41 protein-coding genes and 6 pseudogenes (1 of these 47 running past the window's edge) are annotated in these 56,186 nt (G+C 59.5%); 29 read left to right on the forward strand and 18 right to left on the reverse strand.

All coding sequences use genetic code 11. The features are described from left to right. The 3 genes from CES87_RS24515 to CES87_RS24525 all read left to right on the forward strand — a co-directional run. Positions 1–318, forward strand: partial view of an NAD(P)/FAD-dependent oxidoreductase gene (locus CES87_RS24515; protein ID WP_128608132.1) — the 3' portion only. Its footprint begins 1,134 nt before the window's first position; 318 of the gene's 1,452 nt are visible here — the last part of the coding sequence; its start codon lies off the left edge, out of view; it ends in the stop codon at positions 316–318. Positions 319–340: 22 nt separating this feature from the next. Further along, positions 341–1,297: an alpha/beta fold hydrolase gene (locus CES87_RS24520; RefSeq protein ID WP_128608133.1), complete on the forward strand. Its 957-nt coding sequence runs from the start codon at positions 341–343 to the stop codon at positions 1,295–1,297. Between the two features lie 376 nt (positions 1,298–1,673). Continuing rightward, the gene (locus CES87_RS24525) at positions 1,674–3,053 is read left to right on the forward strand and encodes a VOC family protein (RefSeq protein ID WP_128608134.1); all 1,380 of its coding nucleotides are present in this window, start codon (positions 1,674–1,676) and stop codon (positions 3,051–3,053) included. A gap of 102 nt (positions 3,054–3,155) precedes the next feature. Here CES87_RS24525 and CES87_RS24530 read toward each other — a convergent pair whose 3' ends face one another. After that, the gene (locus CES87_RS24530; RefSeq protein WP_128608135.1) at positions 3,156–3,839 is read right to left on the reverse strand and encodes a type 1 glutamine amidotransferase domain-containing protein; all 684 of its coding nucleotides are present in this window, start codon (positions 3,837–3,839) and stop codon (positions 3,156–3,158) included. Positions 3,840–4,165: 326 nt separating this feature from the next. Between CES87_RS24530 and CES87_RS24535 the strand changes: the two genes are divergently transcribed. Then, positions 4,166–4,717 (forward strand): Hcp family type VI secretion system effector, encoded by a 552-nt coding sequence (locus CES87_RS24535; protein WP_128608136.1) that lies wholly within the window; start codon positions 4,166–4,168, stop codon positions 4,715–4,717. Positions 4,718–5,046: 329 nt separating this feature from the next. Here the strand turns inward: CES87_RS24535 and CES87_RS24540 are convergent, their stop codons facing one another. The 5 genes from CES87_RS24540 to CES87_RS24560 all read right to left on the reverse strand — a co-directional run bounded on the left by CES87_RS24540 (position 5,047) and on the right by CES87_RS24560 (position 10,262). Continuing rightward, positions 5,047–5,625, reverse strand: a complete 579-nt coding sequence (locus tag CES87_RS24540; protein ID WP_128608137.1) for a hypothetical protein — start codon at positions 5,623–5,625, stop codon at positions 5,047–5,049. 133 nt (positions 5,626–5,758) lie between these two features. After that, positions 5,759–6,001, reverse strand: coding sequence for a hypothetical protein (locus CES87_RS24545; protein ID WP_128608138.1), 243 nt, complete (start codon positions 5,999–6,001; stop codon positions 5,759–5,761). Between the two features lie 62 nt (positions 6,002–6,063). Continuing rightward, a complete protein-coding gene (locus tag CES87_RS24550) occupies positions 6,064–7,131 on the reverse strand; it encodes a lipocalin-like domain-containing protein (RefSeq protein ID WP_128608139.1) in 1,068 nt (355 codons plus the stop codon). Continuing rightward, on the reverse strand, positions 7,121–9,592 hold the full coding sequence (locus CES87_RS24555; protein ID WP_128608140.1) for an FtsX-like permease family protein: 2,472 nt from the start codon (positions 9,590–9,592) through the stop codon (positions 7,121–7,123). The genes CES87_RS24550 and CES87_RS24555 overlap by 11 nt, the downstream gene beginning before the upstream one ends. Before the next feature lies 1 nt (position 9,593). Then, complete coding sequence (locus CES87_RS24560) at positions 9,594–10,262, reverse strand: ABC transporter ATP-binding protein (protein ID WP_128608141.1); 669 nt, start codon at positions 10,260–10,262, stop codon at positions 9,594–9,596. Between the two features lie 358 nt (positions 10,263–10,620). Here CES87_RS24560 and CES87_RS24565 point away from each other — a divergent pair, with 358 nt between their 5' ends. Then, positions 10,621–11,346, forward strand: a complete 726-nt coding sequence (locus CES87_RS24565; protein ID WP_128608142.1) for a PIG-L family deacetylase — start codon at positions 10,621–10,623, stop codon at positions 11,344–11,346. Between the two features lie 215 nt (positions 11,347–11,561). Here CES87_RS24565 and CES87_RS24570 read toward each other — a convergent pair whose 3' ends face one another. Then, positions 11,562–13,259, reverse strand: a complete 1,698-nt coding sequence (locus CES87_RS24570) for a sulfatase-like hydrolase/transferase (RefSeq protein WP_128608143.1) — start codon at positions 13,257–13,259, stop codon at positions 11,562–11,564. A gap of 390 nt (positions 13,260–13,649) precedes the next feature. Between CES87_RS24570 and CES87_RS24575 the strand changes: the two genes are divergently transcribed. The 18 genes and pseudogenes from CES87_RS24575 to CES87_RS34535 all read left to right on the forward strand — a co-directional run. Then, positions 13,650–14,018 (forward strand): hypothetical protein, encoded by a 369-nt coding sequence (locus CES87_RS24575; RefSeq protein WP_256591069.1) that lies wholly within the window; start codon positions 13,650–13,652, stop codon positions 14,016–14,018. Then, the gene (locus CES87_RS24580) at positions 14,015–15,049 is read left to right on the forward strand and encodes an NAD-dependent epimerase (RefSeq protein ID WP_128608144.1); all 1,035 of its coding nucleotides are present in this window, start codon (positions 14,015–14,017) and stop codon (positions 15,047–15,049) included. The genes CES87_RS24575 and CES87_RS24580 overlap by 4 nt, the downstream gene beginning before the upstream one ends. Positions 15,050–15,066: 17 nt before the next feature. Then, on the forward strand, positions 15,067–15,813 hold the full coding sequence (locus tag CES87_RS24585) for a sugar transferase (protein ID WP_128608145.1): 747 nt from the start codon (positions 15,067–15,069) through the stop codon (positions 15,811–15,813). Next, positions 15,813–16,460 carry a CpsD/CapB family tyrosine-protein kinase gene (locus tag CES87_RS24590; RefSeq protein WP_128608146.1) on the forward strand — a complete coding sequence of 216 codons (648 nt, stop codon included), beginning with the start codon at positions 15,813–15,815 and terminating at the stop codon, positions 16,458–16,460. Before CES87_RS24585 ends, CES87_RS24590 begins: the two co-directional genes overlap by 1 nt. 22 nt (positions 16,461–16,482) lie before the next feature. Continuing rightward, the gene (locus CES87_RS24595) at positions 16,483–17,505 is read left to right on the forward strand and encodes a polysaccharide biosynthesis/export family protein (RefSeq protein WP_128608147.1); all 1,023 of its coding nucleotides are present in this window, start codon (positions 16,483–16,485) and stop codon (positions 17,503–17,505) included. A gap of 17 nt (positions 17,506–17,522) precedes the next feature. Further along, positions 17,523–19,115: a Wzz/FepE/Etk N-terminal domain-containing protein gene (locus tag CES87_RS24600; protein WP_128608148.1), complete on the forward strand. Its 1,593-nt coding sequence runs from the start codon at positions 17,523–17,525 to the stop codon at positions 19,113–19,115. Continuing rightward, positions 19,100–20,212: a glycosyltransferase family 4 protein gene (locus tag CES87_RS24605; RefSeq protein WP_371858261.1), complete on the forward strand. Its 1,113-nt coding sequence runs from the start codon at positions 19,100–19,102 to the stop codon at positions 20,210–20,212. The genes CES87_RS24600 and CES87_RS24605 overlap by 16 nt, the downstream gene beginning before the upstream one ends. Beyond that, positions 20,209–21,576 carry an O-antigen ligase gene (locus tag CES87_RS24610; RefSeq protein ID WP_128608150.1) on the forward strand — a complete coding sequence of 456 codons (1,368 nt, stop codon included), beginning with the start codon at positions 20,209–20,211 and terminating at the stop codon, positions 21,574–21,576. Before CES87_RS24605 ends, CES87_RS24610 begins: the two co-directional genes overlap by 4 nt. Beyond that, positions 21,573–22,540, forward strand: a pseudogene (locus tag CES87_RS24615) (glycosyltransferase family 2 protein). The gene CES87_RS24610 and the pseudogene CES87_RS24615 overlap by 4 nt, the downstream one beginning before the upstream one ends. After that, positions 22,533–23,690, forward strand: a complete 1,158-nt coding sequence (locus CES87_RS24620) for a glycosyltransferase (RefSeq protein ID WP_128608151.1) — start codon at positions 22,533–22,535, stop codon at positions 23,688–23,690. Before CES87_RS24615 ends, CES87_RS24620 begins: the two are co-directional and overlap by 8 nt. Further along, a pseudogene (locus CES87_RS24625) lies at positions 23,665–24,680 on the forward strand (polysaccharide deacetylase family protein). Before CES87_RS24620 ends, CES87_RS24625 begins: the two are co-directional and overlap by 26 nt. Further along, positions 24,677–25,981 (forward strand): lipopolysaccharide biosynthesis protein, encoded by a 1,305-nt coding sequence (locus CES87_RS24630; RefSeq protein ID WP_128608152.1) that lies wholly within the window; start codon positions 24,677–24,679, stop codon positions 25,979–25,981. The pseudogene CES87_RS24625 and the gene CES87_RS24630 overlap by 4 nt, the downstream one beginning before the upstream one ends. Continuing rightward, positions 25,978–27,896, forward strand: a pseudogene (locus tag CES87_RS24635) (hypothetical protein). Before CES87_RS24630 ends, CES87_RS24635 begins: the two are co-directional and overlap by 4 nt. A gap of 86 nt (positions 27,897–27,982) precedes the next feature. Continuing rightward, positions 27,983–28,672: an N-acetyltransferase gene (locus CES87_RS24640; RefSeq protein WP_128608153.1), complete on the forward strand. Its 690-nt coding sequence runs from the start codon at positions 27,983–27,985 to the stop codon at positions 28,670–28,672. A gap of 4 nt (positions 28,673–28,676) precedes the next feature. Further along, complete coding sequence (locus CES87_RS24645; RefSeq protein WP_128608154.1) at positions 28,677–29,900, forward strand: GNAT family N-acetyltransferase; 1,224 nt, start codon at positions 28,677–28,679, stop codon at positions 29,898–29,900. Continuing rightward, positions 29,872–30,666: a carbohydrate deacetylase gene (locus CES87_RS24650; RefSeq protein WP_128608155.1), complete on the forward strand. Its 795-nt coding sequence runs from the start codon at positions 29,872–29,874 to the stop codon at positions 30,664–30,666. Before CES87_RS24645 ends, CES87_RS24650 begins: the two co-directional genes overlap by 29 nt. 343 nt (positions 30,667–31,009) lie before the next feature. Continuing rightward, positions 31,010–32,197: a GNAT family N-acetyltransferase gene (locus CES87_RS24655; protein WP_128608156.1), complete on the forward strand. Its 1,188-nt coding sequence runs from the start codon at positions 31,010–31,012 to the stop codon at positions 32,195–32,197. Positions 32,198–32,251: 54 nt separating this feature from the next. After that, positions 32,252–32,320, forward strand: a pseudogene (locus CES87_RS34535) (N-acetyltransferase); the annotation flags it as partial. A gap of 180 nt (positions 32,321–32,500) precedes the next feature. On the opposite strand, the gene CES87_RS24665 reads toward CES87_RS34535, so the two are convergent. After that, positions 32,501–33,307, reverse strand: coding sequence for a bifunctional 2-polyprenyl-6-hydroxyphenol methylase/3-demethylubiquinol 3-O-methyltransferase UbiG (locus CES87_RS24665; protein ID WP_128608157.1), 807 nt, complete (start codon positions 33,305–33,307; stop codon positions 32,501–32,503). Between the two features lie 218 nt (positions 33,308–33,525). Between CES87_RS24665 and CES87_RS24670 the strand changes: the two genes are divergently transcribed. Next, complete coding sequence (locus tag CES87_RS24670) at positions 33,526–33,906, forward strand: hypothetical protein (protein WP_128608158.1); 381 nt, start codon at positions 33,526–33,528, stop codon at positions 33,904–33,906. 112 nt (positions 33,907–34,018) lie between these two features. Here CES87_RS24670 and CES87_RS24675 read toward each other — a convergent pair whose 3' ends face one another. From CES87_RS24675 to CES87_RS24695, 5 genes and pseudogenes are all read right to left on the reverse strand, one after another. Beyond that, complete coding sequence (locus CES87_RS24675) at positions 34,019–35,449, reverse strand: sigma-54 dependent transcriptional regulator (RefSeq protein WP_128608159.1); 1,431 nt, start codon at positions 35,447–35,449, stop codon at positions 34,019–34,021. After that, complete coding sequence (locus tag CES87_RS24680) at positions 35,418–36,911, reverse strand: ATP-binding protein (RefSeq protein ID WP_128608160.1); 1,494 nt, start codon at positions 36,909–36,911, stop codon at positions 35,418–35,420. Before CES87_RS24680 ends, CES87_RS24675 begins: the two co-directional genes overlap by 32 nt. A 101-nt stretch (positions 36,912–37,012) precedes the next feature. Then, positions 37,013–38,140, reverse strand: a complete 1,128-nt coding sequence (locus CES87_RS24685; protein ID WP_256591070.1) for an SCO family protein — start codon at positions 38,138–38,140, stop codon at positions 37,013–37,015. A 17-nt stretch (positions 38,141–38,157) separates the two neighbouring features. Next, a pseudogene (locus tag CES87_RS24690) lies at positions 38,158–40,956 on the reverse strand (multicopper oxidase domain-containing protein). Between the two features lie 185 nt (positions 40,957–41,141). Then, entirely contained in the window at positions 41,142–42,590 is a 1,449-nt protein-coding gene (locus tag CES87_RS24695; RefSeq protein ID WP_128608162.1) for an ATP-binding protein, read from the reverse strand. A gap of 290 nt (positions 42,591–42,880) precedes the next feature. Between CES87_RS24695 and CES87_RS24700 the strand changes: the two genes are divergently transcribed. The 4 genes from CES87_RS24700 (at position 42,881) to CES87_RS24715 (ending at position 48,508) form a co-directional block, all read left to right on the forward strand. Beyond that, positions 42,881–44,227, forward strand: coding sequence for a hypothetical protein (locus CES87_RS24700; RefSeq protein ID WP_128608163.1), 1,347 nt, complete (start codon positions 42,881–42,883; stop codon positions 44,225–44,227). Positions 44,228–44,262: 35 nt separating this feature from the next. Next, entirely contained in the window at positions 44,263–46,509 is a 2,247-nt protein-coding gene (locus tag CES87_RS24705; protein ID WP_128608164.1) for an Ig-like domain-containing protein, read from the forward strand. A 61-nt stretch (positions 46,510–46,570) separates the two neighbouring features. Beyond that, positions 46,571–47,032: a curlin gene (locus tag CES87_RS24710; protein ID WP_128608165.1), complete on the forward strand. Its 462-nt coding sequence runs from the start codon at positions 46,571–46,573 to the stop codon at positions 47,030–47,032. A 27-nt stretch (positions 47,033–47,059) separates the two neighbouring features. Beyond that, positions 47,060–48,508 carry a curlin gene (locus CES87_RS24715; protein ID WP_128608166.1) on the forward strand — a complete coding sequence of 483 codons (1,449 nt, stop codon included), beginning with the start codon at positions 47,060–47,062 and terminating at the stop codon, positions 48,506–48,508. 587 nt (positions 48,509–49,095) lie between these two features. Here the strand turns inward: CES87_RS24715 and CES87_RS24720 are convergent. Beyond that, the gene (locus CES87_RS24720; RefSeq protein ID WP_128608167.1) at positions 49,096–49,425 is read right to left on the reverse strand and encodes a DUF6124 family protein; all 330 of its coding nucleotides are present in this window, start codon (positions 49,423–49,425) and stop codon (positions 49,096–49,098) included. Positions 49,426–50,961: 1,536 nt separating this feature from the next. On the opposite strand from CES87_RS24720, the gene CES87_RS24725 reads away from it, so the two are divergent. Continuing rightward, the gene (locus CES87_RS24725; protein ID WP_128608168.1) at positions 50,962–51,732 is read left to right on the forward strand and encodes a hypothetical protein; all 771 of its coding nucleotides are present in this window, start codon (positions 50,962–50,964) and stop codon (positions 51,730–51,732) included. Positions 51,733–53,051: 1,319 nt separating this feature from the next. On the opposite strand, the pseudogene CES87_RS34540 reads toward CES87_RS24725, so the two are convergent. From CES87_RS34540 to CES87_RS24750, 4 genes and pseudogenes are all read right to left on the reverse strand, one after another. Continuing rightward, positions 53,052–54,493 (reverse strand): annotated as a pseudogene (locus CES87_RS34540) (amidase). A gap of 4 nt (positions 54,494–54,497) precedes the next feature. After that, a complete protein-coding gene (locus CES87_RS24740; protein ID WP_030130764.1) occupies positions 54,498–55,181 on the reverse strand; it encodes an amino acid ABC transporter permease in 684 nt (227 codons plus the stop codon). Then, positions 55,178–55,759 carry an amino acid ABC transporter permease gene (locus CES87_RS24745; RefSeq protein WP_256591073.1) on the reverse strand — a complete coding sequence of 194 codons (582 nt, stop codon included), beginning with the start codon at positions 55,757–55,759 and terminating at the stop codon, positions 55,178–55,180. Before CES87_RS24745 ends, CES87_RS24740 begins: the two co-directional genes overlap by 4 nt. Before the next feature lie 73 nt (positions 55,760–55,832). After that, the coding region (locus CES87_RS24750; protein ID WP_141239473.1) for an amino acid ABC transporter ATP-binding protein at positions 55,833–56,186 on the reverse strand (354 nt) is incomplete at its 5' end.

The raw sequence follows: 56,186 nt of genomic DNA on the forward strand, positions 1-56,186 counted from the left end.
ATCGTCACCGGCCCGAACACCGGCATTGGCCACACGTCGGCGCTGTTCATCATCGAATCGCAGATGAACTACATCCTCGACTGCATTCGCACGCTAAAAGCACAAGGTTTACGCAGTATCGAAGTACGCCCCGAGGCAGAACGTACCTACACTGAAATGATCCATAGAGAAATGGAACGCACAGTGTGGAAGTCCGGAGGCTGCCACAGTTGGTATCAAAGCAAGAGCGGTCATGTGATTGCCATGTTTCCGGGATTCAGTTTCAGCTTTCACCGCTTGACCCGAGCCCTGAAACCCGCCGATCACATTTTGTCCTGATCCGTCAGAAGGAAGACGCCTGATGCTTTTACTGGTTGTCGCTATCGCGGTTTTCGCGGCCTGGAGCTGGTTGAGCTACCCGGCCATCGGGTACTGGCTGTATGACTTGAGCGTCGCCGCCGAGGCCAGGTTGTACAAGCTGCACAAGATCGTGGTGCCCATCAGCGAAATGACCGTCTCGACCTGGCAAGGCGGGCCGTATGAGGCATCGAGCAATGTGCTGATGCTTCACGGCTACAGCGCGGATAAAAATATCTGGCTGCGCTTTGCCCGGCATTTTGTCGGAAATTACCGGGTGATCATCCCCGACATCGCCGGCCATGGCGAAACCGGCTTCAAGGCCGGTGGCGGCTACGACATCCCGCTGCAGGCCAAGCGCATGATTCAGTTGCTGGATGTTTGCGGGGTCGAGAAGGTCCATGTGATCGGCAACTCGATGGGGGGGTGGATCGCGGCCTGGCTGGCGGCCAATTACCCGGACCGCATTGTCTCGGTCGCCCTGTTTGACCCGGCGGGCGTCGCGTCGCCCGAGCCCAGCGACCTGGAGCGCCATTTGGCCAAGGGCCACAACCCGTTCCTGATCAACTCGCGGGAAGAATTCAAATATTTTTATGCCATGACCATGGCCGAACCACCGTGGCTGCCGCGAGTGGTGCTGGACGCCATCGCCCATCGCTATGAACAGGCACGCGACGAACTGGAAGAAATCTTCCGCGATTTTCGCGCCAGCCCGCCGATGGAGCCGAAACTGCCGGCAATCAAGGCTCCCGCGCTGTTGTTGTGGGGGCGCAAGGATCGTTTGATCGATGTCAGCAGCGTTGCCATCTGGAGCAAAGGCATTGCCGACCTGCGGGTGGAAGTATGGGAAGGTATCGGCCACATGCCGATGATCGAAGCGCCAGCCGGTTCGGCACGCCTGTATCGGGAGTTTTTGGCATCGCTGCGCTCGGAAAGCCCTCAGGATCAACGACTGCACTAAAAAACCGTAGGCCTGTAGGAGCTTGTAGGAGCTTGTAGGAGCTTGTAGGAGCTGTCGAGTGCAACGAGGCTGCGATCGGCTGCAAAGCAGTCGCAAAATCAGGCAGCGCAGTGTGTCAGGAAAAATAGGCATGCAGGGTTTACGACTGCTTCGCAGCCGATCGCAGCCTCGTTGCACTCGACAGCTCCTACCAGCGATCGCAGCCTCGTTGCACTCGACAGCTCCTACCAGCGATCGCAGCCTCGCAGGCTCGACAGCTCCTACAAGATGCAGTCCTTTGCAGAATGAAGTTCGTCAGAAACTTCGTTTGTCGACGCCACTGAAGGCTGCGATCTTTTCTCCCATCCTTCACGTCATCGCGCCAGGAATCCTGTCCATGAATCACCCGAGCTTCGTCAGCCCCGACCTGATCCGCCAACGCTTCTCCAAAGCGATGTCCGACATGTACCGCGAAGAAGTGCCGCTGTACGGCGCGTTGATGGAGCTGGTGGAACAGACCAACCGCCAGGTGCTCGACAGCGATCCGCAAGTGGCCCGACAGTTGACCAGCACCGGTGAAATCGGGCGCCTGGACCTGGAGCGCCATGGCGCGATCCGCGTCGGCACGGCCGCTGAACTGGCGACCCTCGCCCGCCTGTTCGCGGTGATGGGCATGCAACCCGTGGGTTATTACGACCTGACCCCGGCCGGAGTGCCGGTGCATTCCACGGCGTTTCGCGCGGTGCATGAAGCCTCATTGCAGATCAGTCCGTTCCGCGTGTTCACCTCGCTGTTGCGTCTGGAATTGATCGAAGATCTGGAACTGCGCGCGTTTGCCCAGTCGGTGCTGGACAAACGATCGATCTTTACCCCTGCCGCGCTGACCCTCATCGATCGCGCCGAAACCCAGGGCGGCCTCACCGAACAAGCGGCTGAAGAATTCGTTGAACAAGCGCTGGAAACCTTCCGCTGGCACCACAGCGCCACCGTCACAGCCGAGCAATACCAGAAACTCAGCGCTCAGCACCGCCTGATTGCCGATGTGGTGGCGTTCAAAGGCCCGCACATCAATCACCTGACGCCGCGCACCCTGGACATCGACATCGTCCAGACGCAAATGCCGGTTCATGGCATCACCCCCAAAGCGGTGATCGAAGGCCCGCCCCGCCGTCAGTGCCCGATTCTGCTGCGCCAGACCAGTTTCAAGGCGCTTGACGAACCGGTCGCGTTTACCGATCAGAGTGAAAGCCATGGCAGCCACAGCGCCCGCTTCGGCGAGATCGAACAACGCGGCGCCGCCCTCACACCCAAAGGCCGGGCGTTGTACGATCGCTTGCTAAATGCCGCCCGGGACGAACTCAAGGACTTCCCCAACGAAGCCAACGCCGCCCGCTACAACGCATTGATGACGCAACATTTCAGCGAATTCCCGGACACGTACGAAGGCATGCGCCAACAGGAACTGGCGTACTTTCGCTATTTTGTGACGGAAAAGGGCCTGGCGGCAGCCGAGCTGAAAACCTCGCCCCTGGAAGACCTGGTCAGCGGCGGCTATCTGCGGTTTGAACCATTGGTGTACGAAGATTTCCTGCCAGTCAGCGCGGCGGGGATTTTTCAGTCAAACCTGGGGGACGCTGCGCAAACTCACTATGGTGTGCATTCCAACCAGCAAGCGTTTGAAAAGGCGCTGGGGCGTTCGACGATTGATGAGTTGGGACTGTATGCAGAGACGCAGCGGCGTTCGATCGAGCAGTGTTTTGCCTCGTTCGCTAGCTAGCACTGAACTGTAGGAGCCGGCTTGCTGGCGAAGGCGATGCATCAATCTACATTGATGGCGTCTGGTGCACCGCTATCGCCAGCAAGCCGGCTCCTACAGGAGTTATGTTTTCTTCAGTTTTGCCAACAGCGCTTCGGCCGTCGCCTGCGACGACGCCGGATTCTGCCCGGTCAGCAACAGACCATCGGTGAGCACATAACTCGCCCAATCAGGCCCCTTGGAAAAAATCCCGCCCTTGGCCTTGAGTTCGTCCTCTACCAGAAATGGCACGACATTGGTCAGTTGCACCGCCTCTTCTTCGGTATTGGTGAACCCCGTCACCTTCTTGCCCTTGACCAATGGCTGACCGTCCGCGTCTTTGGCATGGCGCAATACCCCCGGTGCATGGCAAACGGTCGCGACCGGTTTGTCGGCGTTGTAGAACGCTTCGATCAGGCCAATCGACTGCTTGTCTTCAGCCAGGTCCCAGAGCGGGCCATGTCCGCCGGGATAGAAGATCGCATCGTAATCATCGGCCTTCATCGAGCCTAGCAGGACGGTCGACGCCAATGCGGACTGGGCGGCAGGGTCCTTGCGAAAACGCTCGGTGGCCTCGGTTTGCGCGCCGGGCTCGTCGCTTTTCGGGTCCAGCGGTGGCTGGCCACCCTTGGGCGAGGCCAGGGTCAACTGCGCGCCTGCATCCTTGAAGGCGTAATACGGTGCCGCGAATTCTTCCAGCCAGAAGCCGGTTTTCTTGCCAGTGTCACCCAATTGATCGTGGGACGTTAAAACCATCAGGATTTTCATGTCTTCACTCCATCTCGGGACTGTGGGGGTGGCTTATAGCCGTGATGCGCTAGTAGCTGCGCGATGATTCTGGTGTAAGACCTTGGTGCGGGGCTGATCGTTCGGCCTGAAAGGCGTTTCGACACGGTGCGCCAAAAGCTGCCGTGTGTCGTGCAGCTTTCCACGCTGGCAATGAGGATTTTTGGGGGAACCCTTCTCGAAATTTATTCAACTAACTGATTTATATGGCTTTATTGTTTATGGCACAGACCTTGTTAGCCGTCAGGCCCCCATCAGGCGATAGCGCCTTTCGGGTGCCTTCATTTATTTTAACAAGGACCGCATTCATGGCCATGCAAGCGTACTTAACCATCGTTGGACAGGACGGCAAGAAGCTCACGATGGGTGCATCCAGCCCCGAATCCATTGGCAGCACTTACAAAGAAAGTTACAAAGAAAGTTACAAAGACGAAGCCAGCACCGACGAAGAAAACCCCGAAGACAGGATCATGATTCAAGCATTCAGCCATCAGGTGATGAGTGCCCGTAATACCCAGACTGGTCAGCCGACAGGTGGGCGCATTCACAAACCTTTGGTAATCACCAAGATTTTCGACAAGACCTCTCCCCTGCTGCTAGAAGCGCTGCATGAGGGCGACCGCTTGCAAAGTGTGAAAATCGATTGGTACCGCAACTCTGCCGGGGGAAAACGCGAGCACTATTACACTACCGAACTTGAAGAGGCGGTTATCGTTGAAATCAAGGACTATATGGACATCTGCCAAAATCCGGAGAAGATGGACCCTCTGCACTTGGAGGAAGTGCACTTCAGTTACCGCAAAATCACCGTAACCCACGTGGCAGCGAGTACCTCGGGTGTCTCTGACTGGAACGACTAACCCCGCTCTTTCAGAACTAATGATTAGTTTATTTACATAATGCGATAGGAGCTACCAAGCGGAAGGTGTTCGCCCAGTGCAATGGCCTCGGCATTCCATGCACTGGTAAAGAGCCGTAACACTGGGCGAACGGGGCGTATTTTAATTGAAGTCGTTGAAGATGTCCGCGCCTGAAACGTGAAATTTGCCGATACATGTTTTAACAGATGTCGGCCAAAAATATTATTAAGCCCCCCCCGCTGTTCAAACTCACCAATTCGTCCATAAAAGATTATTCCTATACAAAAAATTGTACAGGAACAATCACACATTAGAGCTGACGCTCAACTTTAGTGTTTGCTGGTCACTGTCAGTATGTCGGTATACGTCACGTAGACGCTTTGCCCGACTTTCAGATCCTTCAATTTTGCTTGAACTTCCGGGCGCTCGACATCGACAGTTTTGGACTGGCCTTTGGGGTTAATAAAGGTCACCTGGTTTTTCTTCACGTCGATATGGGTGATTTTCAGCTGCACCTGCACCTGACGATAGGCCTCGCCACCGGGTTTAGAACTGCCCGGCGCCGCGCGGACCTCGCCGGTGCGCTCGGTGCTGCCTGGCAGGCCTTTGTCGATGTCGGTATCGAGATAGGCCGCAACGGCGCGGGTGACTTTGATATGGACCTGATCACCGGGCTTCAGGTTACCGAGGTTCTTGGCTTTGTCGGTCAGTTGCACAGTGGCCTGACGACCTTCCGGCCCCTCAAGGACGACCTGATGGTTGGCCGCATCGACCGAAACGACTTTAGTAGTGATCTGATCAGCTTCCACGACCGCAGACAGCGGAATATCGGCTGCAACGGCACTCAGGCTGGCGGCGGACAGTAATGTGGCGAGGGTGATGGCTTTGGTCAGTGCGTGAAGTTTCATAGGCAGACATTCCCTGTGATCAATGACGACAAACGGCACCGAAGCAGGCTTCAATGCCGAGCGTGTCGATGAGCATAGACGCTGTTCACAGAGTCTTCGCCGCTGATCAACAAATCGTCGCAGGGCGTTCTTCTCAGGCATCGGGATCGTCGACTTCCCGAGCCACATTGATGGCCGGAGAGTCCTTGTGGGATTGTTCCGCCCTGGCCCTCAGGTTCTGCCATTGTTCGAGGTCAATCGCGCCCTGCCCCAACAGGTCATCGGCCAGAGCCAAAAGTTGCTGGTAATGGGCGTCGGGGGACTGTTGCCAGTAGGCCTCGTCTTCGAACAGACGCTCCCATGCGTCGAGGTCGGGCGGTGTGAGGTCTTCGCGCATCGCAGGCTCCGGTCAAAGGGCTTCTAAATTTAGGAGGCCAGCGCAACGCAGAGAGTTCCGACTCAATATCCAGTCATCTCCAGATACCCCTGCCCGCCATGGCTGCCGCTCAACTGCACCGGGCCTTCCCAGTAGGGAATGCGCAGATCCATCCAGGCATTGGGGTTAAGCGCGCTGATGACGATGTCGAGGTGTTTGCCGGGAATCTGGATCGACCAGCGAACCGGCATCGAACGCCCGGCGACGCTGGCGGTGTTCTGCGGGGTGAGGCGAATGTCGGTGCCGTGCAGCAACTGCGTCTGGCCGTGGGCGTCGATCCACGTGCCGGTCAGATAAGGTGCGCCGTCCTTTTGCCGCATGCGATAGAGCATCACCTGTTCACCACTGTCCAGGTGCAGGGAAAACCAGTCCCAACCGGTCTGGTTGGCGGTCAGCGGCTGGCTGCTCCATTCGCGATCGAGCCACGCGGGACCACTGACCTGATAGCGCTTGCCCTCGATCTGCAGGGTGCCGCTGGCCTGGAAAAACGGCTGACTGTAGTAATACGACGCTTGGCCCTGTTCGGATTTTTGACTGAAGCCCTTGTCCCCTTGCAGCACAAGCGGCCGATTCGACGTCAGCCGCAGTTGATAACTGAAAGCTTTGTCGCGGGCACTCAATTGCAGATCAGCCAGAGCGTCAGTCGACTGGCTGCTGAAACGCCAATCGTCGATCCATGCATTGAACGGCGCCAAACTCACCCCCGCCTGGCCGACGCCACCACGGGCATAGCGTTCGGCAGCGTGATGAATCGACGCAGAGGTTACGGCCGCGTGCCCCAGCCAGATCGTCTGGTTTTCCCAGCCAGCCACCTCGGGCGTGGCTTTCAAGGCACTGCGAAACAGCGTCCACTGCACACCGAATTCGTCGCCCTGCTCGTCCTTAAGGTTGGCGGTGACGTACCACCATTCAATGCGAAAACCATCGTGGGGGCCGTGATCCGCCGGAAATTTGAACGCCCGACCCGGCACTACCGGCGTAAACGCAGCCGCTTGATTGCCCATCCCCGCAAAGCCTTTTTCCACGGGCACCGGTTGATCGCAGCCGCTCAACAGCACCGCCAACAGCAATACTGCGCGTCTAATCCTCATGGGCAAACGTCCTCAGCAAGTCCGCCGGCTGCGTGCGATACAACGAGTACAGCGGCCACGCCGAGGCCAGCAACGTCGCCACCAGCGCCAGCCCCATCAACTGCAGCAATTGCACTGGAAACACCCGCAATGGCAGGCGCCAACCGAAAGCCTGAACGTTGATTACCGTGTCCAGGCACCACGCCAGCGCAATCCCCAACGGCAACGCCAATACCAGCGTCAACAGCGCCAGCAACCAGGTTTGCCCAAGATTGAGCAGCATCAGCTGCCGGCGGGTCACGCCCAACGCCCAAAGCGGCGCCAATTGCCCGAGACGGCTCTGGCTTTGGGTCAGCAAACTGATAAACAGCGCCACGCCGGCCACACAGAGGGTCAGGCTGTTAAGTGCGGCGGTGGCGGCAAAGGTGCGTTCGAACACCTGCGTCGACCAGCCCTTGAGCCGGGCCTGATCGACGATGCGACTGTCCTCCAGCGCGAAGCGTGCCTGCAGCGCGGTCACGAACGGCGCAATCAACGCCGGTTCGATGCGCAGGTTGAAGCGACTTGGCGTCAGTTGCGGCCAGCCGCGCAGCAAGTGATGGACATTGACCAGTACGTGGCCCCTCGGATTGCCGTAGTCGGCGTAGATGCCGATGATGCGCGGTGACCACGGGCCATTGGGCGTGGCAATCGTCAGGCGATCGCCCAACTGCACTTTCAGACGTCGGGCCAGTTGTTCGCTGAGCATCAATGCATCGTCCGTGGCCAGGTGCTCCCAGGGTGTGTCGCCCAGGGCCTCGAGCAGCGGCCAGTGCTGGCGATAGGTCGGGTGATCGATCACGCCGAAGATCTCCGTGGGCCAACCTTGCAACTGAATGGAAACTTGCCAGTTGGGCAACACCGCCGTGAGCTGCGGTTGCTGCTTGAGCCAGGTGAGCAGCTCCCGGGCCTGCGCCGGGTTTTGGGGGTTGAGGTAAAGCTCGGCGGTCAGCCGTTGTTCGAGCCAATTGCTGAAAGTCTGGCGGAAGCCGGCGGTCATGCTGCCGGCGCCGATGTTGGCCGCCAGTGCCAACAGCAGCGCCATCAACGCCAGGCTCAGGGCGGGTAGTTGCTGGCGGCAATCGGCGACAAACCATTGGCCGAGCACGGAACGACTGCGACTCAAAAGACCGTTGAGCACGGTATCGAGCACCACCGGCAACGCCAGTGCGGCGCCCAGCAACAGTGCGGCCATCAGCACGAAACCGCTGGCCAGGCTGTCACCGCGCAGCAACGCCAGCAGCGCGATCGCCAAGGCCAGCGCCGCCACCCAACCCTGACGCCGCAACCAGCGCGCGTGCGCCTGATGCCAGGCCTGCGGATCGGCCAGCGCCAGTAGCGGCAGACACGCCGCCCGCCACAAACTGTTGGCGCCGGCGAGCAAGGCACCGAGCAGGCTCAGGCCGATGCCGCTTAACCACCACAGCGGGCTCAGGCTCAACTGCCCCGCCACTTCGGCGCCGTACAGGCCGCGCAGGCTGGCGGCGACATCCGGCAGCAGCATACTGGCCAGCAGGTAGCCGCTCACCACACCGGCCACGCCACCGATCAAGGCCAGCCCACCCAGTTCGACAGCCAGACAGGCGATCAGCATCCGAGCGCTGACGCCGCAGGCACGCAGGGTTCTGAGCAAGCCTCGACGCTGTTCCAGCGCCAGTCCTATGGCGGCATGCACAATGAACAGGCCGACCACGAACGACAGAAACCCCAACGCATCAAGGTTCAAGTGGAAGCTCTCGGTCAGGCGCGCCAGATTGTTTTCTTCACCGCTGCTCTTGAACTGCAGTTGGTCCTTGAGCGAATCGGGCAGTGTCGCGGTGAAATCCTTGGGTAGCAGCAGTCGCGATACCTGATCCGGCAAACCGAGTATCTGCTGGGCAAAGCCGATGTCCATCAGCAACAGACCTGGCGCCATGTCGGCTTGAGCGTGCAACGGCGGCAGTGCCTGGCCGTTCACCGCCAACGGACGCTCTCCCTCCGTCAGCCCCAAAGTCTGCAAGGTCTGCGGCGAAATCCAGGTGCTGCCCGGCGGGGTGAAAAACGCGACGACCTGCTCGATGGCCAGCGCCTGCCCGGCCACTACGCCACCCGCCGGCAGCGACACCGGTTCGATGCCCATCAATTGCAGACGCTGATCCTCATGGCCCTTGAGCGTCAGCCGTCCCTGCAACACCGGCGAGACCGGCCAGCCGGCACGACGCAGGTCGACAAACCATTGCTGAGGGAACGTCCCACCAGCGGACGCACTGAGGCTGGCCTGAGGTTCGCCACCAATCAGTTGACTGGCTCGTGCATAACTTTCCCGCGCCTGGCTGTTGAGCGCCTGCACGCCGGTCAGCAGACTGGTGGCCAACCACAGCCCGGTCAGCACACTGAAAAACTGCACCGGGTGCTGCCGCCAGTGACTGAGCAGCGCCCGCAGGGTTTCGCGAAAAATGCGCATCTCAGCGTCCGTCCACACCGGCCAGACGACCACAATGCAGCACCACTTTGTCCGCCAGTCGCGCCGCGACGCTCGGGCTGTGGGTGACCATCAACAGGGTCGTGGGGCTGTCATCGAGCAATTCCAGCAGCAGTTTCAATACCTCGTCACTGGTGGCTTCATCGAGGCTGCCGGTGGGTTCGTCGGCCAGCAGCAGTTTCGGTTGCGATGCCAGGGCACGCCCCAGCGCCACCCGTTGCTGCTGACCACCAGAGAGTTGTTCCGGATAACGGCGCAGCAAATCAGCCAAGCCCAATCGCTGCACCAGATGCGCCTGCCAGCGCGGATCATGACGCCCGGCCAGCCTTGCCTGAAACGCCAGGTTGTCCTCCACCCGCAAGCTGCCGATCAGATTGAACTGCTGGAACACCAGGCCGATTTCCGTGCGTCGCCAGTTCGCCAGTTGTCCTTCGTTCATCTGCTCCAGCCGATGTTCGCCGCTGCGGATACTGCCGCGATCGACCTTGTCCAGCCCGGCAATCAAGTGCAGCAAGGTGCTCTTGCCACTGCCTGACTCGCCCATCAGCGCCAGGCTACTGCCGGGTTTGAGGGTCAGGTCGACGCCTTGCAGCACCGGCAACGGGCCTTGTGGAGTGGCGTAGCTTTTGAAGACGCCCTGGACTTCAAGCATGGCAGAACCCGTTCGATAAGCGTGGGCCAAGGATAGCGGCCCTCGAAATCAAATGTGGGAGATTCTATGTTGCAGGACACCCCGGCAGCCTCAAATTGGCTGCTGAACTCTCGATGACACAAGGGTGATTCTTATTGGAGAGTTGTTGGTGTTACTACGCTTATCGTCAGAGCAAATCCGAACGTTGGACCGCTAATAATACACACTCTTAAAAACGTTTTTTTTTGCCGAAAGTCGAAGCACTTTCGCCCCGTCCTTGCGCGCCTTACATTTAATTTTGGCTATAACTGAGGAGAGACACGGTTTCCCTGATGAAGTGACAAGCGTTTAAACATCTACTATCAGGAAGTGGAATCAAATGCTTCTGCCAATCCCCAAACAGATCACCGTAATTTCCCCACATTTGGATGATGCTGTCTTCAGTTGCGGCTGCCTTTTGGCTGAGAGTCGAGACGCTCTTGTCATTACAGTATTCGCTGGCGTGCCTGATCCTGATATAGCGGCTCCGGCTTGGGATGTAGCAACAGGTTTTAGTAGTGGTTATCAGGCCGTGCTTGCGCGACGTGAGGAAGATACGGAGTCGATGCGTAGACTTGGTGTGAGAGGCACATGGCTCAGTTTCTGGGATGGCCAGTACGGTCGCAGTTATCAAACGACCGACCTCGTACCGGCGCTAAAAACAATCCTTGAACAAAGGGGTGGGACCGTTCTTATGCCTATGGGACTTCTCCACCCCGATCATCTGCTGACTAGCAACGCTTGTTTGGCGGTGCGCGAAGCGTTTCTTCTTGCGCAACAGTACACAGAGGATGGAGCAACTGACCACCCAATGAAGTGGTTCGTCTATGAGGAGGCCATCTATCGGCAGTTACCGGGCCTGGTCCTTACTCGGCTCGCTGCCTGGAAGCAGGCTGGGCTAGGAACGAGTGCGGTTAGATTTCCCACCTCAAGTGTAAAAAAGAAAGCCTACGCTGTAGGCGCGTATCAGAGTCAACTTCCATTATTCGGAGCCGCCAAACGCGCCGATATGGGCTCGCCTGAACGCTATTGGCAGCTCGATACTGAGCGGCCGTTGCACCGTTGAATTGGCCTGAGTCGGATCGGTTCACGTCTACATAATCACATCGGTACACCGCGACTCACGGTGGAAGCGAGCGTGCTCGCGAAAGGGTCATCACATTCAACATCTTCATTGACTGACATACCGATTTCGCGAGCAAGCCCGCTCCCACAGTTGAAATGCATTCCACTGGGGGAGCGGGCTTGCTCGCGAAGAGGCCGGGTCAGGCAATCAACAAATCACTGCCCCACTGCCATACTCGCCGGCGCCTGCGATGGCGTGACAATGCTGTTCAAATCAATGTGCTTCCATTCGGGCTTGGCCCCAAGCCGTGCATTGAACCGATAGTTGAACGTGAAATCATCCGCCGTCGGCACGCTCAGCGGTTTGCCATACACCGCTTCCACACCTGTCAGGTCGTACCCCATCAACTGCAGCAAGGTCGGGAAGATGTTGTAGTGGCTGGAGCGATCCTTGTTGCCGGCAAGTGCAGCCTGCCAGTCCAGGGTCTGCAATCCGCTACCCTGAATCACCACCAACGGCACCAGGCCTTCCTCCTCCACCGGGTCGCCGCCGCAATGGGTGTTCAAACCGGGGTTGCCCCGCTCATGCAGGTCCTGGCCGTGATCCGAGGTATAGATCAGCAAGGCGTTGTTCAGATTCGCCTGGGCAAATACCCGAGAGAAAAACTCCCCGACGTTCCACAACACTGTGTTCTTGTAGGCATTGCGGTACAGCATCCAATCATCGGGCTGACCATTGAAACCGTTGCGCTCGCCGGTGTCCGTCACTTCGACGAATTGCCCCCGAGGCAGCGTCGGACGATAGGCCATGAACGCATCGGGATATTTGTCGTGTACCGGAAAATGCGCCCCGACCTTGTTGATGATCACCAATTGCGACTTATCGTCATTGAGCAGTTCGATCAGCTTTGCCGCCGCGGCCATGTCGCGGTCGCGCACGCTGGTCTGGTCGAATTGCACGAACTCGTCGATGTCCTTTTTTTCGGCCGCGCTCATCAGGTTCTGCAGGTTGCCGCCGGTGCGCTGCGCATCGATATAGACCGTGTGCATGCCAGCCTTTTTCGCGTACTGCCAGATCGACGGCAGTGTGCTGTTGATTCGCACGTAATCGCCGCGGGTGCCGCCATAACGCAGTGTGACGTTGGTATCGACGCTGCAATTGGCGATCGAGGCGGCGTAGCCATAGTTGAAAATCTCGACGCCGGCATGCGGCTCCTTGAGATTGCTGTGCACGCCGAACGGCGCGTTGATGTCCAGGTAGTTGCCGGAAATGCTCTCGTCGATGACCAGCACGATGTCGTGACCCACCGGTTGCCCGATGCGCGCCAGGTTTACCGGTTCGCGGGGGCCGACGGTGTTGTGCAGCGACTCGTAGGCGAACAGGTTCAAGTAGGCCAGCGGCGTGTACATGACGGGCAACCCCCGCGCGCCCTCCCCCGCGCGCACGAACAACACGGCACTGAGCAACAGCACCCCCAGCACTGGCGCCGCCACCATCAACGCACCTGGAACGGGCATTCGCCGACGCGGTTTCAGCCCGATGCCGATCAACAGCGGCAAACCACCGAGCACGCCGCTGATGATCGCATCGCGGTACTGGTACAGCGCTTCTTCGATGAACCCGCCGGAATACACAAGCGAGACAAAGCTGCTGTAGGTCAGGTAGTCGGCCGTGACCCGCGAATAAACATCGAAGAACACCGCAGAAACAAACATCGCCAAAGCGAATAGATGACGTATCAGAGACTGGCGAATGTATGCCGTCATAAATAGCGCAATCGTTAATACGACAAACATGGCGACAAACAGCACTAATGGGAAACCAATGCCCATCACGCTTATACGCTCAAAGTAGTAGTCGTAATGAGTGAGCAAATAGACAGCTATCAGAAATTCTTTGAGATATCGAATCATTGGCTCTCCAGTACCCATTCGCGGCAACGGCCAAAAGATCGCCGGCTGTTTTTTGACACTAGCACCGGGCCATTAAAGCGCAAGAAATAGCGGCCTACGACGGGAAAGCGTCAAAAAAAAGATGACTCATTTCTGACACACTGAACTTCCTACAGCCCTTGTATTTCAAGCCCTTCGACCGTTTATCGCTTTGTTGAAGATGTCCGCGATGGCTAAATATTGCGGTAGAGCCAGCAGGGCCGAGCCTTTGATGGCAAATGGCCCCCCAATACTGGGGGTGTCTTAACTCGTTTACATGTCAGATTGCTGACACGGTTTCCCAAGGCTGGGCTATACCCCTTTTGACAGTCCCATTTCTGATCTTTCTACCGTCTTACGAGGCACGCCAATATGGACGTGAGCGTATTGGGTACGGGCTATGTTGGCCTGATACAAGCTGCGGCACCGGCCGATGTCGGACATCGCGTCTTATGTGTCGACAGCGATCCGAACAAGATCAGGCAACTGCAACAAGCCGTACCGCCGATCAGCGAACCGGGACTTTGCGGCACATTGGAAGAGAACATCAAGACCGGTCGGCTGCTCTTCTCAACCCAGGCCAGCGATGCAGTCGAGTACGCCGCATACGCAATGCTCACCACGCGCATCAGTTTCAGGAACGAACTGGCCAACCTTAGCGATCTGCTGGGGGCCGACGTCGAAGCGGTGCGCAAAGGCATCGGCTTGCGTCACGTCGTGCCCGAGGCGCTGCGCCCATGAAAACTCTCGTGACCGGAGCCGCCGGATTCATTGGTGCCCATTGTGTGTTGCGGCTGTTGCGCGACGGGCATCAGGTGGTCGGACTGGACAACTTCAACGACTACTACGACCCGCAACTCAAACACGATCGCGTGCGCTGGGTGCAGGAGCAGGTCGGCCATTTCCAGCTCGCAACGATTGATCTGGCTGATGCTTCGGCCGTCGAGAATCTGTTTGCCCGTGAACAACCCGAGGTGGTGATTAACCTCGCGGCCCAGGCCGGAGTGCGTTACTCCCTGGAGAAACCCCGGGCCTACCTCGACAGCAATGTAATCGGATTCCTCAACATCCTCGAAAGCTGCCGCAACCACCCGGTCAAACATTTGATTTACGCCTCGTCCAGCTCGGTGTATGGCGCCAACCAACACACGCCTTACTCGGTACGCGACGGCGTCGATCACCCGCTGTCGCTGTACGCCGCAACCAAGAAAGCCAATGAACTGATGGCCCACAGTTATAGCCACCTGTTTGGCATTCCCTGCACCGGCCTGCGTTTTTTCACGGTGTACGGTCCCTGGGGCCGGCCCGACATGTCACCGATCCTTTTCGCCCGGGCGATCAATGAAGGCAAGCCGCTGAAGTTGTTCAACCATGGCGAACATCAGCGCGACTTTACCTACATCGACGACATCATCGAGAGCATCGCCCGGTTGATCGAGCGGCCACCACAGGCCAATGCCCAATGGGACCGCGAACAACCGGACCCGGCCAGCAGCATGGCGCCATGGCGGATCTACAACATCGGCGGCCAGCACTCGGTGGAACTCAAGGACTACCTGGCGCTGCTGGAAAAACACCTGGGGCAAAAAGCCCTGGTCGAGTTGCTGCCCCTGCAACCCGGCGATGTCCTCAACACTTGCGCCGATGCCAGCGACCTGGCCCGCGCCACCGGTTTCCAGCCATGTATCGAGCTGGATGAGGGACTCGGGCGCTTCATTGCCTGGTTCCGCGATTACTACCCACTGCCTGTCGCTCATGCCGCTCGCGGCTGAAGTCTGCGGAGGACTCCATGACTGGTCATGAAAAAAGTATACCGATCCTACAGTTGCGCCCAGACAAGCGCCTGGACCCCGAACACCGAATGCGCCTCGATGCGGCGATCCACAGGCAGGGTCGCGGCTGGGTGACAGGCCGTGCCGGTGGTCGGCCATGGACGCTGTCGCGAACCAACCGTGTGTTCGCCTGCTTCGGTGCGTTGGTGATTCTGCTGCTGATTTCCCCCATGCTGCTGGCATTGGCACTGGCAATCAAATTCACCAGCACGGGGCCGGTCCTGTTCGTGCAAAAGCGCACCGGCTATCGCGGCCGCAAGTTCGGCATGTACAAGTTCCGCACCATGGTGACCAACGCCGAGGAGCTCAAGGAGTCGCTGCGCCACCTGAACAAACACGGTGCCGACGCCATCGATTTCAAGATCGACCACGACCCGCGCATCTCCGGCATCGGCGGCTTTTTGCGACGCACCAGCCTCGACGAGCTGCCTAACCTGATCAATGTGGTGAGCGGCGACATGCGCCTGGTCGGCCCCCGTCCGACGTCGTTCAACGCCTATCGCTACAAGGACAATCATCTCGCGCGCCTGAGTATCTACCCCGGCATGACCGGTCTGTGGCAGATCTCCGGGCGCAGCAATATCGACTTCGACCAGCGCGTTGAGTTGGACCTCAACTACATCGCCGAGCAGAGCCTGCTGCTTGATCTGAAGATCCTGTTGAAAACCCCCTTCAAAGTATTCAGCGGCCACGGAGCAAGCTAATGGACGGTTCAACTGCAAAAAGTCTCAGCATCGCCAACCCGAGCGAGTCCAACCTGGCCTCGACTGTGCTCGATCAGGATCTGCGCATCCTGTTCCTCACCGCCGCCAACCCCGGCGCGGGCACCACCACCAGCGCCCTGGCGCTCGCCAGTCAACTGGCGCAAATGAGCAGCGGCCAGGTGCTGCTGGTGGACGCCAGCCAGTCGGCGACCAACCTCACGCAACAGATCGGACTGACCAAGGAGCGCGGTTTCCGCGACTTGCTGTTCAACACCCAGAGCCCGCCGCTGTTGCAGGACTGCGTGGTGGACGTGTCGAGCCTGCCTTTTCACGTCCTGCCCAGTGGCCGGTATTCCCGGGGCAACGAGCACCTGACACCGGAACGCCTGAGTTCGCTGCTCGACCAGCTCGGCAGTCGCTATCGCTTCGTGGTGATTGACGGCGACGCGGTGTATTCGGCCGCCGATACGCTGGTCATCAGTACCCAGGCGGACGGCGTGATCATGGTCGTGCGCTCCGAAGACACTCGCTGGGAAGTGGCTCAGGCCGCGGTGCAGCGCCTGACCCAGGCCGGGGCAAAACTGGTCGGCAGTGTGTTGAACCGGCGCAAGTACTACATGCCCAAGTGGCTGTACAAAAACCTGTAAGCAACCGCAAAGGATGATGCCAATGAACGCCAAGATGCTTGTCCTGCTGTTGCTGCCGCTTGCGGGTTGCTCCAGCACTTCCGAAACCCAGAACATGCCGGTGAATATCCTCACGGCCGCTCCGGCAAACGCCCAGGCCACCGACATGCCCAAGGTCGAACAGACCTTGCGCCCGAAGGATGAACTGGACGTGATCTTCCACATCAGCACCAGCGGCTCGGATGCCTACCGCATTCAGTCCGGTGACCAGGTCGGCCTGAACTTCACCGCCGCCAACCAGCTCAATGGCAATCAACTGGTGCTGCCCGATGGCACGATTGAACTGCCGGGTGCCAACACCTCGGTGAAAATCGCCGGGCTGACCTCCGAGCAGGCACGCGAGGAGATTCAACGGGCCTATCAGCGCAAACAGCTGTTCCAGCCCAACCGCAATCAACTGTCCGTGCAGGTCATCAGCCCGCTGAGCAATGAGTCGAACCTCAAAAGCGCGCTGAACCACCCAGCCACCGGCATGAGCCGGCAGATCACCGTGGGCGCCGACGGCTATGCCAGCTTCCCGGAAATCGGTTCGGTGCCGCTGCAAGGCATGACCGTCAATCAACTGCAAGCCTTCCTTAATCAAAAGTACGCGCAACTGCCGGGACGGATGACCGTCGACGTTTTGCTCAAGTCCACCGCGGGCAACGAGATCTACGTGCTGGGTGAAGTCGGCCAACCGGGTGCCTACCCGATCCGCCGGCCAGTCTCGGTGCTCGAAGCCCTGACCCTGGCCCGTGGCTCCAACGTCAAGGCACGCCTGGATTCGGTGGTGATCATGCGCCGCAACGGCAACCAGGTTCAGGCCATGCGTTATGACGTCGAAAAAGCCCTGGCCGGCGATGCCTCGCAGATCGCCTACCTGCAACCGGACGACATGCTCTACGTGCCCAAGACCAAACTGGCCAGCGCCGGTGAACTGGCTCGGCAACTGGCGGACGTAGTGCTGTTCCAGGGTGTGGGCCTCAGCTTCGCCTACCGCCTCGACAACAAAAACAGCAGTAACTAACTCTCAGGTGAACCGACATGAATCCAAAGGAAAACTACCTGCACGAGTTCTTCAGGATATTCTTCGCCAACAAGCAATTGGTGAAGCGCGTATTCCTGATCTTTGCAGTGATCGCCCTGGTCTTGCCGCTGATGCTCAAACAGAGCTTCGATATCACCGCGCAAGTGATCGTGCAGTCGAAAAAACTCTCCCAAGGTGATGCGACCACGTCGCTGAACCAGGAAAACGCGACCTTCATTCCACCGTCACTGGCCGACATGGAAACCGAGAGCAATATCCTGCGCTCACCGGCATTGATTCGCCAGACCATCAGTGAACTGCAGGACAAGGGTGAATACACCCGTGCACCCGGCGTGTTCAACAAACTGCTGACCTTGCCGTTCAGGCACTACATCAGCACGCCGCTGCGCGAAAAAGTAATCAACCCGCTGCGTAACGTACTGGGCCTGGAAACCGATCCGGTACGCGATACCGCGCTCGACAGCTTGACCCAACAGGCCATCACTAGCTTGAAGATTGAAACCCTGCCGGGCTCCAACGTAATCTCGATCATCTACAGCTTCCCCGATCCGGCCCAGGGCACCAAGTTTGTCGCGACGCTGCTGCAAAACTACCTGGTCAGCCGTCAGGCACTGCAATCGATCGACCTGCCGCAGAGCTTCTACGAAACCAAGAAGATGCAATATGAAGTGCGCCTCGATGGACTGGAAGGCAACCGGCAGGCGTTACTCGGAGCGGTCGGTTCATCCGATCCCAAGGAAGAAATCACCTTCCGCCTCAACGCCATCAACACCGAGGAGCAAGCGCTTAACCTGTACCGCGATCGCCTGCTGCAAAGCCAACGCTGGCTCGACTACCTGAAAACCAGCCTGGCTGCCGCCAAAGACTCCAAGCTCAATGACTACACCTTCCCCTACACCTTCACCACTACCGTGGACAACGTCGCCTTCGAAGATCACGAGATCAAACAAATGGGTGAGGCGCTGACCACCCAGGTCAGTCGCTACATGAACGACCTGGCGATCTTCCAGCCAGGCAGTGAGCCGATGCTGTTGACCCGCGAGCAAATCACCCGCTCCCGCCAGCAGTTCCTCAAGGTGGTCAGCAACCGGATTCAGGAACGCACCAACGACCTGGCGATTGTCAGCTCGGTCATCGACCAGAAGAAGGCGCGCATCGCCGAGTTCAAGAACCGCATCCGCCAGTTGCAGGAAACCCAGAGCAAGCTGCGGCAGATGGACACCGAGATCAACGCCTTGCACGCGGCTTTCTCCACCTACGCCCAGCGCTTTGCCGAAAGCAGCACCGCCCGCACGCTGGACAACGACCTGTCCAACGCCCGGGTCCTGAGCCCACCGTTCGAACCGACCGAAGCCGCGTTCCCCAAACCGCTGCTGATCATTCCATTCGGCCTGTTCACTGGTTTGCTGCTGGCGATTGCCCTGGTCTATGTGCGTGAGTTCTTCGACCACCGCTTCAAACACCCGGCGCAAATTACCCACGAACTGGGCCTGCCAGTGCTGTTGGTGATCAACGAACAGAACGTGGAACCGGGCAATCCGCACAAGAATTGGGGCGTACCGAGCCTGGTACATTGGGTGCGCAATTGAACACGCCACTGCCATCGCGACACAGCAGATCGCTGCCGATCATTCACTTGCTCAGCAGCGGTGGGTTCTACGGAGCCGAGCGGATGCTGCTCGACCATTGCCTGGCGACGCCGGGGCAACATCAGGTTCTGTTGCTCGATGCACCGTACGAGTTGCTCGCTCGGTTTCGCGAGGCCGGGGTGGACTGTCGCGGCTGCACTGGGCTGGGGGCGTTGCTGGCGCATTTGCGCCAGCGGCGGGCCGAGCGGCCGCTGATCAACACGCACAACTTCAAGGGCCTGTTGTTCGGTTGGGTCGGCGCAACCCTGTTGCGCCTGCCGCTGGTGATTACCCAGCATGGCTTCACCCCGCGCAGTCGCAAGCAGAAATTCTACACGTGGCTGAGCCTGCAACTGTGCCGTACCGCCTCAGTGACGCGGGTGGTGTGCGTCGCCGAGAGCATTGCCACGCTGTGCCGTCAGGCCAGCGTGCGGGCCGAAAAATTGCAAGTGATCCCCAACGGCCTGCCGGCCACCAACGATCTGCAGCCACAGACCATTGGGCGGCAACGCTGGCTGGCCGGATACGTCGGGCGCCTGAGCAGTGAAAAAGGTCCGGATCTGTTTCTCGATGCACTGATTGCGCTGTGCCAACAGTACCCGCAACTGGACGCCGTGATGCTCGGCGACGGCCCGGAGCGGGACAGCCTGTTGACGCGAATCAACGACGCCGGGTTGCAGCAACGCATCAGCCTGCCGGGCTACCAGACCGACATGCGTCCCTGGTGGCGGCAACTCGACGCGCTGGTGATCAGCTCCCGCACCGAAGGCACGCCAATGATTTTGCTCGAAGCCATGCAGGCCGGGGTGCCGGTGGTGGCGTTTGGCGTCGGCGGTATTCCCGATGTGCTGGAGGACCGGCACAACGGCCTGCTGGCGACACCCGCCGACAGCGCCGCCCTCGCCGGGCAGATCGGCAGCTTGCTGCGTGACCCGACCCTGGGGCGCGAACTAAGCGACAACGCAAGACGTACGCAACTGGATCGCTACGACCTCAAGGCCCTGGCCGAACGCTGGTCGCAGCTTTATATCCGTACTGCACGGGAGGCACGCACATGATTTTCCCGCTCTCGATCGTCAGTCTGCTCGGCCTGGTCTGCCTTGCATTGCTAGCCAGTCCCTATCCATTTCTGGCGCCGGGAGCGGTGGTGGGCCTGGTCGGTATCGCGGTGCTGTACCGCAAACCGGCCTGGGGCCTGCTGGGGATCGCGGCGCTCGTGCCGTTCGAAGGTTTATTCAAGGGCAACGCATTGTCGGGGACCAAGTTCGTCGGTGCTTCACTGGCGCTGATCCTGATGCTGCAACTGGCCATGCACCAGATTCCGTCCGAGCGGTTGCGCAGCAATATCTGGCGCTACCTGATCTGGTTCATGGCACTTTACCTGCTGAGCCTGTTGAACACCGATGACATGGGCAGGTCGCTTGAGCATCTGCGAGAGCTGAGCGTCGGCCTGATTCTGTTTGTGATCACCCTGCTGATCGGTCGCGAGTTGAACCTCGACATGTTCGCCCGGCTGGTGACAGTCAGCGTCAGCATGACCTGCGTACTGGCGATGTTTTCCAGCAAATATCAGGACCAGGGCCGCGCTGCCGGCCTGCTGGAAGACCCGAACGCTTTTGCCATGCTGATCGCCTTCGCCGTACCGATGGCCCTGCTGCTGGTGATCCGCAACCCGAATTGGTTGCAACGCTTGTTCTGGCTGGGTTGCTCCATGTTGTTGCTGGCCGGAATGACCAAGACCGAATCCCGATCGGGGCTGGTGGTGTTGGTCCTGAGCCTGATGATTGGCCTGTGGCACTACCGCGCGCACTTGCCGCGCATCCGTCCGCGTCACCTGGGTTTTGCCATGCTCGGTATGGCGATCGTGATACCGCTGGGCATTTATGCGATGCCGCACGGTTATGTCGAACGTATCCAGTCCTTGAGCATCTTGAAATCGGGGGCAAAGGCCAAGGATGAGTCCCTCGGCCGTCGTGCCTCATACATCGTGGTCGGCAGCCAGATGATCCGCGAGAACCCGTTGCTGGGTACCGGCCCCGGCACGTTCCCGCTGCACTACGCCAGCTCCGGTTATTCCAAGGTGTTTTCCGCCAACCGAAAAATCGGCGACCTGTACCGCGAAGCCCACAACACCTACCTGGAAATTTTCAGTGAACTGGGGATTCCCGCCGGCCTGTTGTTCGTCGGCATGCTGGCGCTGGGCTTGTACAACCTGATGTGTGCCCGGCGAGCCTGGATGCAGCGCCGTAACTGGGAGCAGGCCGACCTGATGACGCACCTGAGCATGAGTATTCTGTCACTGACGCTATTTTTGATGTTCCTCAGCGCGCCGAATCAAAAGTTCGTGTGGATCATGCTCGCCTTGACCAGCGTCCTGCGTTTGAAAGCCGAAGAAAGTCCAATCCTGGAGGCCAAGGCATGAGCCAGATCAGTATCGTTATCCCGATGCTCAACGAAGCCCCGCATATCGCCAGGACCCTGCTGGCCGCGCAACACGCCGCCGATGCCGCCGGGCTCGAATGCGAGCTGATCGTAGTCGACAATGGCTCCGACGATCGCGGCCCCCAGATTGCCGATCAATGCGGGGCGCACGTGTTGCTCGAGCCCGGCCTGCTGATTGGTGCGCTGCGCAATCGCGGGGCGGCCATCGCGACCGGGGAATGGTTGGCCTTTGTCGATGCCGACATTGAAGTGCCCGAAGACTGGCTGACGCTGCTGGTGAAGATCGAGACGGCGGTGCAGGTCGATGTTCTTGGACTGGACCTGCATACACCGGCCCAAGCGCCTTGGTACGCGGCGGCCTGGCAGCGCCGCACCTTGCGCCCGAGTGCGCAGACGGTTCAATCGGTGCAATGGCTGCCCAGTTCCAACCTGCTGATGCGGCGTACCTGGTTCAGCAAGATCGGCGGTTTTGACGAAACCCTGCGCACTGGCGAAGACAAGGACTTCTCCATGCGCCTGGCCGCCGCGGGCGCCCGTCTGCTCTCGGTCAACCAGAGCATCGCCTTGCATTGGGGATATGAAGGCAGCTGGCGCGAATGGATGGGCAAGGAATTCTGGCGTCAGGGCAGTCACCTGCAGCTACTGCACAGCAATGGAATGACCCTGCGTTTGCTGCGCTTTCCGATCTTGTCGGTGGCCGCGTGGGTGCTGGATTTGCAACGATGTTCACCTTGGCCAACGGTCAGTTTCATCTGGCGGCCATGCTATTTCTGCTGACCAGTCTGCCGGCGCTTGTCTTGAGCCTGCGCCAGAGCATCAAGCACCGCGACATCGGTCTGACTCTGCAACTGTGGGGCCTGCATTGGGTGCGTTTGCACCTGACCGGCGCCGCATTCCTTCTCAGTCTGTGGCATTGCAACACCAGGAGGCCCGCCCGTGGCTGAATTCATTTTCTGGTTGTGCCTGTTGTTGCCGGTCTATGCCTACCTCGGCTACCCGCTACTGCTGACCTTGCTGGCGCCGTTTTTTCCGGCGCTGCGTCACGGGCAGGCAGCGCCGCTGGACGTGAGCATCGTCATCGCCGCGCACAACGAAGCGCGGCACATAGAAGAGAAACTGCGCACGGTGCTGGCCCAGGATTATCAGGCGCGCTCGTTGCAAATCATTCTGGCCAGCGACGGCTCGACCGACGACACCGTGACCTGTGCGCGCAAGGTCATTGATCCACGCATCAGCGTGCTTGATTTGCCGCGCCAGGGTAAGGCCGCAACCTTGAACGCCGGTGCCGCACTCAGCACTGGCGAGATTCTGGTGTTCACCGATGCCGACAACCAATGGTCCACCGATACGCTTGGTCACCTGCTGGCACCCTTGGCAGACCCAGCGGTAGGCGCCTGTGCCGGGCACATGCTGATCCCCGTGACCGGCAAAGGCTTGAGCATCGGCGACAGCCTTTATCGGCATTACGAAGGCTGGCTGCGCAAGGTGGAAAATCGCACGGGCTGCATGGTCGCCGCCGATGGCGCCCTGCTCGCCCTGCGCCGCGAGTTGTTCCAGAACGTGCCGGCGCAGGTCAACGATGACTTCTTTATCAGCACCTGCGCGCCGGTAGCGTTCAAACGCATAGTCTTTGTGCCGCAAGCGCAGGTGATCGACCGGGGCGTGGATGAAGCAGACAAGCAATTTCGCCGTCGTCAACGCGTCACTGTCGGCGGACTGCAAAGCCTGGCGCAGCGCCGCGAACTGCTCAATCCGCTGAAACATGGCCTGTATGCGATTGCGCTGATCAGTCATAAGTTGATCCGGCGTCTGGCGCCGATCCTGTTGCTGCCGCTGCTGCTGAGCAGTTTATGGCTGTGGAACGCCCATGGTTTTTATCGCCTGAGCCTGATCGCACAGTTGCTCGGCTACGCGGTGGCCATCACCGGACTGCTGGATTCGCAACACCGTTTGCCCAAACCCTTTCGCCTCGCCGCGTTCCTTCTGGTGACGCTTGCCGGGATGAGCATCGGGCTGTGGCAGTTCCTGCGCGGCCAGCGATACGCCCAATGGAATCCTGAGCAAATCGATGAGAGGAGCGTGCCATGGCGATAAACAATTATTAAAACGCACCAGCGGCTGGCTGTACCTCAATTCACCGGTAGGGCGCCAGCAACTGCATGGCGCCGGAGTGATCCTGATGCTGCACCGGGTGCTGTCCAACGACCGCGCCGCCGACCTGCCCCATCGCAATGAACTGTGCGTGGGACCCAAGGCTTTTGAACACCTGCTGGCCTGGTTGAAAAAACACTTCGACTGCGTGCCGTTGATGGAGATCCTGCAACCGGGAAGCCTCAGGTCGCAGCGGCCGAAAGTGACACTGACCTTTGACGACGGCTGGCGCGACAACGCGTTGAATGCGTTCCCGCTGCTGCAAAATACCAGGTGCCGGCGAGCATTTTTCTGTCCACGGATTTCATTGGCAGCCGTCAGCGCTTCTGGTGGGAAAGCATCGGCGAAACCCTGTGGAACAGCCACGGTGAAAAGGCGCGCATGCATTTGATCGAATGCTTGCATCAGATCGGTCGCCCGTTGCCGGTGCTATGCGATGAACCGGACGTGCAGCGACGCAGCCTGGCGCTGCTGCACTTTCTGCAAAACCTGAAAACCTTGTCCCCTCTGGACCTTAATCGCTTGACCGACGAATGCCCGCAGGATTCCCTGCCACAGGCGTTGGACTGGCAGCAGGTGCGCACGCTGGAATCTTCTGGCATGGTGCGCTTCGGCCCCCACGGGGCCAGCCATTCGATCCTCACCGGACTCGACGATCAACACCTTGATGAAGAACTGAGCCGCAGTCGCCAGGCACTTCTGAACGGCTGCAACCGGCCGCTGCCGGTCTATTGCTACCCCAATGGCGACAGCGATGCACGGGTGCGGCAACACGTGGCCGACCACCATTTTCCGTTTGCCCTGGGCACCGGCACCGGGATTTATCGCAGCACCGACGATCCGCTGGCCTTGCCACGCTTCGGCGTCAGCCAGCGTACCGCGCGCAATCCCGAGTTGCTGTCCTGGCGCATCTACCGCGGGGCACGGCCATGAGTCGCAGCAGTTACCTCAAGCACCTGGCCCTGAGCATGGGCACCAAACTGGCGATGATCGGCCTGCGCCTGATGCGCAACGTATTGCTGGCGCGGATTCTCGGGCCCAGTGAGCGCGGCCTGTTTGCCTTGCTCAGCACCCTGCCGGATCTGATCAGTGCCGCCACCAGCGGCGGATTGAATTCGGCGGTGGGTTACCAGGCGGCCAAGCAACGGCCCATGGGGTTGTTGCTCAGTCAGGTGCTGGTGTTCGGTTGTCTGCTGGCAGGCATTCTGACCTTGCTGGTGGTGGCGCTGACCCGCGAATTCGGCAGTGAACTGGATATCACCATGCAACTGGGCTTGCTCGCCTGGTTGTTGCTGTTAGCGGTGCCATTGACCGTACTCAAGAGCGGGCTGCTGACCTTGCACAACGCCTCGGGCGGTGTGGTGGCATTCAATGCCTTGCGCCTGATCGAGTCGCTGACGCCGTTGCTGCTGTTCCTCGCGTTGTTCTGGATGTGGAAAAGCGCCGCCCTGCAAGCGGCATTGATCAGTTGGCTGGCGGGCATCAGCCTGGTGGTGCTGGTCGGTTGGCTGTGGCTCAAACGCGGTCAACCGCTGACGTTGCAATGGGACCGCGCCAGCCAGAATGAACTGCTGCGCTACAGCGCCCGCAGCCATCCGGACCTGCTGTTCCAGCAAGTGATTCTGCGCTCCGATTATCTGTTCATCGGTGCCCTGCTCGGCAGTACCGCGCTAGGTCTCTACGCCATGGCCAGCGCCGCCGCAGAGTTGCTGCTGATCGTCCCGGAAGCGGTGACCACACCCTTGATGAAGCGCCTGCTGCAACAGGAAGAAGGCATCGAAAAAGTCACGCCGCTGGCCCTGCGCCTCACAGCCACGGTGATGCTCGGCGCGTGCCTGACCTTGGCGGTGATCGGCGAATGGTTGATCGTCACACTGTTCGGGATCGCCTATCAGCCGGCCTACCCAGCTTTGCTGGCGCTGCTGCCGGGCCTGCTCGGGTTGAACTACTCAAGCATCCTGCGCCTGGATCTGCTGGGCAAGAACCGACCTGGCTCGATTTCGCTGCTGATGGGCCTCGGCGCCTTGCTCAATCTGGCGTTGAACCTGTTGCTGATTCCGACCCACGGCATCGTCGGTGCGGCGGCGGCCTCGTCCATCGCCTACCTGGCGGTGACCATCGCGTTGCTGGTGATGTATTGCCGTTTGAGCCGGGTGCCGTTTTGGCAAACCCTTATCATCCTGCCCAGCGACCTGGCACCGATGGTTCAAATGCTGCAACGGAAGTCGGCATGAAGTACTTCGCGCTGGCGGTGAGCCTGAGCCTGTCGCTCGGCGCTTACGCCGGGCAGATGCGCTGGACCGACATCCGCGACGGCAGCCTGTACCTGCAAGCGGATCGCCCTGACACCGTGACCGTGCGCTGGGTGCCGGCCTGGCAGGCGGATGCCAACGAAGAACGCCTGTACCTGCTGGACGGCCAAGGCAAACTCGAGGGCGAACGGGTGATTGCCGCCCAGGAAACCAGCGGCAGCCAAAGCTGGCCGTTGGCGCCGGGCGCCAGCCATTATCGATTGGAGATCCCCGGCTACAGCTTTCGCCGTTACCAGGTCGAGCACGACGAACGCACGGTGGCGCTGTTCGCCCCGGCAAAGGTGCATTTCAGCGCTCAGACCCGCGACGGCGATGAGCTGTATTTCAAAGTCGCGGCGGGCGAACATGCGGTGTTGGCCGGCAAGTTCCACGGCGGAGTCGGCGCTTTGCAGGCCCAACGCGTGGGCGACGGCAAACAGCTGTCGCTGGCCCTCAACCCTATAGCGCCTATTGGCAGTTCGATCAGGTCGCGTTACCCGTCGCCAGTACCGATCAGGTCTGGCGCCTGCATTTGCAGGGCAGCGGCAAAGCGGCGTTCTGGCTCGACGGCACGGCCAACCTGTTTGCGCAGAATCCGCGGCAGCTAAAACCCCTGCGAGAAGATGACGGCCAGACCCAGCTGACCTTGCACAAGCAAATCCTCGGCAACACGCCGAGCCTGGGCATCGCCCTGCCCTACGCGATGCCGCCGCCCTCAAGTTATGCCGTATTTGATGCGCTCAAGCCACAGGCCGGCGGTTACTACAGCTTCGTCGACATCACCGCGAAGCGACCGCACTACGAAGACGCTTTCCGCCAGCTGTACCAGGACCGCTTCGGCATCACCCAGGACATCACGTTGCTGGCCGGCACTCAGCGTCAGGCCGATCTGCGAGCCGATGCCACAGGTAACGCCGGCCTCGACGCCTGGCTCGCCGCGACTCGCGCTCTGGGCGGCAAAGGCACACATTACATCGGGTTTGCCGATGAGCCGAACCTCAACTATCCGGACTACGCCAACTATCAAAGCATTTTTAATAGCATGGTCCGGCAGGTCCGCAGCAACCCCGACAATGCCAAGGCTGGCGTGCGCATCGCCATGCCGGCCAGCTCGCGACTGATCAACGGCCCGTTCACCGACAACGCTGCCGACAAACGCGGCATCGACTGGGCCCGGCGTTTACTGAAGGAATCCGGCGACCAGGTCGATGCGCTGGCCTGGCACGAATGGATGGTCCGCGACCTGCTGGCGACCCGGGTTTATCGCGACAGCGTGCGCCGCGCCGCCGACCTCGTTGGGCTCGACGCCAACGGTCGGCCGCGCAAGGCCTTGCTGCTGGACCAGACCAATATGTCCAGCGGCTCAAGCCTGAGCCCTTACGATCAGGAGACCCACTTCGCCTCGATGTGGTGGGCCTCGGTAGTCATCAACTCGTCCCAGGACGGCTTGCTGGAGATGCTCAACTGGTTCCTGGCCGGCGATGAACCCGGATACCCCAAGGGCATGTTTCGCGTCTATGGTGACGAGCGTTTCGAACTCAAACCGGTCGGCCTGGCCCAGCAGTTTATCCAGCAACACTGGCTGCACAGTGTGATGCAACTGGACAACGATGCGTTCGAGGTTGACGTGCTGGCCATGGCCGAGGACCCCAAGCGCGGCCTGCTGGGGGTCAACAAGGGCTCGCGCCTGCAGCATGTGAACCTAAGCGGCGCCGCGTGCCCGTTGGCCAACGGCTCATTGCGCTACTTTGGTGCCGATAACCGTAGCCGCGACGCACCTTTCAACTGCCACGACGGCCGCGTGACCTTCGAACTGCCCGGACAAACTTTGTTCGCCCTCAGCTGGAGCACCTCGTGACCGCCGCTCGATTGTTTGGCCGCGCTGGCATTTCGCCGCGCGCTGGATCACTCCACTTGCGGGTCTACCCGTCAGGAGCCAACATCATGAGTGTGTTGCAGAAACTCATTACCCACATCAAACAAAAAGGACTGCGCGCCACCGGCAAAAAAGTGTGGAATCACTACGTGTTTTACCATGAGGAACTGTTGTGGATGGAGCGCGACCTGGTCAGCCCGGTGCCGCCGAATAAACTCAGGCCCTACCCGCCGCTGCGCCTGGAAACCATCACCCCGGAGAACACCGTGGCGTTCACTCGTCACTTCGGCGAGCGCGTCGAAACCATGGCCGAGCTGGCTCGCGAGGGCCATACCGGGCATATGTACCTGGATGAAAAAGGCGATGCGGTGGCCTTCATCTGGGGCAGCGCGCGCGACTACCACGACCATCATTACTACGGCTGCTGGTTCCCGGTGAAGGAAGGCGAGTTCTTCGAATTCGCCGGTGAACAAATCCGGGCTTACTGGGGCACCCTGCTGTCCCTGGATTTTCAGCTGAACCTTTGGAAGGCCATGCAGGCTCAAGGCTGCAACAAAGTGGTGGATGTCTGTGAGTCCCACAATATCCCGGCCCTCAAGCTGCACATTCGCATGGGATATAACGAACAGGGACGAATCATGAACGTCTACAAACTGTTTGGCCGCCGGCGCTTCTACCGCGAAACCCGCTACACCGGCTCGCGCCTGGATGCCTTGCGCAAACCGGCACATCCACCCATTACTGCTTCGGTGGCCTGACCCTATGACCGTGCGATTTGAATGGCGTACCTCGCTGTGCGCCGCAGACTTTCCCGCAGCGGCCTATGAAGCGCTGCGGCTGCGAGTGATGGACCACACGCCGTTCAACGCGCTGGCCTGGTTGTCTGCATCCGAACAGGCACTGACCGCCGGCGAGCGTCTACACGTTCTGCTGGGCTGGCAAGGCTATGAACTGGTGCTGTGTCTACCCCTGGTGGCATCCGTCGAGCGTTTCGGCGGACTGCCGTTTCGAGTACTTCATCACTTGGGCTACCCCCTCGCCGACCGCCTCGCGCTCCTGGCTTGCCTGGACGCCGCGAACATGCGCAAGGCGTTGATCGAGATTCGCCGTCGACTGCCCCATGCCCTGCTGCAACTCAATGAATTGTCCGAGCCGGTCGGCGCCGAAAGCGCGCTGACCGAATGGATGACCCATAGCTCCACCGCTGAACGTCGCCTCAGTTGTCGCACGCCCGTGCACCGGATCAGCGACGCCGATCGCCAGGAAGTCAGCGGTGATCCGCGCTACAAACTGCGCCGGGCACGCAAACGCATCGCCGCGTGTGGCGCCGAAGTCCGCCGTATTACCCCCGACGCCTCGACCATGGGGCCGCTGCTCAAGGTCATCAGCGAAGTCGAAGCGGTAAGCTGGAAAGGCGATGAAGGCGTAGGGATTTTTACCGATGAGCATCACCGACAATGGATGGATCGCGCCTTCACCGACCTCGCAGCCCTTGGCCTGGTGCGCGTGGTTGTGCTGGAACTGGACGGGCGCTGCATCAGTTATCGCCTCGGCTTACTGGAACAGGGACGGCTGTACGACTACAACCTGGCGTTCCTGCCGCAATACGCCGACCTGGGCAGCGGCCGGGTGCTGCTTGAAGAATGGATTCGCTGGGGCCTGGACGATAACTGGCGCTGGATCGATGCGTCGCGCGTGAGTCTGGAAAACTCCAGCCATCAACTGCATGAACGCATGACCGGGCAACTGCAACACTGGCGCTGGAGTTTCTATTCCTGGCGCCCCGATGGCCTGGCCTTGGGGCTGGCCTTGCGATTCTGGCAACGGTTCAAACCGTTATTGCAGCAGTGGCGGGCCAAGCGTAAAGCTGCGGCCGTTGCCCCTGCATCCGTCGCGGCGCCCGTAGCGCCCGTACCCAAGCCGCCTGCCCCCAGCGAAAAACTCATGGAGCGCCAACATGCCTCGCCAAGTCATAGTCAGCGCTAACAATTTCGGCCTCAGTGCCTGTGAAAACGCGGTGATTCTGGGGGCGTTCCAGGCCGGAATCATCAGTTCCGCCACCGCCATGGCCAACATGCCGGCCTTCGAAGCGGCCTGCGCCCTGGCCCTCCACCCGTTGCTGGAGGGACGCATCGGGCTGCACTTCAATCTCACCTACGGCCACCCGGTGAGCCGGCGCATTCTCACCCGCCGGACCTTCTGCAACAGTGCCGGCGTATTGGACCTCAACCTGTCCCGCACGCGCCTCTGGCTCGGCCATCAAGATCGCCTCGCGGTAGAGGAAGAACTCGAAGCCCAATGGCAATGCTGCCTCGATAACGGTGTGCGCCCCAGCCATCTGGACTCCCATCAACACGTGCACAACATCTGGCCCATCGGCGAGATCGTCGCGCGCTTCGCCGCCCGCCAGGGTGTTCCCGTGCGGCTGGCGCGCAATCTGGGGCAAAACCTGAGCCTGCCCAAACGCGTGTTCAAAGAGTTGCTCAATCGCCGTTTGAACAGACTGGCCGGGGCCACCGCCGACTACGTGTGCACCCCGGTGGATTTGCGCAACGCCGCGCCACCTACCGACGGTTTGCTGGAAATCGTCGCCCATCCCAACCAGCTCGGCGCCGATTTTGGCGATGCCTATCTGAATCAGGGCGAGTCCTTGAGCGCGCTGCTGGAGCTGCGTTTGCCGGGGATACCGAGGGTTGCCTACAGCGTGGCCGGCAACACTACCGAACGGCGTGCAGAGGCAGTTACGCAATGAATCGTCAGACATTTCGCGGCCAAAGATGTGCAGAGCCGGGGTTATGCCCAGATAACGGAAAATTCGGACATTCACTCTAACCTGTTGTTTTTGCAAGGGCGGCCGGATGACCCATTTTTCTGCATTTCAAAGCGGCCCGCTTGAGCCGTTGCTATAGTCCTGCGAGGCCGACGTGAAGGTTGTCGGGGCAGCATGACCGACTCCGAAGTGAAGAGAGTCGCTGGCAACCCTGAACTGGGTGAGCAGTATTCACGCGACGCAGTATTCCCCTTGTGACTGGATCATTTCACTGCTGGGGTGGAGGGAGCTTTGCCCTTGCAGGGCAGGAGGCAGGAGGCAGGAAATGATTATCGAGAAAACCTACGACGTTAGCTCCGCTGTGCCGCAGTGCGCCGACTACCACATCGAGGTCGTTCGCTCGTTGGCGGATGCCGAGCCCTATATCGAAGCCTGGGAGGCGCTGGCCAAGGCCGCTGTGGAACCCAACGTGTTCTACTCGCCCTGGGCCTTGCTGTCGGCCCTCGAGCACTTGGTAGGCAACAAGCGCTTCGTGCTGTTGTTCATTCTCAGACCGACCGAGCGAACGATGCGGCCCGGGTTTGTGATTGATGGTTTTTTCCCGCTGTTCGAGCCCGGCGCATGTGCCCTTTTGCCCTTGTCGGAGGCCAGAATGGTCCGCCATCGTTATTGCTTTTCAGTGGCGCCCCTGTTGCGCAGCGGTCACGAGAGCGGGGTGATGCGCTCTTTCGTGCGCTGGTTACACAGGCATCGAAAGCGCTACCCGCTTTTGCGGATGCGCGATGCGCCTGCCGATGGCCCACTGGCCGATGCCCTACGCGGGGCGCTGCGCGAGGAAGGGCGGCGCTTCCATGAGGGCGCTCACTGGCAGCGAGCGCTGATGAGGCTGGGCGACGATGCCGAGTGCTATCTGGAGCGGGCGCTGTCGTCCAAGGAACGCAGAGAGTACCGCCGCCGACGTAACCGCCTGGCCGAGTTGGGCGACTTACGTATTCGTGTACTGCAACCCTGCGGCGAGGACTTGGCGGCCTGGCTCGCGGCGTTCGTCAAACTCGAGATGAAGGGCTGGAAAGGTGAGTCGCAATCGGCTTTGGGTAGCCGCCCGGAATCGCGCCGCTATTTCGAGGCAGTCGCCAGCGCCGCGTATGCCCGCGGTCAGCTGATGATGCTCGAAATGTCCCTCGATGGCCGGCCGTTGGCGATGCTCTGCGACTTCCTCGCCCCGCCGGCTGCTTTTGCCTTCAAGATCGCGTTCGATGAGGACTACGCCAAATATTCGCCTGGCGCACTCCTCATCCTCGAGTACATCCACCGGCGTAACGAACTCGAGGAGCGCGGCATCGAGTGGATGGACTCCTGCTCGAACCCAGATAGCGTCTTGATCAATCACCTATGGCTGGAGCGCAAGCCGCTATGCACCTACATGCTCAGCAGCGGTTCGCCGCTGGCCGATCTCTGGGTCAGCCTCTATCCCTATGCGAAACGCCTGAAGGACTGGCTGAAAAGGCGCTAGTCAGGCAGGCCGTCAGCCGATTTGGCGGTGCCGCCCTGGCGCCCGCCCCGCAGCGTCTGCGAAACCCACAACATCCCGGCCCTGAAACTGCACATCCGCGTGGGCTACCACGAACAGGGGCGGCCGGTAGTGACGGCGGCGGCGCAGGCCTGATTCCAGGTTGTACTTGATAGACCGTGTCGTCTCCTTCGCGGGCAAGCCTCGCTCCTACAGGGTTTGTGTCGTTCACATACATGGCGGACGATACAACTCCTGTAGGAGCGAGGCTTGCCCGCGAAGGCGCCAGTTCAGGCAATACCTCACTCACCCCTTCTGCGCCACCAACGTAAAACACATCGGCAACTGCGCCTCTTGCCGTTGGTAACGGTCATAGAGTTCCTCACGGTTGGAATGCGGGTATTCCTTGAAGTGGCGGATGTTCAGCCCCGCCGCCAGGGCGCCGCTGAAGATCGCGCCCAGGGTGTGGACGAACCAGTATGACGGCGCGGCCTGTTGTTCAATTTTACCCTCATAGACGATCGGCTCGGTCTGCACAAAAGGTTCGCTGTGAAAATATGAACTGGCCAGGGCGTAGGGGTCGGCGGTTTCGGGATCGAACATTTCCAGGAACGGATGGGTTTCGTACACCACCAGCGCACCACCCGGCTTCAGTGCTTGCGCCACATGCTGGAAGAACTCACCGATGTCCGGCATCCAGTTCAATACGCCAATAGTAATCAGCGCCACGTCGAAGCGGCCCTGCAACTCAAGTGGCAAGTGGTGAATGTCGGCCTCGATGAATTCGGGCGCATGGGGTGAGCGTGACGCCAGCTCCCGCGCCTGGTCGAGAAATGCCACGGACTGGTCGACGCCGACCACATGCCTGGCACCCAGGGCAAACAGCGAAAGGCTTTCTCGGCCGTTGTTGCAGCCCAGCTGCACAACATCCTTGCCACCGACACCGACCTCGCTCAGTACCCCGGTCAAGGTGTCATCCAGGCAAGAAAAACCCCTGCGAGCCACAGCGTTCAAGAGAACCTGCCATTCAGGGCTGTCTTTGTGGTGGCGGGCGGAGTCATTCCAGGCATCGCGGTTGCTGGCGATGGCTTTTTCTTTTGTCGGCATTTCCATTTGCACGCGTCCATATCGAATGTTTGACGCATGACTGTAGCCTGTAGGAGCGAGCTTGCTCGCGATGTATTAAAGAGCGCCGCGTTTGTCCTGCAACCCCGCGTTATCGTTAACGACTTTCGCGAGCAAGCTCGCTCCTACAAGTCGCGTTTAGTCAGGGAACGCTATAGTTAATGGCCTTGGGGATATACGCGAAAACCGAAGTCGCAGGTGTTGCCATGAACAATATTGAACAGACGCTGTTGCTTGCCATTTTCCTGACCGCCACCTGTGCACAGGCCGATGACAGCCTGATGCAAACCGAGCAGTCGAGCAGTGAATTCAGTTACTACGCAGGTGACCAACCCTTCGCCCACCCTGCCCCTCCCTCTCTGAGCACCGTGCCGCCGGGGTCGTACATTCCAACATCGCCCCACACGTTCACCCCGGTTTCAAGCGAACACGTGTTTTATGACTCCCGCTTGCCAACGGTGGCCGATGCCACCGTTCGCGTTTTCATTCGCACCTACGATGAGGAGCGCGGCGTCTACGTGAACCAGGAAGTCCTCGACCCCACGTGCATGCTGTCCTGCCTGAGAGCTCCAGGCCCAGCGCTGTAAATCTGTAGGAGCAAGCTTGCTCGCGATGGCGGCGTGTCAGGCAAAAAGTTTTTTATTGAAAGATCGCCATCGCGAGCAAGCTTTGCTCCTACAGAAGAGTGCAAGTGCATTCCTACCATTGCCGTTTGTCCGGGCGTGCAAGGCCGAGTTTTTCGATCCGGTAACGCAGCATGTCACGGCTCAAGCCCAGCAGCCGCGCGGACTTGGTGACGTTCCAGTCGGTCTTGTCGAGCATCTTGCGCACCATATCGCGTTCGACTTCCGGCAGGTTCATCGACTCGGTGCCGTTGTAGGCCGCACGCAGCTCGCTGGTTGGTATCTCATGCTGAAACAGCGGCGGCTCATCCACCAGACTCATGCAGACGTTCAGCTGATGGGCGGCGACGATGTCGTTTTGTGCCAGCAACACGGTTTGCTCCAGCATGTTGCGCAGTTCGCGCACGTTGCCCGGCCAACTGTAATTGAGCAGCAATTCTTCGGCCTGATCGCTGAAGCGCAAGTGCGGCTTGCCATAACGTTTGCCGTGGGCCCCCAGAAAGTGCCGGGCCAGCAACAGAATGTCTTCACCGCGGGCATACAGGCGCGGCACTTTGATCGAGATGATGCGCAGGCGGAAAAACAGGTCGCGGCGGAACTTGCCCTGCTGGACCATTTGTTCGAGGTTGCAGTTGGTGGCGCTGATCACCCGCAGATCGACTTTACGCTCCTTGACTGACCCGACCCGGCGAATGGTCCGGTCTTCCAGCAGTTTCAGCAGTTTGGCCTGCAACAGCAGATCCATTTCCCCTACTTCATCGAGAAACAGCGTGCCACCATCGGCGGCTTCCACGAGCCCGACGCGACGATCCTTGGCGTCGGTAAAGGCGCCCTTTTCATGACCGAACAGCTCCGACTCCACCAGGTTGGAAGGAATCGAGGCACAGTTGAATTCTATGAACGGTCCCTTGGCGCGCGGACCATCGAAATGCAGGGCACGGGCCACCAGTTCCTTGCCGGTGCCGGTCTCGCCTTCCACCAATACCGGAGGCAGGTCGGTGTTGGCCATCCGGCGCTCGGCATCGAGTAACTGAGCAATGGTGCCTTTGAGGTAAACCATCGGCCCCGATTCGCCGATCAGTGCCTGCACGCCGGATTTCTGCGCTTCACGGTCCTGATAGAACGACAGCGTGCGCTCCATACGGTCGGTGGCCAGGGCCTTGTCCAGCAGCAATTTCAGCTCCGGCAGCGCCACCGGTTTAGTCACGTAATGGAATGCGCCTTCTTTCATTGCGACCACGGCGTCTTCGACGTTGCCGTAGCCGGTCATCATGATCACCTTCAGATCCGGCGCGCTGATGCGCAGCTTCTGGATCAGGTCATGGCCACTCATGCCGGGCAACGAGTTGTCGGTCAGCACCACATCAGGAACGAAGGCCTTCAATTGCTCCAGTGCGTCTTCAGCCGAATGGCAGACTGTCACCTCGAAGTCCTTGCGCTCAAGGTACGTCTGAATATTCTCGGCAAGAAGCTCATCATCCTCGACCAGCAGTACGCTGTGTTCCATATTCCCCTCCCGTTGCCACTTTAAAATTCAAGCAAACGCGGGTTCCTTCCTGCTCCTGGCTGGTCAGTTCGACCGAGCCTTCGAAACGCTCCATTATTCTTTTGACCAGAGCCAGACCTACGCCCAGCCCTCCTTGCTTGGTGGTGAAGAACGGCTTGAAGACCATTTGTTGTTGCTGCTTGGTCATGCCCTTGCCGGTGTCATTGAGAACCATGCTCACCTGCCCGGATGCCGGTATTTCAATATCGATACTCAACACGCCGCCCGTGGGCATGGCTTCCAGCGCGTTTGAAAACAGGCTATTGAGTATTTGCGTCAGCAGCACCTGTTGGCTGACGACCGGTGGAACGCTTTTGGGTGTGAAGCGCACTTCGACTTTCGAGCGCTTGATCAACGGTTCGAAGGCCCCCAGGGTGTCGTCGATGGCCAGCACCAGATCGACGTTTTCATAATCGTCATTCACCGGCCGCAACGACACCAGCAACTCGCGCACCCAGCGTGACATGCGATCGACCTGACTGATGATGTCACCGATGTTTTTCTGCGCGTTCTGGCTGGCGATTTCCTGGGCCAGTTCGGCGCTTGAGCGGATGTTCGCCAGCGGATTGCGCAGGCTGTGGGCGACCGCCGAGGACATCTCGCCCAAGGCGACGAACGTTTCGTTGGCCACCAGTTGTTTTTGCTGACTCTGCAACAGCATGGCCGCCCGCCGCACGATCCAGAACAGCCCCAGGTAGATCATCGCCCCGCCAAGCAGGGTCGCCAGCCAGATCGCCTTGAACCCGCGCTGGATGCGTTCCACCAGATCTATCGGTTCCTTGTAGATCTCCACCATGGCGATCACTTTGCTTCTGTCGGCGTTGAACATCGGGATGTAGTTCTCGATGAACAGGTATTGGGGTTCTCGCAGCAACCGTTGCTCAGACTTTCCTTCATCGACTTCGTGGTAACTGGTAGACACCGCTTCCTTCATTTCGAAGGACTCATCCAGCTCCTCGTCGCCCTCAATGCGCACGCCGATCAGCTCGGGGTTGGTTGACCAGACCACCGTGCGATCGAGGGCGTATACGGTTGCCAGCAGAATGTCCGGCAGGTGTTCCACATGATCGAGAAACTCGTTACGCGCGTTGGCACGGGACGCTGGATTGACATCGGGGTAGGCGTCGTCCTTACGCGGGTCGAGCATCTCACCCATGGTTCTGTTCGGGTTTATCGAGGCGTGGCGAATTTCGGCATCGCCAATGGCTTGAATGAATTGCGCGGTCAGCATCGAGTCGCGCTCGATGCTCTCTTCAACCACGAAGCGCGTGGAAATGTAGCCCAGTCCCAGCGCCACGGCGGCGATGATGAAGAAGCTCGCCAGGGAGAACCAGCGCACCAGATTGAACGGCGGTCGCCAATCCTTGCCTTCTGCTGCCGGTGTATTCGACGCAGATATTTTTTGTCCTTCCAGTGTCTGCATGGGACTGTCCTGGTCGCTTGTCATCAAGCCTTTTCAGCCGTGTTTCGGATCAGTGTAGGTGGCATTGATCGCAACGTCTGAGCAATGAAAGTATTTCGCCACTATTGCACCTGTGTCTGCCCTTGAGAGCTGCCGGGACCAGCGATTGCGTGATGGTGTTCGGGCTCTTCGTTGCCGGCGGCCAAAGGGCTGACCGGCGGATGTTGGCGATCGGTTTCCTCCTGGAGAAAATCGATGATCGACTGTGCGGACTTCTCATCCATGCGTAGATTGGGCATCGAAATCCTGTCGAAGCGTTCGAACATCTCCACGGCGATCGGGTCTTTTTCCGCAAGCATGCGGTCCGGCTCACGGATCCAGCGGCTAAGCCACGCCGGATCGCGTTGCCGGGTCACGCCGATCAGGTCCGGGCCGATGCTGCGCAGGCCGATGCCCTGCCCGTCCAGTGGACCGAGGCTGTGACACGAAGCGCAACGGGTGCGAAACAGTTCTTCGCCGTTGCTCGGCGGACGAATTTCGGGGGCATTGGCATAGCTTTCGCCAATGCTCGGCTGTTTCCAGTTTTGCAAGGTATTGGCCAGTTGATCGGCCAGAATCCACGGGTTCTCGAAGGGTGAGGCTTTCATCCAGCGACCGGTTTGCTGGTTGCCGACGATCAGGCTCAGGTTGTGGTCTTTGTTGCGGCCGTTGTCGACGCCTTCGATGAACAATCCGAGCTTCTGTCGCAACTCGGTGACATCGGCAAATTCCCCGGTGAGGAATTGCCAACCAGGCCCGACCTGGAACCGTTGCGAATAGGCCTTGAGCACCGCGGGGGTATCGCTCAAGGGATCGATGCTGATCGAGTAGAAAAAGATGTCCTTGCCGACCCGGTCGCCGAGCAATTTCTGCACCTGACGCAGGCGCGCGGTTTCCAGCGGGCAAGAGTCGCTGCAGGAGGTGAAGATGAAGTTGATCACCACCACCTTGCCCTTGATCAGGTCATCGAAAAAATGCACCTGCTTGCCGTCCTGGTCGGTCAGCAGGGTATTGGGGAAATAGTCGCCACCCCACGGGGTGGCGGAGTCGGCTATAGCCGCTTGTGTAGGTGTGAGCGCAGGTTCGGGTGTGGGTACGGGTGCCGACGGTGCCTGATTGGCGACCAGCAGCCGGCTGGCCAGCAGGCAGGTCACCAATACGAGCACCAGATGCATGCCCAAGGCTCTTGATCTCGGAGTATTCAACTTCATGTCGACACCCTCCCGGTTCATTTCTTCACAGTCACTTGTGGGCCCGAACCGTCGCCAGTGCGGAAGGTTGGCAGTGCGGCAGAGTTGACGTAGCGCACACCATCCCAACTCGGCAGCGGTGTCGGCATCAACTGGAATTGCCCGGGCTTCTCAATGTCCCAACGCAGCAGCATGGAGTTGTCCTCGTGCTGGGTGTTGTGACAATGCTCCATGTAGGTCCCGGCGAACTCACGGAAGTTGATCGCCATTTCCACACTGTCCAGGCCATCGTTTTCCGAGCCGATGCGGTACACGTCCTTGCGTGCCCATTTTTCCCATTCCGGTGGTGCCTTGCCGCCGCGACTGAGGATGATCCCCTCCTCGAAGTGCACGTGCACCGGGTGGCTCCAGCCTTTGCCACCGAGCTTGATATTCCACACTTCCAGGGTGCCGAAGCCGTTGGTGCCAGCATCGGTAGGGCCGCTTTTCAACTGGGTCGCCGCGTTCAGACGACGAGGGTCCATGTGGTAGCCGAAGCCGCCGTCGGTCTTGACTGTCCAGGGTGCTTCATCAGTGCCGTCGGAACGACCGAAGATGAAACTGCGGTGACGGGCCTTTGCCAGCAACGCCTGGTCGGCAACGTTGTCGCGATGAATCTTCAGCGGAATCATCACCAGGCCTTCAGCCTTGCCCGGTTTGGCCGGCTCGTACAGCGAAGGGTCCATGGACAAGTCCTGACCGGTGTAGGCCTTGACGTTGAGTTGCAACACCTTGCCTACCGCCGGGTCGCCCTTGTCCCACTGCGGTCCCTTGCTCGATTGCTTGATTACCGCCAGGTATTTCTCGGACAGCACGTCGGCCAGGGGGATAGGTTCTTTCGGACCTTTGCCGTTGTCATGGGCCAGCAGGTTGACGAAGAAGATCTTGTCACCCGGTTTGATGCCGTTTTTGGCGAAGTTGACGATGATGTCGAAGCGCTCGGCAATGCCGTGGGTTGGCAGGATTGCGTTGTGGTTCTGTTTATCGCCATCGGCGTCGAGGTCCATGGTGCCGTCGAATGGCACGCTGTGTTCCATGATGTTGCCGTCGTTGGCAATCATGTGGAACGGCACGCGGGCATAGGACACACCCGACCCTTTTGGTCCCTGGAACTCGCCACTGGTGCCCTTGATTTCACGCACCAGCGCCCATTTGTAGTAACGCGACACCGAGCCGTTGAGCATGCGAAACCGATAGCTGCGGGCCCGCACATCCAGGGTTGGTTTCCACTGCCAGTTGACCATCACCTGGTCACCGATGAAGCCGTCGGTGTTGAACGGGTTGAACCACAGTTGGCCGTTTGCATCCCAGGCCTTGTCAGCGAACAACAGGTTGACGTCGTAGTCGCGGTTACCCCAAGGCAAGGCGCTGCCGCTGGGGAAACGCAGATTGACCCCGTCATTCACCGACTCGTTGCCACGGTCCAGGGCGCTGTAGTAGTTCATCATCGCCGCGTTGCCCTTGTAGACGTTCTGCGCGGTGAAATCGAGCATGTGGTCGTGGAACCAGTGGGTGCTCATGGTTTCGCGCCAGTCACCGCGAATTTGATCGTGCCATGGTCGCAGGTCTTGCGACTCGGGCTCATGTCATTGGTCCACAGGGTTTCGCCCGGCGAGCACGGGAACGCCGCACGCGGATCTTCAGCCTTGGTGTTGATGCTGTCATAACCGGCGAGCTGGATCGGCCAGCGATAGTCGTAATACTGCCCGGGGAAGAAAAACGCGTTGGCATAACCATCGCTTTCCGCCGGTGCGTGACCATTGTGTTCATGGGTGCTGATGGTATGCAGACCGAAACCCATGTTGGCCGACGGGTCGATGGGCAGGCCGTTGTAATGGCGCATGAGCACCGGCTGACCGTAACGCACCATCAACAGTTTGGGCGGCAGCGTGCCGTCGAAGGTCCACACCGAGTTGTGTTTCTGCACCGGCATCAGCGGGTGGAAGCGCGGCTCGACGCCCTTGGCGGTACCATCCGTTGCCGGTACACCGGCGACGTTGTGATAGAGGCCACCGGGGCCGAATTCACCCACGGCGTAGTGGTGCATCTGCCGAGCATCACGCAAGCCACCGTTGGTGCGCGCACCGGTCTGCACGGTCTTGTAGGCGTTCTGCGGGTAGAACTCGTTCCAGCGCTGATGCGACCAACCTTTTCCTGGTGGACGGCCTTCGGCGGACGAGCCGATATGGCGGTTGAGGAAGTATTCGATCTGCGCCTGCCACGGGTTGCGGTCAACCACGTTGGAGTACTGGCTGGGGAAGGGTGTCAGCCCCGGTTGACGCAAGAAAGCATCGAGTGCCGCGCTCGGTGGCGCACTGCGAGCGGCACTGGTGGGTCTTGTTGCGGAAGCGGGCCAATGGCTGCCGGTGGAAACGGCAATGGCGCCGCTGGCGTGGTGGGTCGAGTTTTTCCGGCCCGAATTCCTCAAACAGTAGAAGCTGCTGGGTGAACGGCAGTGCGCCGAACAGCGGGCTGGGCTTGCCATTGGTGGGGTAGTTGAAACTGGTCTGCTGTGCGGCGGGGAGTTGGTTCTCTACCCACGTTTCGTCCCTTTTGCCTTTGACGCCATTAGGTAAATCAAAGGAATCCTGGTTGGCCTCCGGCATGCTCAGGATGGCGTTCAGCGCCGCTGGCTCGTTGGCCGGTTCGTCGTGGTAAGCCGAGGGATCGGACGGCTCTGGCTGTCGCTCGTCGTCAATGGGGCTAGCTCGCAACATCCCAGTGCTTAATGTCATCGATAGAACGACGCTCAACGGCGTTAACAACCACTTGAAGGGATACCGCGCTTGTCTGTCCATCACCTGCCGCCTTGTATGCGTGAAGGGGGTGATGGGGGTTTTGCAAATTCCTCGCCAAATCTGTAACTGATTTGTACAAAAGTACTAATACCCGACAAAACAATGGCTTATCAACATCAATGTGCCATAACCAGGGACAGCGACTGGGAATGACCCCCGCTAGCGGGTAAAGTTCGCACCCAACTTCAGGGAACCAACTTAAACGACAGACGGACAGAAGTGCCCTCGCCTTCGCGGCTGTCGAGGGCCACGGCGCCGCTGAAACGCTCCATGATCCGCTTGACCAGGACCAGCCCGACACCGAGCCCGCCCTGCTTGGTGGTGAAAAACGGCCGGAACGCCATTTTCCGTTGTTCTTCGGTCATGCCTTTGCCGGTATCGCTGACCACCACGCACACGCCACTGGAGTCGGTCGACTCCAGGATGATGGCCAGCGTCCCGCCTTCGTCCATCGCTTCCAGTGCATTGGCCAGCAAACTGTTGAGGATTTGCGTCAGCTGCACCTGCTGGCTCAGCACCAGGGGCGTCTCCTTGGGCTCGAACACCACGTCGACCCGGGCCTTGGCAATCTGTTGTTCGAAGGCCATGAGGCTGTCATAGAGCGACGCCACCAGATTGACCGCCTCGGCATCGTCAGTGAGCGGCCGCAAGGATTGCAGCAACTCGCGTACCCACTTCGACATGCGATCGACCTGGCCGATGATGTCATTGATGTTCTTGTGCGCGGCGCCATTGTCGAACTCCAGCGCCAGTTCGGCGCTGGAGCGAATGGTCGCCAGGGGATTGCGCAGACTGTGGGCCACCGCCGATGACATCTCGCCCAAGGCGACAAAGGTCTCGTTGGTAATCAGCTGCTTTTGCTGCGCCGCCAATAGAATCGCCGCACGGCGCACGATCCAGTACAACCCGAAGTAAATCAAACCGCCGCCCAGGGCCGTGGCCAGCCAGATCATCACCAGCCCGCGCTCCATACGACTGATCAGGTCCTTGGGTTCCTTGTAGATCTCGACCATCGCCGTGACGTTCTTGCCGTCGGCATCGAACAGGGGAATGTAGTTTTCAATGAAAATGTATTCCGGTGGCGTGACGAACTTTTGCTCCATGCGCGTCTTGTCCACATCGTGGTAACTGGCTGACACCGGTGCCTTATTGGCGAAGGCCTGATCGAGGTCCTCGTCGGCATGGATCGTGGTGCCCATCAACGCCGGATTGGTCGACCAGATCACCATGCGGTCGGGTGCATAAATGTTGGCAAGGATCACGTCCGGCAAGTGTTCGATGTGGTCGAGGAATTCGCCTCGGGCGTTGGCGAGGGCCAGCGGGTCGACGTCGGGAAAGTCCCGGTCTTTGCGCGGATCGAGCAATTCGCCCATGGTCAGCACGTTGGGCATCGCCACATGGCGCACCTCGGCGGAGGCGATCGCCTGAATGAACTGCGACGTCAACAACGCATCGCGCTGCACGCTTTCGGTAATCACGAACCTGGTCGACACCGAACCCAACGCCACGGCCACGGTACCGATCACCGCCATGCTGATGAGCGAAAACCAGCGCAGCAGATTGAACGGCTTTTTGCGCGTGCTCAGGCGAATAGCGCCCTTGTCGGACTCGAGTGTTTTTGCCAGCGTGGTCATGAACGTTCTGTCCCGGTTGCCCCTATAGGTTTATAGACCACTGCTGGCAGCTTGCCCGACTTCGGGTGACTTCCCACCCACCTTTCCCCGCCAGCCCCTTTATCCCCATCTACCCCCAATCCTGGGGAAAGAGGCCCGTTCCCATTATTGGGGGACGGTTTCTCATTGTTTGGCGAACGCCTGTGTACCGGGCCTCTCACTGCCATTTCTGGCGGTTGGCATGGGAGTTGCCGAACACCTGCCCACTGACCCATATCCAAGGGAAAGGTACTTTAATAGAGGGAATACTAATGCACCCTTTACTGTCCAAGACCGCGATCGCATTGGCTGTGACCACTCTGGCCCAAGGCGTTGCCCAGGCAGCGCTGTTTGCTGTAGAACCCGGACCCTACTTGCCAGCTACCGGCGGCTTCGCTTCCTGGTATCAGGACACCCATGGCCGGACCCTTGACCTGTGCCTGTCAAAGGCTGTCAGTTCCAGGGTTGCCAGTGCTCCGGGCGCACCCACTTACATGTGCTCGCTGATACCGGCCCCCGGCATTTTCGACGATACAAAAGCACTGGCCTTCCCGAACAACTTTCCCGACGAAGCGTTCTGGTTCACCGCCGATGGCACCATCGTCGACGCCGCCCGGGGCGTCAACTTGTCCTACGGTTCGGCAATTGAGGCGGCCTTCAGTGGCGGTGATCCCGTGGAGGGCGACCAGATCAGCTTTGCCCGCATCCGCATTCGCGTCGACGTGCCCACCGCAGGCACCTACATCATTACCCACCCCTATGGTGTCGAAGCCTTCACCGTCGATACCCCCGGACGACGGGCGATCAACATGACCCGGGACATCGGCATCGGCGCACCGAAAACCTACGATGGCGCGCTCAAAGGTGACGTCGGACCATTCCTGCGCAGCGTTAACGGCCCCTACACAGAAACCAATCCGGACACCCACCTGGCCGAACAATTCATCGGCGACCCGAACATCAACGAAGCCGTCACCGGCAGTCCGTTCAACACCAACTTCATCCGCATCGAAGGGCCGGGCGGCCTGGACTTGCGCACGGCTGTTTTCGCAGTCTCCGGCAAGTTGTCCACCGTTGCCCGGCCGACACCAATGATCGCGCAACGCAGCACCTACTCGCGTAAAACCGGCAGCAGCGCCCCCGTAGCCCAGCAGGACGTGTTCGTCCTGGCCCCGCCACCACCGGCCAAAGTGACCCTGGACAGCAACAATCCGGTGTTGAACCTGACCGAGGCCGACACCACCGGTAGCTGGTACGCCCAGTCCTCAACTAACCCGTCGTTGCCAAACGCTTTACGGGTGACCGCCGACAACCACTTGGCCATTCCCACCAGCACGCCGACCACCTTGTCCATGCCCCTGACTGATCTAGTGGTGATCTCACGCGCGGAATACAACATGACCACCGGGCAAATCACCATCGAGGCCTCCTCCAGTGATGAGACATCGCCACCGGTACTGACTGCCACCTCTGGAACCGGTGTCGCCATCGGCACCCTCGCTGGCAGTGCCTTAGTGAAAACCTTGTCCACCGGAGTCACTCCGATTCCACCGGCCGAGGTTCGGGTGACGTCATCCAATGGCGGCATCGATACCGAAAAAGTGGTCATCGTGCAATGAACGCTCACATGCCCAGATCCTCATCAGGAGGCATCATGAACAATTGTCCACGCCTGGCGCTCAACGCCCTGGGACTGACTCTATCGCTTTGCGGCAGTGCGTTCGCGCAACTGGCTGCCGTCGACACCGGACCCTACACCTTTGCCTCGGGTAAATTTCCGATCTGGTATCAGGACAAGAATCTGCTGTCCATGGAACTCTGCCAGTCCCGAGCCACCAGCTCGCGGGTGGCGGCTGCCACGCCACCCGCCTACATGTGCACCCTGCTGCCGGAACCGGGCATTTTTGACGACACCCTGCCGATGGTGTTCCCGGACAACTGGCCGCCGGAAGCCTTCTGGTTCCTCGCCGAGACCACCATTGCCAACAACGCCGCCGGCTACGGAATGGACGCGTACGTGGCCGGGATAGAAGCGGCATTCGCCGGTGGAAATCCGCTCGATGGCGATCAAATCAGTTTTGCGCGGATTCGTATGCGGATAAACGTGCCCGTCGCCGGGACCTACACCATTACCCACCCTTATGGCGTGGAAACAGTGAACGTCACTACACCCGGTCGTCGTGCAATCAACATCACCAAAGACATCGGCATCGGTGCGTCGGGGAATTTCAGCGGGGCATTGAACGGTGCCATCGGGCCATTCCTGCGCAGCGTCAACGGCCCCTACACCGAAGTGAACCCGGACACCGGCGCTATCGAAACCTTCGTCGGCGACCCGAACCTTACCGAACAAGTCACCGGCAGCCCAAACAACACCAACTTTGTTCGCATCCAGGGTCCGGCCGGGACAATCCAGACCAACCTGTTCACACTGGCAGGCAAGGTCCTCGACAACCGTGCTCAAACACGTGTGGACCTGAGCCGTGCAACCTACCGGCGCACCACCTCGGGCACCGCCACCAACACCCAGGTCGAAGTCTTCGGCAAAGCGGACACCAGCTCGACCCTGTGCTTCCGCGAATCCATCGCCCTCGTGCCAGGCCCACCGCCTACGCCTTGCCTGACCAACATGGTGGGTGACGGCACCGGGTTGTTCTTCGCTCGGCGTCTGTTCAATGGCCCCGTGCCAGCGGTCGTGGTGCTCACCGCCACCAATCCGGCCGGTTCCACCCGCCCAACTTCCACGTCAAGCAAACTCACCGACCTGGTTAGAATCCAGACTGCTCGCTACAACTGGAGCAATCACAGCCTACTGATCGAAGCCACGTCCACGGATGAAGTGGTCGTGCCGGATATGGTCGCCCAGGGCTACGGACGCCTGACCAAATCCGGCACCCTGCAACGCCTGACGGTCGCCGATCTGCCGCAGCCACCGGCCACCGTCACCGTCAAATCCGCCGCCGGCGGTAGCGACGTCGAACCTGTGGTGGTGGTCGGTACCGCACCGAATACCGGTGAGAACCAGGCGCCGATCGCCCGCGCCGACAGCGGCAGCACCAGTTTCGGGGTACCAATCACCCTCAACCTGCTGGCCAACGACAGCGATCCGGACGGCAACACACCACTGACCATCACCGCGCTGACCCAACCGGCCACCGGCCGGGGCACCGTGGCGCTGAACGGTACGACAGCGGTTGTCTACACCCCACCAGCGGTGGTCACCGTTCCGCTGACCACGACTTTCACCTACAAGGCTCAAGACGCCAAAGGGCTGGCCTCGGTTGCTCCGGCGACCGTGACCATCACCGTGGCGCCTAACCGGGCTCCAACGGCCGTCGCTGACAGTGTTACGACCCTGGGTGTGGCTATTCCGATCAGTGTGCTGGCCAACGACACCGATCCGGAAGGCAACCTGCCTCTGGCCGTCAACAGCTTCACTCAACCACCGGCAGGTCGCGGCACCGTCAGCAGTAACGGCACCGTCCTGACCTACACCCCACCGGCCACGGTCACCACGGCCTTCACCACGACCTTCACCTACTTCGCCCGGGACAGCTTCGGTGCGGTGTCGGCGGCGCCGGCCACGGTCACGGTGCAAGTCTCGCCACGGCCTGCTGCGGAAACCTTCACGGTGACCACGGCGACGGTGTCGGCACGCTCCAACAACCGCTTCACCTGGGACTTTGCAGGGACCTCATCGGTGACCACCGGCAACACCATCACCATCCAGGTCACCACCCCTACCGGGCTGCAAACCCTGGGCACTACCACGGTGCCGGTGACCGGTCGCTGGAGGTTCACGGCGAACAACATCACCACGGTGATTCCGTCGGCGAACCCGACAGCCACCATCACCTCGTCCCAAGGCACCGTGCGCACGGTGCAGGTGATCTCGAACTGAGCCCTCGCCCCATTCACTCGGTGAGTGAATGGGGCAAGCCTCTTGCGAAAAGGAAGACGCCATGAAAAAGCCGACCGCCGCCCTGCTCTGCGTGTTCCTGCTTTGCACCAGCGCAGGCGTGCGCGCCGACGATTTGATGGAAAACGATGACCTGGGCCCAGGTGGCGACCTCGGTGAGCTGCCACCCCCGGTGGGCCAGCACGCACTGATCGACCAGAACGGCCAGGCCAACATCGCGCTGGTGCAACAGAACGGCCAATCGCTGCTCGGCCAGATCGTGCAGTCGGGCAGCAATCAGGAAGCGTACATCCTGCAACAGGGCAGCGACCTGATGGCATTGATCAACCAGCAAGGTTCCGGCAACGCCGCGTCGATCACCCAGACCGGCAGCCACAACCGCGCGCAGATATCCCAGAACGGCAACAACAACGACGCCAACATCGTTCAGGCTGGCACGGGACAGCAGAGTGCTGTGACCCAGGCAGGAAATGGAATGAGCGTATCGGTCACTCAATATCGCTAAAGCACTGCACTCCTTGGAGGTTTCATCATGTTCAAACTGACGCCCCTTACCGCCGCCATCCTGGTTGTTGTCAGCATCCAGGCATTGGCCGATGACAGCGTATCCATTCAAAACCAGTCCGGTACCGCCAACATCGCCGATGTGAAGCAGAGCTACGCACCGTACAGCACCGCCACCCAGCAGCAACTGGGCGAGGGCAACGACGCGGCCGCCGTGCAAGACACCGCCACCAGCACCATCACCCAGACCCAGATCGGCAACTACAACGCCGGCTACGCCGAGCAACTGTCCGAAGACAACAGCACCATCACCCAAAACCAGATCGGCAGCTACAACACCAGCCACGCCAGCCAGTCCATTGGTGTCGGCTATGGCGAAGTCCTGCAGCAACAGGAAGGCAGCGGCAACTTCTCGTTCGTCTATCAGGACAGTCAGGACAGCACTTGGGGCAAGACCTACCAGTACGGTAACGACAACAATGCCAACATCGAACAGATCCAGTTAGGTACGACCAACAACGCCGTGATCATCCAGTACGGTGACACCAACTACGCCACCGCCGAACAGATCGGCCAAATGAGCGGCCAGATCGACATCAACCAGTCCGGCACCAACAACTATGCCTACGGCGACCAGCGCTACAGCGAAGGTGGCAACCTGACCATCAACCAGTACGGCGATGGCAACGGCACCGAAGTCTGGCAAGACACCCAAGTCAACGCTCAGGCCACCATCAATCAGTACGGCGGCGCCAACGAAACCATCGTCGATCAAAGCTTTGGCGAAAACAACGTGGCCAATGTGCTGCAAGTAGGCGACCTCAACGCCATCTACGCCGACCAGTTCCAGTCCCTCGCCTCCACCGTCACGCTCTATCAACAGGGCAACGGCAACGTGCACTTCACCTACCAGAGCGGCGACAGCCAGGTCATCAACGCCACCTCGGTGGGTAACGACAACAAGGTCTATGCCAGCAACTGGAAAGGCCCGCAGCTGGGCGGCCAGTTCGGCTACAACCAACTCGCCACCGTCAACCAGAACGGCGACGGCAACGTCGCCAGCTTCAAACAAGATGGCGTCGGCCAAATCATGACCACCAACCAGACTGGCTACGGCAACAAAACCACGGTCAGCCAGGCTGATTCCTACAACGAGCTGTACTTCGACCAGAACGGCACCGACAACATCCTGATCTCCGACCAGCGCGGCACCACCAACCTGGCCCAGGGCACCACCAACGGCTACGGCAACAGCACCGAGTACAACCAGGAAGGCACCGGAAACCAGGCTTACACCACGCAGCTGTATGGCGACGACAACATGATCACCGTCAAACAGGCTGACACCATGAACGTGGCCTACGTGACCCAGGGTGGTACTGGCAACATTGCCAGTGTTGACCAGAGTGGGATGACTCAGACGGCTAACATTCAACAGTTTGGTGACGCCAACCAGGCAACAGTGATGCAGCGATAATCGCGCGGCAGAGAAAAACCGCGGCTCTTGAGGGAGGGTCGCGGTTTTTTTATGGCTGTATACAAAGCTTCTATTGTCTATCAGGTCGTCTTCGCGAGCTGGCTCGCACACATTTGATCTCCATGAGACAAGGATTTCGCCTACGGCGTAGATCCACTGTAGGAGCGAGCCTGCTCGCGAAGGCTGCGTGTCAGGCGACGTGTTTTTTGAGGGTGTACATATCCATTCCTGCGGTAACGGCCTCTATTGGTTTCGCTCTTACAGCGAGTCACTTGGAAGAGCCCCAAGTAACCAAGGGCTCTTGCCCCTGTCGTTCGGTGCCTCGCTGTGGCTCGGCATGCCCTCGCTCCGGTCCTGCTCCGTGGGCCCGCCGCGATCGGCCATCCCTGGCCGTGCGCGGCTAACCCGGCATCCATGCCGGGTTAGCCACTGCGCAGAACCTCCACTCGGCCTCTCGAGGGGGCAAGAAGATCAAGATCAAAAACCAGATCCAAAGCACTCGAGGCGGCCTGACAGCCGACCTGATTGCGGTGGATGCGCGTTGTCCCCTGTAGGAGCGAGCCTGTTCGCGAAGAACGATTACGCTGTCAACCCTGCGGATCGAGGTTATCCAGCGCCCGATTCACCGCCAGATCCGCCAGCATGATCACCTGCTGGATACCCAACATAGTGCTGCGCTGTGGCCCGTCCAGAAACGTCGCGAAATCGCTGGCCATGACACTGGCGGATGCCAGGGATTCGCAGGCGTGGGCTAGCAGGTCTTCGGTCCTGATGTCCGGGGCGACGAGGAACATGGTGCTGGGGTTGTGGGGGGCGGTGGATTTGAGGATGGCGGGTTTTAGGTGGAGTTCGTGACCGGGATTTGGTGTGGTGTTTTTGCTTGGTGATTCGGGGGGATTGGGGGTGGGTTTTGGCATGGTTAAAGCTCCTTGATCAATGGAGCCGCCACACATCGCTGCTAAACGGAAAGGGTGGCGACTGTACGCGGGTTAGCAGACCAGGGATCAAGGAACCCGGCGCACCGAAGTGCCCCACGCACAGTCACCATAACGAAGGCTTCGACGCAAAAATTGCGTGGGCCGATCAACAGGCGACATTGGCGTGCCTTGAAATTTACTGAGCTGCTAAACCCGTTCGCTGAATTTGCAGCGACACGAAAACGATAGAGACCAGGGCCAAGGCGCACAAGCCGGCGGATTCTGGCGTAGTTGTAGGCAGTGACGCAAGGTGATGTAGCCTTGCTCCTGGTCCTACATCCGACTCCTACAACCAAGAGAGATTGGTCGGCTGTCAGGCCGCCATCGCCGGCAAGCCCTGATGCCAGTCCGTTAAGGATCAGCAACCTCTGACCTGTAGGAGCCGGCTTGCTGGCGAAAGCGGTGTGTCAGGCGCCATCCATGTTGATTGATGCTCCGCTGTGGCCAGCAAGTCAGCTCCTACAGGGACGGGATACATCCTTCAAATTCAGGCTGGCTGTCAGGCCGCCTTCGCTGCGATGCGGCGACCCGACAAGCCAGCTCCACAGGGGATCGGGAGTAGCTACAAAATCAGGTCGGCTGTCAGGCCGCCTCGCTTTGGCTTTTGATCTGGCTTTTGATTTTCTTGCCCCACCACGCCCTGAGCCTGTCCGTCAACCTGTGACGACCTCCATCGGCGTCTCTACCAACGTTGATCCGCGCTGCGTTAAGGCCTGCAAGTAAGCCTTTTCGTCATAGACAGTGCTGGTTTTCCAGCTCCTACATTTGAATTGGGTACATCCCCGAGAGTCAGGTCGGCTTGTAGGCCGCCTTCGCTGGCAAGCCAGCTCCTACATTTGAATTGGGTACATCCGTGAAGTCAGGTCGGCTTTTAGGCCGTCTTCGCTGGCAAGCCAGCTCCCATCGGAGAACGGTATATCTGCAAATGTCAGATCGGCTGTCGGGCAGAGGAGCTTTCGCAGCGCATAGCTCACCCATCATGAATTACACAGTAAAGCGACCCGTAGAGTTAACCCCGTCACAGGACATGAGCGTTTTATAACAACCCAGGAAACCATTTCGAGCAAAAATGCCAACTATCAAGTCTCGGATTATTAAAATGAAAGTAGCAAACCACCTGACTCCGACCAACCACTCAATTCAAGCTGAACAAAACTCAAACCTTTTACGAGCACACAGCATAATAACTAATACATCCAACACCCCGCACACTCTAAGCGTAATTAAAACCCCGAAAAAAATCCACACAGCCACGGATTTAAATGCTGCATTCACTACCAAGGTACAAGAAAACTACTCGCTGCTTTTCAAGGATTTCAAACCCGCCGCCAGGTATCTGTCGACTCTGTCGCACCCGGCATAATAAAAACCACTATTCGCCGGCCGCCAGATAACACCTCTCAAAAAAAATCGCACCCACTAGGGCAGATACAGTCTCTATTGAAACCCGGCGCAACTTACGTTCGTATGCATATCATGGGCGGCGGCCAATCCACTTGTGTAATTGGCACAAAAAACAGTGCTACGCCTGAATCCCCTATACATCTGGCAAAGCAAGCCTCACAGGGCGCAGCTATTATCAATGGTGGATATTTTGTTCATAAAGAAGGATTAGTTTCCGATAACGAAAGCATATTGAGCATCGGCTCTCCTATTGGCAAAACATTGAGCCGCAGTGACAGCGCTCCAGTCCCAGATCTTTGGAAAGATGAATACGGACAGATAGTAATTGATGACCAAACAGTTCTGACAAGCGGCCCTGTACTGGCTCTAAACGGCGAACAAATTGCACTCCCCGACGACGACCGGATGAAATACTATCTGGACGGAAAGGAAAATCCGCTAAACAAGTATGCAGGCGCATTAACGCATTCTAGTGGTTTCAACGAACGAGCAGCTATCAGTACCGTATATTCATCTGACACTGGCGCAGACGATACCGTTATGCATGCATTAGTTTCCAATGGCGACAGAAGTGCAGGCGCTAGCATGAGCGAATGGCAAATGTTGACAAGTGCAGGTATGGAGTCATTGCCTGGGGGGCGTTTAACCGGACGACATAATGATAGTTCAACTATTAATCTGGATGGCGGAGGATCCGTATTTTTGGGTACTACCGGAGAGAGTGGCATCTCTGTTCATGCCCTTGGAGGTGCATCCTCTGAAAGCACTATCAGACCGGTTGCCAATGTGATTGTCTCAATGCCAGAGAACGTTCAGAAAAAGGAATACAGCCACCGAGAATAGGGCTGATCTCCTGAGATTCAACCGCTACCCCTGAGGACGGGTCGCGGTTTTTCTTATGGTTTGTGTACATCCGAAAACAAAAGGGTTGGCAAATTTAGCCGGCAAGTGACTCGCCGTCAGGGCGGACCATTAGTGGCCGTTACCGCAGGAATGGATATGTATGCAGTCAACAAAAGATAGGTCGGCTATGAGGCCGCCTTCGCGAGCAGGCTCACTCCCACATTTAAACCGGGTACACCCGCGAAAGTCAGGTCGGCTCGTAGGCCGCCTTCGCTGGCAAGCCAGCTCCTACAGGGGATCGGGGTATCTACAAAATCAGGTCGGCTGTCAGGCCGCCTCGCTTTGGCTGTTGATCTGGCTTTTGATTTTCTTGCCCCCTCGAGAGGCCGAGCGCAGGTTCTGCGCAGTGGGCAACCCGGCATGGATGCCGGGTTAGCCGCGCACGGCCAGGGATGGCCGATCGCGGCGGGCCCACGGAGCAGGACCGGAGCGAGGGCATGCCGAGCCTTAGCGAGGCACCGAACGAAAGGGGCAAGAGCCCTTGGTTACTTGGGGCTGTTCCAAGTGACCCGCCGTCAGGGCGGAACCATAAGTGGCCGTTACCGCAGGAATGGATATGTATGCAGTCAACAAAAGATAGGTCGGCTATGAGGCCGCCTTCGCGAGCAGGCTCACTCCCACATTTAAACCGGGTACACCCGCGAAAGTCAGGTCGGCTCGTAGGCCGCCTCGCTTTGGCTGTTGATCTGGCTTTTGATTTTCTTGCCCCATCGAGAGGCCGAGCGCAGGTTCTGCGCAGTGGGTAACCCGGCATGGATGCCGGGTTAGCCGCGCACGGCCAAGGATGGCCGATCGCGGCGGGCCCACGGAGCAGGACCGGAGCGAGGGCATGCCGAGCCACAGCGAGGCACCGAACGACAGGGGCAAGAGCCCTTGGTTACTTGGGGCTCTTCCAAGTGACCCGCCGTCAGGGCGGAACCATCAGTGGTCGTTACCGCAGGAATGGATATGTACTCGGTCAACAAAATCCAGGTCGGCTGTCAGGCCGCCATCGCGAGCAGGCTCACTCCCACATTTAAACCGGGTACACCCGCGAAAGTCAGGTCGGCTCGTAGGCCGCCTTCGCTGGCAAGCCAGCTCCTACACTGAACCGGGTACAGCCGCAAAAATCAGGTCGGCTACTAGGCCGCCTTCGCTGGCAAGCCAGCTCCTACAAGGGATCGGGGGTATCTACCAAATCAGGTCGGCTGTCAGGCCGCCTCGCTTTCTCGGTCAACAGAATCAAAAGCAACCGCGAGGCGCCCTGCCTGCTGACCTGGCTACGCGGATGTACCCCAGGCCTCGGACGTGTCCGCCAGCTCCCAGCCCGCAGGCCGTTGCCTGTGCCAATCGCTGACCTGTTGATAGGCATGGCCGATGCGCAGAATCAGCGGCTCGGCGAATGCCCGACCTACAATCTGCATCGAGACCGGCATGCACTTTTCATCGAACCCGATGGGCAGCGCCACCGAACACAGGTTCAGCAAGTTGGCGAACCGCCCCAACAAGGCCAGTGGCGTGCCATATTCATCGACCTCATCCAACGGCACACTGCCAATAGCATTGGTCGGGAAAGCGCAGGCGTCTATGTTGGTCATGGCCTCCTGCATGGCGTGCCGAGCGGCGCGGCGCTGATTTTGCAACTGGATATACAACGCTGCGTCGATGGCCCGACCACTGAGTACGCGGCGTTGAACATGGGGGTCGAAACGCAGATCGTCGCGCTCGAACAAGCTCCCCAGACTGGCATAACCTTCGGCGCTCATAAGCCCACCCGCGATGCGCATGCACTGCTCCAACGACGTGGGTAGCGGTTGCTCGACCAGTTGCATGCCCAACGCGGCCAACTGCTCGAGCCCCAAATCGTAAGCCTTCAGCACCCCAGGAGCGACATGCGCTCGTTCGGCCTGTGGCAACACCCAGATGCGCAAACCGGCTACCGACTGATTGAGACCGGCAGCGGCGCTGAATACAGGGGACTGGGCCGAAACCGGATCCAGCGGGTCCGGGCCCAGCAGTGCATCCAGCATCCACGCCGCATCTTCAACTGTGTGGTGATAGGCCCCACCGAATCCAGCGATGGACACAGCTCGATCAAGCCATGGCGACTGATAAGCCCACGCGTGGTTTTCAGCCCGACCAAACCGCACATGCCCGCCGGAATCCGCACCGAGCCACCCGTATCAGTGCCCAACGCAGCGCTTGCCAACCCACTGGCCACGGCCACTGCCGAGCCGCTGCTTGAGCCACCCGGAGCATGATGCACGTTGCGGTCCCACGGGTTCCACGGCGTGCCCATGACTGCGTTGGTGCCCCAGCCACCGAAAGCGAATTCGACGGTTTGGGTCTTACCAAGAATGATTGCCCCGGCGCGCTCCAGGCGTTGCACTGCGGTGGCGGTCAACTTCGAAACACGCGGTGCCTGTGCCAGAGATCCGCCGGTGATGGCCTGGCCATCGATCTCAAACAGGTCCTTGATCGCCAGCGGGATGCCATGCAGCGGTCCCAGGCGTATGCCAGCCGCACGTTGACGATCCGCGGCGATGGCCGCGCTGAGAGCTCGCGCGGGATAGGCCTCGACATAGGCATTGAGCTGCTCGTCAAAGTGCTCGATGCGTGCCAGTTGCGCCCGAACCAGCGCTTCGCTAGTCAGCGATCCCGCATCCAGCGCCTGCTGCAACTGGGCAATACTGTGGAAAGTAACTTGATCCAGGGTGCTCATGTATTCAACCTCGCAGGGTTTTGCGCCCGCGTGAAAAGTGCTTTTCAAGCACACGCGACAGCATTGAAAGGGGGAAAGCGATAACAAAATAGAACAGCCCTACCAGCAGAAAGACATGCATGGGCAGGAAGGTTTCCGAAGCGATGGCCCGCGCAGCCAGCATCAGCTCATCAGTGGCGATCAGGGCGCACAACGAGCTGTCCTTGAGGATCGACACATAGGCGTTAAGCAGTGGCGGCAACATGCCGCGAATCGCTTGCGGCAGGATGACCGACGTAAACGCTTTAAGCGGTGTCAGTCCGATGGCGATGGCAGCCTCTCGCTGGCCGCGATGCAGCGAGTCCAGGCTGCCACGCAGGATTTCTGCGACGTAAGCGGCGCCCTGCAACCCCAGACCGATGACCCCGGCCCAATAGCCGGACAACGTCAACCCCAAGCTGGGCAACGCGAAATACAGGGCCAGCAACAACGCCAAAAGAGGTACGGCGCGCATGCTCTGAATAAAGTACGCGGCCGAACGTTTGAGGAGGACACTCGGGCTTCTCATCGCCCAGGCCAGCAACGCACCCAATATGGCCGCCAGAGCGAACCCCATCAGGGACAATTCGGCACTGATCCGTGCACCGAGCAACAGGCGAGCGATCCAGTCGCTCCAGTACTCCGGGTACTGCTGAAAAAAGCTGATCATCGCGCGCTCCCAAAATGACGTTCGAGCCGAATGAATCCCACACCGATCGGCAAAATCATCGCGGCGTAGATGCACATCACCGCCAAATAGATCAGTGAAGTCTGGAAGGTGGAGGTCACCAGATTGCGCGCCAGGAACATGATTTCCGGCACGGCGATGGCCGAGGCGATGGACGTGTCCTTGACCAGTTGCGTGACGTAGTTGGCGAACGCTGGCAACGTAACGCGCAGCGCCTGGGGCAACAGGATGCAGCGCAGAATCTGCATACGGCTCAGACCGACAGCCAGCCCGGCTTCATACTGACCGACATGCAGCGACTGCAAGCCGCTACGAAAAATATCGGCCAATACCGCGCTGCCCACCAGACTCAAGCCGACGATGGCGGCCAGCCACGCGGGCAAATTGATGCCAAGATAGGAGAGACCGAAATAGATCAGGAACAGATGCGCCAGCGCGGGAACATTGCGCATCCATTCAATGAAACAGCCGATCGCCCCATGCAACACCCGTGACCGACCGAACGTCAGCAACACTGCGAGTACCACCCCTCCGGCACTCGCCAGCAGCAAGCTACACAACGCGATTTCCAGGCGGTGAGCGCGCCTTTCAACAACAGGGGCAGGAGCCCGAAAAAGACCTCGAAGTTCGCCATCAAGCGCCCTCCATGGCCATGCGCCCAAGAAAACTGCGGGTGCGCTCATGACTGGGGTTGTCGATAACCTGCGCCGAAGGCCCTTGCTCGATAATGTGTCCGCCGTCCATGAAAATCACCCGATCCGCCACATCCCGGGCGAATCGCACTTCGTGGGTCACCATGATCATGGTGCGGCCCTCTTGCGCCAGCTCACGAATCACGGCCAGTACTTCACCCACCAGTTCGGGGTCCAGCGCCGAGGTCGGCTCGTCGAACAGAATGACTTTAGGTTGTTGGGCCAACGCGCGGGCGATAGCGACCCGCTGTTGCTGCCCGCCGGACAATTGCTCGGGATAGACCTCGGCCTTGTG

The organism is Pseudomonas sp. ERMR1:02 (assembly GCF_002277815.1).
Taxonomy (GTDB): domain Bacteria; phylum Pseudomonadota; class Gammaproteobacteria; order Pseudomonadales; family Pseudomonadaceae; genus Aquipseudomonas.

Excerpts from the sequence above, each read along its gene's own strand:
- CES87_RS24520 (WP_128608133.1), top strand. The coding sequence starts at position 341 with ATGCTTTTACTGGTTGTCGCTATCGCGGTTTTCGCGGCCTGGAGCTGG.
- CES87_RS24525 (WP_128608134.1), top strand. The coding sequence starts at position 1,674 with ATGAATCACCCGAGCTTCGTCAGCCCCGACCTGATCCGCCAACGCTTC.
- CES87_RS24530 (WP_128608135.1), bottom strand. The coding sequence starts at position 3,839 with ATGAAAATCCTGATGGTTTTAACGTCCCACGATCAATTGGGTGACACT.
- CES87_RS24535 (WP_128608136.1), top strand. The coding sequence starts at position 4,166 with ATGGCCATGCAAGCGTACTTAACCATCGTTGGACAGGACGGCAAGAAG.
- CES87_RS24540 (WP_128608137.1), bottom strand. The coding sequence starts at position 5,625 with ATGAAACTTCACGCACTGACCAAAGCCATCACCCTCGCCACATTACTG.
- CES87_RS24545 (WP_128608138.1), bottom strand. The coding sequence starts at position 6,001 with ATGCGCGAAGACCTCACACCGCCCGACCTCGACGCATGGGAGCGTCTG.
- CES87_RS24550 (WP_128608139.1), bottom strand. The coding sequence starts at position 7,131 with ATGAGGATTAGACGCGCAGTATTGCTGTTGGCGGTGCTGTTGAGCGGC.
- CES87_RS24555 (WP_128608140.1), bottom strand. The coding sequence starts at position 9,592 with ATGCGCATTTTTCGCGAAACCCTGCGGGCGCTGCTCAGTCACTGGCGG.
- CES87_RS24560 (WP_128608141.1), bottom strand. The coding sequence starts at position 10,262 with ATGCTTGAAGTCCAGGGCGTCTTCAAAAGCTACGCCACTCCACAAGGC.
- CES87_RS24565 (WP_128608142.1), top strand. The coding sequence starts at position 10,621 with ATGCTTCTGCCAATCCCCAAACAGATCACCGTAATTTCCCCACATTTG.
- CES87_RS24570 (WP_128608143.1), bottom strand. The coding sequence starts at position 13,259 with ATGATTCGATATCTCAAAGAATTTCTGATAGCTGTCTATTTGCTCACT.
- CES87_RS24575 (WP_256591069.1), top strand. The coding sequence starts at position 13,650 with ATGGACGTGAGCGTATTGGGTACGGGCTATGTTGGCCTGATACAAGCT.
- CES87_RS24580 (WP_128608144.1), top strand. The coding sequence starts at position 14,015 with ATGAAAACTCTCGTGACCGGAGCCGCCGGATTCATTGGTGCCCATTGT.
- CES87_RS24585 (WP_128608145.1), top strand. The coding sequence starts at position 15,067 with ATGACTGGTCATGAAAAAAGTATACCGATCCTACAGTTGCGCCCAGAC.
- CES87_RS24590 (WP_128608146.1), top strand. The coding sequence starts at position 15,813 with ATGGACGGTTCAACTGCAAAAAGTCTCAGCATCGCCAACCCGAGCGAG.
- CES87_RS24595 (WP_128608147.1), top strand. The coding sequence starts at position 16,483 with ATGAACGCCAAGATGCTTGTCCTGCTGTTGCTGCCGCTTGCGGGTTGC.
- CES87_RS24600 (WP_128608148.1), top strand. The coding sequence starts at position 17,523 with ATGAATCCAAAGGAAAACTACCTGCACGAGTTCTTCAGGATATTCTTC.
- CES87_RS24610 (WP_128608150.1), top strand. The coding sequence starts at position 20,209 with ATGATTTTCCCGCTCTCGATCGTCAGTCTGCTCGGCCTGGTCTGCCTT.
- CES87_RS24630 (WP_128608152.1), top strand. The coding sequence starts at position 24,677 with ATGAGTCGCAGCAGTTACCTCAAGCACCTGGCCCTGAGCATGGGCACC.
- CES87_RS24640 (WP_128608153.1), top strand. The coding sequence starts at position 27,983 with ATGAGTGTGTTGCAGAAACTCATTACCCACATCAAACAAAAAGGACTG.
- CES87_RS24645 (WP_128608154.1), top strand. The coding sequence starts at position 28,677 with ATGACCGTGCGATTTGAATGGCGTACCTCGCTGTGCGCCGCAGACTTT.
- CES87_RS24650 (WP_128608155.1), top strand. The coding sequence starts at position 29,872 with ATGCCTCGCCAAGTCATAGTCAGCGCTAACAATTTCGGCCTCAGTGCC.
- CES87_RS24655 (WP_128608156.1), top strand. The coding sequence starts at position 31,010 with ATGATTATCGAGAAAACCTACGACGTTAGCTCCGCTGTGCCGCAGTGC.
- CES87_RS24665 (WP_128608157.1), bottom strand. The coding sequence starts at position 33,307 with ATGGAAATGCCGACAAAAGAAAAAGCCATCGCCAGCAACCGCGATGCC.
- CES87_RS24670 (WP_128608158.1), top strand. The coding sequence starts at position 33,526 with ATGAACAATATTGAACAGACGCTGTTGCTTGCCATTTTCCTGACCGCC.
- CES87_RS24675 (WP_128608159.1), bottom strand. The coding sequence starts at position 35,449 with ATGGAACACAGCGTACTGCTGGTCGAGGATGATGAGCTTCTTGCCGAG.
- CES87_RS24680 (WP_128608160.1), bottom strand. The coding sequence starts at position 36,911 with ATGCAGACACTGGAAGGACAAAAAATATCTGCGTCGAATACACCGGCA.
- CES87_RS24685 (WP_256591070.1), bottom strand. The coding sequence starts at position 38,140 with ATGAAGTTGAATACTCCGAGATCAAGAGCCTTGGGCATGCATCTGGTG.
- CES87_RS24695 (WP_128608162.1), bottom strand. The coding sequence starts at position 42,590 with ATGACCACGCTGGCAAAAACACTCGAGTCCGACAAGGGCGCTATTCGC.
- CES87_RS24700 (WP_128608163.1), top strand. The coding sequence starts at position 42,881 with ATGCACCCTTTACTGTCCAAGACCGCGATCGCATTGGCTGTGACCACT.
- CES87_RS24705 (WP_128608164.1), top strand. The coding sequence starts at position 44,263 with ATGAACAATTGTCCACGCCTGGCGCTCAACGCCCTGGGACTGACTCTA.
- CES87_RS24710 (WP_128608165.1), top strand. The coding sequence starts at position 46,571 with ATGAAAAAGCCGACCGCCGCCCTGCTCTGCGTGTTCCTGCTTTGCACC.
- CES87_RS24715 (WP_128608166.1), top strand. The coding sequence starts at position 47,060 with ATGTTCAAACTGACGCCCCTTACCGCCGCCATCCTGGTTGTTGTCAGC.
- CES87_RS24720 (WP_128608167.1), bottom strand. The coding sequence starts at position 49,425 with ATGCCAAAACCCACCCCCAATCCCCCCGAATCACCAAGCAAAAACACC.
- CES87_RS24725 (WP_128608168.1), top strand. The coding sequence starts at position 50,962 with ATGGGCGGCGGCCAATCCACTTGTGTAATTGGCACAAAAAACAGTGCT.
- CES87_RS24740 (WP_030130764.1), bottom strand. The coding sequence starts at position 55,181 with ATGATCAGCTTTTTTCAGCAGTACCCGGAGTACTGGAGCGACTGGATC.